Annotated in this window: 53 protein-coding genes and 1 pseudogene (1 of these 54 only partly in view); 20 read left to right on the plus strand and 34 right to left on the minus strand. The window is 73.1% G+C overall.

What is annotated here, in order from left to right; translation table 11 throughout:
- The first annotated feature begins 531 nt into the window (after positions 1 to 531).
- The gene (gene trpS / locus ACIG3E_RS03615; protein ID WP_399610797.1) at positions 532 to 1569 is read left to right on the plus strand and encodes a tryptophan--tRNA ligase; all 1038 of its coding nucleotides are present in this window, start codon (positions 532 to 534) and stop codon (positions 1567 to 1569) included.
- On the opposite strand, the gene ACIG3E_RS03620 is transcribed toward trpS, so the two are convergent.
- Positions 1497 to 2546 carry a GlxA family transcriptional regulator gene (locus ACIG3E_RS03620; protein WP_399610800.1) on the minus strand — a complete coding sequence of 350 codons (1050 nt, stop codon included), beginning with the start codon at positions 2544 to 2546 and terminating at the stop codon, positions 1497 to 1499. The two genes, trpS and ACIG3E_RS03620, sit on opposite strands and share 73 nt — an antisense overlap.
- Positions 2547 to 2671: 125 nt before the next feature.
- Between ACIG3E_RS03620 and ACIG3E_RS03625 the strand changes: the two genes are divergently transcribed.
- Positions 2672 to 3343, plus strand: a complete 672-nt coding sequence (locus ACIG3E_RS03625; RefSeq protein WP_399610803.1) for a cysteine hydrolase family protein — start codon at positions 2672 to 2674, stop codon at positions 3341 to 3343.
- Between the two features lie 75 nt (positions 3344 to 3418).
- Here ACIG3E_RS03625 and proC read toward each other — a convergent pair whose 3' ends face one another.
- The 4 genes from proC to ACIG3E_RS03645 form a co-directional block, all read right to left on the minus strand.
- Complete coding sequence (proC, locus tag ACIG3E_RS03630) at positions 3419 to 4246, minus strand: pyrroline-5-carboxylate reductase (RefSeq protein ID WP_399610805.1); 828 nt, start codon at positions 4244 to 4246, stop codon at positions 3419 to 3421.
- 101 nt (positions 4247 to 4347) lie between these two features.
- Positions 4348 to 5085, minus strand: coding sequence for an ABC transporter permease (locus ACIG3E_RS03635; protein WP_399610807.1), 738 nt, complete (start codon positions 5083 to 5085; stop codon positions 4348 to 4350).
- Positions 5086 to 5206: 121 nt separating this feature from the next.
- A complete protein-coding gene (locus tag ACIG3E_RS03640) occupies positions 5207 to 6031 on the minus strand; it encodes an ABC transporter ATP-binding protein (RefSeq protein ID WP_399610809.1) in 825 nt (274 codons plus the stop codon).
- 213 nt (positions 6032 to 6244) lie between these two features.
- Positions 6245 to 6751, minus strand: a complete 507-nt coding sequence (locus ACIG3E_RS03645; RefSeq protein WP_399610812.1) for an EamA/RhaT family transporter — start codon at positions 6749 to 6751, stop codon at positions 6245 to 6247.
- Between the two features lie 162 nt (positions 6752 to 6913).
- Between ACIG3E_RS03645 and ACIG3E_RS03650 the strand changes: the two genes are divergently transcribed.
- Positions 6914 to 9166: a PQQ-binding-like beta-propeller repeat protein gene (locus tag ACIG3E_RS03650; RefSeq protein ID WP_399610815.1), complete on the plus strand. Its 2253-nt coding sequence runs from the start codon at positions 6914 to 6916 to the stop codon at positions 9164 to 9166.
- A 91-nt stretch (positions 9167 to 9257) separates the two neighbouring features.
- Here ACIG3E_RS03650 and ACIG3E_RS03655 read toward each other — a convergent pair whose 3' ends face one another.
- From ACIG3E_RS03655 to ACIG3E_RS03675, 5 genes are all read right to left on the minus strand, one after another.
- Positions 9258 to 9575 carry an SH3 domain-containing protein gene (locus ACIG3E_RS03655; RefSeq protein WP_399610817.1) on the minus strand — a complete coding sequence of 106 codons (318 nt, stop codon included), beginning with the start codon at positions 9573 to 9575 and terminating at the stop codon, positions 9258 to 9260.
- Between the two features lie 151 nt (positions 9576 to 9726).
- On the minus strand, positions 9727 to 11580 hold the full coding sequence (gene ilvD / locus ACIG3E_RS03660) for a dihydroxy-acid dehydratase (RefSeq protein ID WP_399610820.1): 1854 nt from the start codon (positions 11578 to 11580) through the stop codon (positions 9727 to 9729).
- A gap of 210 nt (positions 11581 to 11790) precedes the next feature.
- Positions 11791 to 12423, minus strand: coding sequence for a TetR family transcriptional regulator (locus ACIG3E_RS03665; protein ID WP_399610823.1), 633 nt, complete (start codon positions 12421 to 12423; stop codon positions 11791 to 11793).
- Positions 12420 to 13244, minus strand: a complete 825-nt coding sequence (locus ACIG3E_RS03670; protein WP_138961140.1) for a sugar phosphate isomerase/epimerase — start codon at positions 13242 to 13244, stop codon at positions 12420 to 12422. Before ACIG3E_RS03670 ends, ACIG3E_RS03665 begins: the two co-directional genes overlap by 4 nt.
- A gap of 381 nt (positions 13245 to 13625) precedes the next feature.
- Positions 13626 to 14558, minus strand: coding sequence for a Ppx/GppA family phosphatase (locus ACIG3E_RS03675; RefSeq protein WP_399610825.1), 933 nt, complete (start codon positions 14556 to 14558; stop codon positions 13626 to 13628).
- Between the two features lie 71 nt (positions 14559 to 14629).
- On the opposite strand from ACIG3E_RS03675, the gene ACIG3E_RS03680 reads away from it, so the two are divergent.
- Entirely contained in the window at positions 14630 to 15649 is a 1020-nt protein-coding gene (locus tag ACIG3E_RS03680; RefSeq protein WP_399610827.1) for a hypothetical protein, read from the plus strand.
- A 9-nt stretch (positions 15650 to 15658) separates the two neighbouring features.
- On the opposite strand, the gene ACIG3E_RS03685 is transcribed toward ACIG3E_RS03680, so the two are convergent.
- Positions 15659 to 17371, minus strand: a complete 1713-nt coding sequence (locus ACIG3E_RS03685; RefSeq protein WP_399610829.1) for a hypothetical protein — start codon at positions 17369 to 17371, stop codon at positions 15659 to 15661.
- Between the two features lie 239 nt (positions 17372 to 17610).
- Between ACIG3E_RS03685 and radA the strand changes: the two genes are divergently transcribed.
- Together radA and disA are read left to right on the plus strand one after the other, a co-directional pair.
- Positions 17611 to 19020 (plus strand): DNA repair protein RadA, encoded by a 1410-nt coding sequence (gene radA / locus ACIG3E_RS03690; protein ID WP_399610832.1) that lies wholly within the window; start codon positions 17611 to 17613, stop codon positions 19018 to 19020.
- Between the two features lie 90 nt (positions 19021 to 19110).
- Entirely contained in the window at positions 19111 to 20235 is a 1125-nt protein-coding gene (disA, locus tag ACIG3E_RS03695; protein ID WP_138961136.1) for a DNA integrity scanning diadenylate cyclase DisA, read from the plus strand.
- A 72-nt stretch (positions 20236 to 20307) separates the two neighbouring features.
- On the opposite strand, the gene ACIG3E_RS03700 is transcribed toward disA, so the two are convergent.
- Positions 20308 to 21141: a hypothetical protein gene (locus ACIG3E_RS03700; RefSeq protein ID WP_399610835.1), complete on the minus strand. Its 834-nt coding sequence runs from the start codon at positions 21139 to 21141 to the stop codon at positions 20308 to 20310.
- A gap of 229 nt (positions 21142 to 21370) precedes the next feature.
- Between ACIG3E_RS03700 and ACIG3E_RS03705 the strand changes: the two are divergent.
- Positions 21371 to 21997 (plus strand): annotated as a pseudogene (locus ACIG3E_RS03705) (phosphatase PAP2 family protein); the annotation flags it as partial.
- A gap of 443 nt (positions 21998 to 22440) precedes the next feature.
- On the opposite strand, the gene ACIG3E_RS03710 reads toward ACIG3E_RS03705, so the two are convergent.
- Complete coding sequence (locus tag ACIG3E_RS03710; protein ID WP_399610838.1) at positions 22441 to 23127, minus strand: response regulator; 687 nt, start codon at positions 23125 to 23127, stop codon at positions 22441 to 22443.
- On the minus strand, positions 23124 to 24710 hold the full coding sequence (locus tag ACIG3E_RS03715; RefSeq protein WP_399610840.1) for a sensor histidine kinase: 1587 nt from the start codon (positions 24708 to 24710) through the stop codon (positions 23124 to 23126). Before ACIG3E_RS03715 ends, ACIG3E_RS03710 begins: the two co-directional genes overlap by 4 nt.
- A 358-nt stretch (positions 24711 to 25068) precedes the next feature.
- Between ACIG3E_RS03715 and ACIG3E_RS03720 the strand changes: the two genes are divergently transcribed.
- The 5 genes from ACIG3E_RS03720 to cseC all read left to right on the plus strand — a co-directional run bounded on the left by ACIG3E_RS03720 (position 25069) and on the right by cseC (position 29746).
- On the plus strand, positions 25069 to 26001 hold the full coding sequence (locus ACIG3E_RS03720) for an A/G-specific adenine glycosylase (protein WP_399610842.1): 933 nt from the start codon (positions 25069 to 25071) through the stop codon (positions 25999 to 26001).
- Between the two features lie 255 nt (positions 26002 to 26256).
- Complete coding sequence (locus tag ACIG3E_RS03725; protein ID WP_138961132.1) at positions 26257 to 26796, plus strand: SigE family RNA polymerase sigma factor; 540 nt, start codon at positions 26257 to 26259, stop codon at positions 26794 to 26796.
- A gap of 86 nt (positions 26797 to 26882) precedes the next feature.
- A complete protein-coding gene (locus tag ACIG3E_RS03730; RefSeq protein ID WP_399610844.1) occupies positions 26883 to 27470 on the plus strand; it encodes a hypothetical protein in 588 nt (195 codons plus the stop codon).
- 87 nt (positions 27471 to 27557) lie between these two features.
- The gene (gene cseB, locus ACIG3E_RS03735) at positions 27558 to 28271 is read left to right on the plus strand and encodes a two-component system response regulator CseB (RefSeq protein WP_399610846.1); all 714 of its coding nucleotides are present in this window, start codon (positions 27558 to 27560) and stop codon (positions 28269 to 28271) included.
- Between the two features lie 14 nt (positions 28272 to 28285).
- Positions 28286 to 29746: a two-component system sensor histidine kinase CseC gene (cseC, locus tag ACIG3E_RS03740; RefSeq protein WP_399612138.1), complete on the plus strand. Its 1461-nt coding sequence runs from the start codon at positions 28286 to 28288 to the stop codon at positions 29744 to 29746.
- A gap of 10 nt (positions 29747 to 29756) precedes the next feature.
- Here the strand turns inward: cseC and ACIG3E_RS03745 are convergent, their stop codons facing one another.
- The 3 genes from ACIG3E_RS03745 to ACIG3E_RS03755 all read right to left on the minus strand — a co-directional run bounded on the left by ACIG3E_RS03745 (position 29757) and on the right by ACIG3E_RS03755 (position 32446).
- Complete coding sequence (locus tag ACIG3E_RS03745; protein WP_399610848.1) at positions 29757 to 30200, minus strand: VOC family protein; 444 nt, start codon at positions 30198 to 30200, stop codon at positions 29757 to 29759.
- Between the two features lie 57 nt (positions 30201 to 30257).
- Positions 30258 to 30707 (minus strand): helix-turn-helix transcriptional regulator, encoded by a 450-nt coding sequence (locus ACIG3E_RS03750; RefSeq protein ID WP_399612140.1) that lies wholly within the window; start codon positions 30705 to 30707, stop codon positions 30258 to 30260.
- A gap of 179 nt (positions 30708 to 30886) precedes the next feature.
- On the minus strand, positions 30887 to 32446 hold the full coding sequence (locus ACIG3E_RS03755; protein WP_399610851.1) for an MDR family MFS transporter: 1560 nt from the start codon (positions 32444 to 32446) through the stop codon (positions 30887 to 30889).
- A 178-nt stretch (positions 32447 to 32624) separates the two neighbouring features.
- Between ACIG3E_RS03755 and ACIG3E_RS03760 the strand changes: the two genes are divergently transcribed.
- Positions 32625 to 33206, plus strand: a complete 582-nt coding sequence (locus ACIG3E_RS03760; RefSeq protein ID WP_399610853.1) for a TetR/AcrR family transcriptional regulator — start codon at positions 32625 to 32627, stop codon at positions 33204 to 33206.
- Positions 33207 to 33230: 24 nt separating this feature from the next.
- Here ACIG3E_RS03760 and ACIG3E_RS03765 read toward each other — a convergent pair whose 3' ends face one another.
- Positions 33231 to 33788, minus strand: coding sequence for a M23 family metallopeptidase (locus ACIG3E_RS03765; protein WP_399610856.1), 558 nt, complete (start codon positions 33786 to 33788; stop codon positions 33231 to 33233).
- 279 nt (positions 33789 to 34067) lie between these two features.
- Between ACIG3E_RS03765 and ACIG3E_RS03770 the strand changes: the two genes are divergently transcribed.
- Positions 34068 to 34283: a hypothetical protein gene (locus ACIG3E_RS03770; RefSeq protein WP_399610859.1), complete on the plus strand. Its 216-nt coding sequence runs from the start codon at positions 34068 to 34070 to the stop codon at positions 34281 to 34283.
- 112 nt (positions 34284 to 34395) lie between these two features.
- Positions 34396 to 35373 carry a PDDEXK nuclease domain-containing protein gene (locus tag ACIG3E_RS03775; RefSeq protein WP_399610861.1) on the plus strand — a complete coding sequence of 326 codons (978 nt, stop codon included), beginning with the start codon at positions 34396 to 34398 and terminating at the stop codon, positions 35371 to 35373.
- 97 nt (positions 35374 to 35470) lie between these two features.
- Here ACIG3E_RS03775 and ACIG3E_RS03780 read toward each other — a convergent pair whose 3' ends face one another.
- Positions 35471 to 37996, minus strand: a complete 2526-nt coding sequence (locus ACIG3E_RS03780) for an ATP-dependent Clp protease ATP-binding subunit (RefSeq protein WP_366794232.1) — start codon at positions 37994 to 37996, stop codon at positions 35471 to 35473.
- A 465-nt stretch (positions 37997 to 38461) separates the two neighbouring features.
- On the opposite strand from ACIG3E_RS03780, the gene ACIG3E_RS03785 reads away from it, so the two are divergent.
- Positions 38462 to 39118 carry an SCO3374 family protein gene (locus ACIG3E_RS03785; protein ID WP_399610863.1) on the plus strand — a complete coding sequence of 219 codons (657 nt, stop codon included), beginning with the start codon at positions 38462 to 38464 and terminating at the stop codon, positions 39116 to 39118.
- Here the strand turns inward: ACIG3E_RS03785 and ACIG3E_RS03790 are convergent.
- From ACIG3E_RS03790 to ACIG3E_RS03840, 11 genes are all read right to left on the minus strand, one after another.
- Positions 39097 to 39432, minus strand: a complete 336-nt coding sequence (locus tag ACIG3E_RS03790) for an Lsr2 family protein (RefSeq protein ID WP_030679881.1) — start codon at positions 39430 to 39432, stop codon at positions 39097 to 39099. The two genes, ACIG3E_RS03785 and ACIG3E_RS03790, sit on opposite strands and share 22 nt — an antisense overlap.
- Positions 39433 to 39656: 224 nt before the next feature.
- Positions 39657 to 40250, minus strand: coding sequence for an amino-acid N-acetyltransferase (locus ACIG3E_RS03795; protein ID WP_399610866.1), 594 nt, complete (start codon positions 40248 to 40250; stop codon positions 39657 to 39659).
- Between the two features lie 9 nt (positions 40251 to 40259).
- The gene (locus ACIG3E_RS03800) at positions 40260 to 40694 is read right to left on the minus strand and encodes a BlaI/MecI/CopY family transcriptional regulator (protein ID WP_399610869.1); all 435 of its coding nucleotides are present in this window, start codon (positions 40692 to 40694) and stop codon (positions 40260 to 40262) included.
- Positions 40695 to 40859: 165 nt separating this feature from the next.
- Positions 40860 to 41039, minus strand: coding sequence for a hypothetical protein (locus ACIG3E_RS03805; protein WP_399610871.1), 180 nt, complete (start codon positions 41037 to 41039; stop codon positions 40860 to 40862).
- A 13-nt stretch (positions 41040 to 41052) separates the two neighbouring features.
- Positions 41053 to 41718, minus strand: a complete 666-nt coding sequence (locus tag ACIG3E_RS03810; RefSeq protein ID WP_399610874.1) for a hypothetical protein — start codon at positions 41716 to 41718, stop codon at positions 41053 to 41055.
- A 175-nt stretch (positions 41719 to 41893) separates the two neighbouring features.
- Positions 41894 to 42157: a hypothetical protein gene (locus ACIG3E_RS03815; protein ID WP_399610876.1), complete on the minus strand. Its 264-nt coding sequence runs from the start codon at positions 42155 to 42157 to the stop codon at positions 41894 to 41896.
- 87 nt (positions 42158 to 42244) lie between these two features.
- Positions 42245 to 43051 (minus strand): type III pantothenate kinase, encoded by an 807-nt coding sequence (locus ACIG3E_RS03820; protein ID WP_138961121.1) that lies wholly within the window; start codon positions 43049 to 43051, stop codon positions 42245 to 42247.
- Between the two features lie 6 nt (positions 43052 to 43057).
- Complete coding sequence (nadC, locus tag ACIG3E_RS03825) at positions 43058 to 44080, minus strand: carboxylating nicotinate-nucleotide diphosphorylase (protein WP_399610879.1); 1023 nt, start codon at positions 44078 to 44080, stop codon at positions 43058 to 43060.
- Positions 44077 to 45780, minus strand: a complete 1704-nt coding sequence (locus ACIG3E_RS03830; RefSeq protein ID WP_399610882.1) for an L-aspartate oxidase — start codon at positions 45778 to 45780, stop codon at positions 44077 to 44079. Before ACIG3E_RS03830 ends, nadC begins: the two co-directional genes overlap by 4 nt.
- 55 nt (positions 45781 to 45835) lie before the next feature.
- Entirely contained in the window at positions 45836 to 46837 is a 1002-nt protein-coding gene (gene panC / locus ACIG3E_RS03835) for a pantoate--beta-alanine ligase (protein ID WP_399610884.1), read from the minus strand.
- Positions 46834 to 47832, minus strand: coding sequence for a Rossmann-like and DUF2520 domain-containing protein (locus ACIG3E_RS03840; RefSeq protein ID WP_399610885.1), 999 nt, complete (start codon positions 47830 to 47832; stop codon positions 46834 to 46836). Before ACIG3E_RS03840 ends, panC begins: the two co-directional genes overlap by 4 nt.
- A 136-nt stretch (positions 47833 to 47968) precedes the next feature.
- Between ACIG3E_RS03840 and ACIG3E_RS03845 the strand changes: the two genes are divergently transcribed.
- Positions 47969 to 49207 carry a threonine aldolase family protein gene (locus tag ACIG3E_RS03845; protein ID WP_399610887.1) on the plus strand — a complete coding sequence of 413 codons (1239 nt, stop codon included), beginning with the start codon at positions 47969 to 47971 and terminating at the stop codon, positions 49205 to 49207.
- Here ACIG3E_RS03845 and ACIG3E_RS03850 read toward each other — a convergent pair.
- Positions 49167 to 49403, minus strand: a complete 237-nt coding sequence (locus ACIG3E_RS03850; protein ID WP_242720588.1) for a hypothetical protein — start codon at positions 49401 to 49403, stop codon at positions 49167 to 49169. The two genes, ACIG3E_RS03845 and ACIG3E_RS03850, sit on opposite strands and share 41 nt — an antisense overlap.
- A 284-nt stretch (positions 49404 to 49687) precedes the next feature.
- Between ACIG3E_RS03850 and ACIG3E_RS03855 the strand changes: the two genes are divergently transcribed.
- Positions 49688 to 50797 carry a DUF5937 family protein gene (locus tag ACIG3E_RS03855; RefSeq protein WP_399610890.1) on the plus strand — a complete coding sequence of 370 codons (1110 nt, stop codon included), beginning with the start codon at positions 49688 to 49690 and terminating at the stop codon, positions 50795 to 50797.
- A 28-nt stretch (positions 50798 to 50825) separates the two neighbouring features.
- Here the strand turns inward: ACIG3E_RS03855 and ACIG3E_RS03860 are convergent, their stop codons facing one another.
- Entirely contained in the window at positions 50826 to 51500 is a 675-nt protein-coding gene (locus tag ACIG3E_RS03860; RefSeq protein ID WP_399610892.1) for a response regulator, read from the minus strand.
- Between the two features lie 158 nt (positions 51501 to 51658).
- Entirely contained in the window at positions 51659 to 52861 is a 1203-nt protein-coding gene (locus tag ACIG3E_RS03865; RefSeq protein ID WP_399610893.1) for a sensor histidine kinase, read from the minus strand.
- 105 nt (positions 52862 to 52966) lie between these two features.
- On the opposite strand from ACIG3E_RS03865, the gene ACIG3E_RS03870 reads away from it, so the two are divergent.
- On the plus strand, positions 52967 to 53995 hold the full coding sequence (locus tag ACIG3E_RS03870) for an SAM-dependent methyltransferase (RefSeq protein ID WP_399610896.1): 1029 nt from the start codon (positions 52967 to 52969) through the stop codon (positions 53993 to 53995).
- Here the strand turns inward: ACIG3E_RS03870 and ACIG3E_RS03875 are convergent.
- Complete coding sequence (locus tag ACIG3E_RS03875) at positions 53960 to 55102, minus strand: NADH-quinone oxidoreductase subunit D (protein WP_399612142.1); 1143 nt, start codon at positions 55100 to 55102, stop codon at positions 53960 to 53962. The genes ACIG3E_RS03870 and ACIG3E_RS03875 overlap by 36 nt on opposite strands.
- Positions 55103 to 55216: 114 nt before the next feature.
- Between ACIG3E_RS03875 and ACIG3E_RS03880 the strand changes: the two genes are divergently transcribed.
- On the plus strand, positions 55217 to 55527 hold the 5' portion of the coding sequence (locus ACIG3E_RS03880; RefSeq protein ID WP_399610899.1) for a PH domain-containing protein. It continues 202 nt past the right edge of the window; the window shows 311 of its 513 coding nt (coding positions 1–311); it begins with the start codon at positions 55217 to 55219; its stop codon lies off the right edge, out of view.

Here is a 55527-nt window from a genome sequence, read left to right on the forward strand (position 1 = left end):
TTCGGCCTTCCGGCGGTGTCGACTCTATCAGATCCTTTCGGGCCTGATTCCCAGTCAACTTGGGCTGCCTTCCCGGCTGTTGGGCCGTTCCGACGAGTGAGACTTTAGCGGAATCTCGGCTCCCGACCTAATCGGGGGCGTTCCTTCGAACGCCGATTCCTCATTTCGCAAAAACACATGGAAACGAGCCGACGACGGACACTTCGCGAACACGAAGAGGCTGCGCGTCGATCATTTGATGGTTCTTGCGGAATGGCCGCCCGGGGACCGACCTGGGGTCGGCGCTCACGTCGGGCAACTCGGAGAACACTACGTTCCGGGTCTGGGGGTGTCAACTCCGGGCCCCGGGGCGCTACGGTGGAGCCGTGACTACGCACGCGTGCATCCAACTGTGGTGGGCCGCCTGACGGCGGCCGTACTCACGCGTGTACTCAACGGCCGCCGCCTCGGCGGCCGTTCGTGTATCTCCCTCCGGAGGACCTGAGCCCGGCCGCCGCGGCGACGGCCCCGTTCTGGAGGTGGAGAGCAGTCATGACGCGGATCTTCAGTGGGGTCAAGCCCACCGGACACCTGACGCTGGGGAACTACCTGGGGGCCGTCCGGCGCTGGGCCGAAGTGGATCAGTACCGCGCGGAGGCGTTGTTCTGCGTGGTGGATCTGCACGCGCTGACCGTGGAGCACGATCCCGGCAGGGTGCGCAGGCTCAGTCGGCAGGCGGCGACGCTGCTGCTCGCCTCGGGGATCGACCCCGAGCGGTGCACCGTCTTCGTACAGAGTCATGTGGACGAGCACGCGCGGCTCTCGTATCTGCTCGAGTGCGTCGCGACCGACGGCGAGATGCGCCGGATGATCCAGTACAAGGAGAAGGCGGCCGTCGAGCGGGCCCGGGGCGGGAGCGTGCGCCTGTCGCTCCTTACGTATCCCGTGCTGATGGCGGCGGACATCCTGGCGTACGGGGCCCATGAGGTGCCGGTGGGGGACGACCAGACGCAGCACGTCGAGCTGACACGGGATCTCGCGGTGCGGTTCAACCAGCGGTACGGGCACGCCTTCGTCGTGCCGCGGGCGACGCCGCCGCAGGTGGCGGCGCGGGTCATGGACCTGCAGGACCCGACGTCGAAGATGGGCAAGTCCCACGAGTCCGGCGCAGGCATCGTCTATCTGCTGGACGAGCCGGACGTGGTGCGGAAGAAGATCATGCGAGCCGTCACGGACAGCGGCAGCGGGGTCGCGTACGACCGCGAGGCCCGGCCGGGGGTCGCGAACCTGCTGGAGATCCTGGCTTCCTGCACGGGTGGGAACCCGGAGGAGCTGAGCGGTGCGTACGAGTCGTACGGGGCGTTGAAGAAGGACACCGCGGACGCGGTGGTGGAGCTGCTGCGGCCCGTGCGGGAGCGGCACAAGGAACTGGTCGCGGACACGGCGTACGTAGAGGAGGTGTTGCGGGCCGGGGCGGAGCGGGCCAGGGGGATGGCACGGCCGACCGTCGATGCCGCCTATCGGGCGATCGGGCTGCTGCCCCCCGCGGCCGAGGTGCCCGCGGCGGTGACGGTGAACGAGGCGCGGTAGGCGCGTGGGCTGGTGGCGAGGCGCGACGCGAAGTGCTGCCGCATCGTGATCTCGCTGCCGAAGCCCGCGCGGCGGGCGACCTCGGGCATGGGCAGGTCGGTGCGTTCCAGGAGCTTCTGCGCGGCGGCGACGCGTTGGTCGAGGAGCCAGCGCAGGGGGGTGGTGCCGGTCGCCGCGGTGAAGTGGCGGGCGAAGGAGCGCGCCGACATGCCCGCCCGGGTGGCCAGGTCGGCGACGGTGAGCGGCTCGTGGAGGTGGCGCAGGGCGTACTCGCGGACAGCGGCCAGGGCGTCGGCGTCGCGGTCGGCGCGGGGGGTGGGGTGCTCGATGAACTGCGCCTGGCCGCCGGTGCGGAAGGGGGCGGTGACCATCGAGCGGGCGATCGTCGCGGCGGTCTCGGAGCCGTGTGCCCTGCGGACCAGGTGCAGGCACAGGTCGATCCCGGCGGCGGTGCCCGCGGCGGTCCAGATGTTGCCGTCCTCGATGAAGAGAGCGTCGGGCACGACATCGACAAGGGGGTGATGGGCGCGCAGGAGGTCGACGAGGCGCCAGTGGGTGATGGCCCGGCGGCCGTCGAGCAGGCCCGCCTGGGCGAGCGTGAAGGCGCCGCCGCAGAGTGCCGCGACGGGGATGCCGCGGGCGTGGGCGCGGCGCAGGGCTTCGAGGATCGGAGGTGGTGCGGGCGTCAGGTGGTCGTCGAGGCCGGGGACGACGACCAGGTCGCGGTCGGTGAGCCGGGTCAGCCAGGTGAGGGTGCGGTCGGGGGCGAGGCTGAGGCCGCCGCGCATGGGGACGGGCCCGGCTTCGGCGGCGACGCGGCGGAGGTCGAAGGGGGGTACGCCGCGGTCACTGCGGTCGGTGCCCCAGACCTCGGTGATCACTGAGACGTCGAAGGCGCGGATGCCGGGAAAGGCGAGCAGGGCGATGCGCTGCGGGGCGCCGTGCCGGGGGCGCGGGGGCGCCGGGGTCGTGGGCACGGGGGTAGTAGGCCCCGGGGTGGCGGGTGACGACTCGGCGGCGGTGGACACGCTGGCAGTAAACCATCGATCGCTGGCTTCTGTACCTCTGGGGCGGCGGGCCCCGGGGCGGCAGCATCGAGGGCATGGAGATCACAGAGAACGCAGCGCTGATCGTGGTGGACGTACAGCAGGGCTTCGAGGAGGCGGAGTACTGGGGAGAGCGGAACAACCCGGAGGCAGACGACAACATCGCCGCGCTGATCGACGCCTGGCAGGAGACGGGGCGGCCGGTCGTGTTCGTACGGCACGACTCGCCGAAGCCGGACTCGCCGCTGCGGCCGGGGTACGCGGGCAACGACTTCAAGGAGTACGTCGAGGAGCGGCGCGGGAAGGGGACCGGTGGGGAGCTCCTGGTGACGAAGAGCGTGAACTCGGCCTTCTACGGGACGCCGGATCTGGACGCCTGGCTCAAGGAGGCGGGGATCTCGCAGTTCGTGGTGACCGGAATCCAGACCAACATGTGCGCGGAGACGACGGCGCGGATGGGCGGGAACCTCGGCTACGACGTGCTGTTCGCCCTGGACGCGACCCACACCTTCGACCTGGAGGGGCCCTTCGGCTGGCGGCTCGGAGCAGACGAGATCGCGCGGGCGACGGCGGTGTCCCTGCACGGGGGCGGTTTCGCGAAGGTGGTGACGACGGAGAACCTGATTGCCGGAGTATCGGGCCCGTCCGGGATCTCCGGCCCGCCCGCGATATCCGCCCCGTCCGCGATACCCAGCGCGGCCGAGACATCCAGCCCGTCCGGCGTTTGAGGACGAGGCCGAAGGCCGATGGCGGGAGGGCCCGGGGGTGGCATCCCCCGGCCCCGGCGGGAGAGGGCCCAACTGTCAACCGCTGCCGGAGGCAAGCTCGCGGCTGCGGTCGCGGGCGGCCTCCAAGGCGGCGATGAGCGCGGCGCGCACCCCGTGGTTCTCGAGCTCGCGGATGGCGTTGATCGTGGTACCCGCGGGCGAGGTCACGGCCTCGCGGAGCTTCACCGGGTGCTCGCCGCTGTCGCGGAGCATCACGGCGGCGCCGATCGCGGCCTGGACGATCAGGTCGTGGGCCTTGTCGCGGGGCAGGCCGAGGAGGATGCCCGCGTCGGTCATGGCCTCGACCAGGAAGTAGAAGTACGCGGGGCCGGAGCCGGACAGGGCCGTGCAGGCGTCCTGCTGGGTCTCGGGGACGCGGAGGGTCTTGCCGACGGCGCCAAAGATGTTCTCGGCGTGGGTGAGGTGGTCGGCGGTGGCGTGGGTGCCGCCCGAGATGACGGACATGCCCTCGTCGACCAGGACGGGGGTGTTGGGCATGACGCGGATGACGGGCGTGCCGGTGGTCAGGCGCTCCTCGATGAAGGAGGTGGTGATGCCCGCGGCGGCGCTGATGACGAGGCGGTCGGCGGCGGCGTGCGGGGCGAGTTCGTCGAGCAGCCTGGCCATGTCCTGCGGCTTGCAGGCGAGGATCAGGGTGTCGGCGCGCTTGGCGGCCTCGGCGTTGGTGAGGGCCTCGACGCCGTAGCGGGTGCGGAGCTCCTCGGCGCGCTCCTGGCGGCGGGTGGTGACCAGGAGTTCCGCGGGCGCCCAGCCACTGCGGATCATGCCGCTGAGCAGGGCTTCGCCGATCTTTCCGGTGCCGAGGACCGCGACGGTCTGGCTCGGCTTGCGCGTCTGGCTCATGTGCGAGGGCCTCTCCCGGGGTGCGTCGTTCGGGCCATCCTCGCATCGGGCGGGGCGGGTCACGGCGGGGCGTCCGGTGGGCGGACGGTCGCGGTCCGTGGTCAGGCCGTGCGGCGGCGCAGGGTGGCGGCGCCCAGGGCGAGGACGAGGACGGCGCAGGCGGCGACGGTGACGGCGTCGCGGACGAAGGCGCCGGTGATGTCGGGGTGGCGCAGGACCTCGTTCATGCCGTCGACGGCGTACGACATGGGCAGGGCGTCGGAGAGGGCTTCGAGGACGGGCTGCATCTTGTCGCGCGGGGTGAACAGGCCGCAGAGGAGGAGCTGGGGGAAGATCACCGCTGGCATGAACTGGACGGCCTGGAACTCGGAGGCGGCGAAGGCCGAGACGAACAGGCCGAGGGCGGTGCCGAGCAGGGCGTCCAGGAGGGCGACCAGGAGCAGCAGCCAGGCGGAGCCGGTGACGTCGAGGCCGAGGCCCCACAGCGCGAGGCCGGTGGCGAGGGCGGACTGGACGATGGCCAGGGTGCCGAAGGCGAGGGCGTAGCCCGCGATCAGGTCGGCCTTGGCGAGGGGCATGGCGAGGAGGCGTTCCAGGGTGCCGGAGGTGCGTTCGCGCAGGGTGGCGATGGAGGTCACCAGGAACATCGTGATGAGCGGGAAGATCCCGAGCAGGGACGCGCCGATGGAGTCGAAGGTGCGGGGGCTGCCGTCGAAGACGTAGCGCAGGAGCAGCAGCATCACGCAGGGGACGAGGATGAGCAGCGCGATGGAGCGCGGGTCGTGGCGGAGCTGGCGCAGGACACGGGCGGCGGTGGCGAGGGTGCGATGGATGTTCATCGTGGGCTCCGGGGGTGCCTGGGTCGGTGACGTCTGGGGTGGGTGGGGCTGGGGGCTCCTGGGTCTTTTGGTGCTTCTGGGGCACCTGTAGCTCTTGGGGCTAGGCCTCCCGCAGTGAAGCTCAGGGGAGCTGGGCCTCTCGGTGCCCGTGGGGTCGGGCCGGTTCGTCGGAGGTCCGGGCGGCGTTCGCCTTGTCGACGAGGTGGAGGAAGGCCTCCTCGACGGTGCCGGTGCCGGTGCGTTCGCGCAGGGCGTCGGGGGTGTCGTCGGCGAGGATCTCGCCCTCGCGCATGAGGAGCAGGCGGTGGCAGCGTTCCGCCTCGTCCATGACGTGGGAGGAGACGAGGATCGTGGTGCCGCGCTCGTCGGAGAGGGTGTGGAAGAGGTTCCACAGGTCGCGGCGGAGGACGGGGTCGAGGCCGACGGTGGGCTCGTCGAGGACGAGGAGTTCGGGGGCGCCGAGGAGGGCGACGGCGAGGGAGACGCGGTTGCGCTGCCCGCCGGAGAGGTTGCCCGCCAGGGCGTCGGCGTGGCCGGTGAGGTCCACGTCGGCGATGGCTCGGGTGACGTCCTCGCGGCGGCGAGCTGCGGCGGGGCCGCGGCCGGGGGTGAGGACGGCGGCGAAGTACTCCAGGTTCTGCCGGACGGTGAGGTCCTCGTAGACGGAGGGGTCCTGGGTGACGTAGCCGATGCGGGAGCGCAGGGCGGGGGTGCCCGCGGGGTGGTCCAGGACGTCCAGGGTGCCGGTGACCTTCGCCTGGGTGCCGACGACGGCGCGCATCAGCGTGGACTTGCCGCAGCCGGAGGGGCCGAGCAGGCCGGTGATCTGGCCGCGCGGGACGGTGAAGGTCAGGTCGCGCAGGACGGGGCGGTGGCCGCGGGTTGCGCTGAGGGCGTGGGCGTGGATGGCCGCTGGGGCGCGGGGCGGGGTCGCAATATTCATCATGCGATGAATATTGCTCCTGGGGGCCCGTCTCGTCAAGGTGTCGGCCGGGGCCCTCGCGGGTGCGCCCCAGGCCCGCCCCTTCCCGAAACCAGGGGGCTCCGCCCCCCGGACCCCCGCTCTCGGCGCTCCGCGCCTCGTCCTCAAACGCCGGACGGGCTGGAAGCGCCGCTTGCGGCAGCCTCCAGCCCGTCCGGGTGGTGGTGGGGTCGGTCGTTACTTCTGGCGGCGCTTGCGCTTCGCGGGGTTGCCCGCACGGCGCTTCGTGCGGCGCTCGTACTGGTCGCGCGCCGTCTCGTACTCCTCGCGATGCAGCCCCTCGCCCGGGGCCTCCTTCAGGGAGCGGAAGAAGTACGCGAGGAGGGAGCCGATGAAGCCGATGGTCATCAGGCTGCGCATGGACGCCACCGACTGCGGGTCGTGGCGCTTGGAGAACCCGTCCCACGTGCGCCGGAACGCGATCGCGCTACAGATGGCGAACATGACCACGACCAGCAGGTTCACGAACGTGCCCACGTCCGCGATCTCCAGGCCCTGGTACGCGAAGCGCAGCACCAGGCAGCCCGCGGCCGCCGCCACGAGGGAGCCGACCGCGACGCCGACGCGGCGCGCGGCGTAGCCGTCGGTGTGCTCCAGCCACGTCGTACCGAAGAAGCGGAGGGGCTCGGGGCGGGGGCCCGCCGGAGTGCCCGCGGTCTGTCCGGTACGTCGTTCGTCGCTCACGTCCTCGATTATCGCCCGGCCGCCGTCCCCCGTGCCGCGGCGGCGCGGGCGGTCGGGAGCGGGGCGAAGGGCGGGCCGCCTTGCCCCGCCTCCGGGACCGGCCGCTAATTTGTGCGGGCAGGTAGTTATACGGAGGACGACCGGTACCGGGAGGTCGAAGAGGTGTCGCTCCGCTCAGGGGACCCTGAGGAGATCGGTGGCTATCCACTGGAGTCGCGGCTCGGCTCCGGTGGCATGGGCACGGTCTTCCTCGCACGTACGGCTTCGGGGCGGCCGGTCGCGATCAAGCTGATCCACCAGCAGTTCGCGGGCGACGACGAGTTCCGCATCCGGTTCCGGCAGGAGGTCGCCGCGGCGCGCCGGGTCAGCGGCGCGTTCACCGCGGCCGTGGTCGACGCCGATCCCGAGGCGCCGCAGCCGTGGATGGCCACCGCGTACATAGAGGGCCCCACGCTCGCGCAGCGCATCGCCCAGCGCGGTCCCATCGTCGGCATGGAGCTGCGTACGCTCGCCATCGGGCTCGCGGAGGCGCTGCGGGACATCCACCGCGCGGACGTGGTGCACCGCGATCTGAAGCCGTCGAACGTCGTGCTGTCCGCCGAAGGGCCGCGCGTCATCGACTTCGGCATCTCGCGCGCCGCCGACCAGCAGACGCTGACGATGACCGGGCGGGTCATCGGCACTCCGCCGTTCATGTCGCCGGAGCAGCTCCAGACGCCGCGCGGTGTCGGTCCTTCGTCGGACGTCTTCTCGCTCGGCACGCTCCTTGTGTACGCGGCGACGGGGCAGGGGCCCTTCGACGCGGACAGCCCGTACATGACCGCGTACCAAGTCGTGCACGAGGCTCCGGCCCTGGACGACGTCCCGGACGCGCTGCGTACGGCCGTCGAGCCCTGCCTCGCCAAGGATCCCGCCGTGCGGCCCACCATCGACGAGCTCCTCGTCCGGCTGCGCGACCTGCCGGTGGACCTCGGGTCGGCGGCGGCCGGGGACGGCGGAAGCCGTACGCGGGACACGGATACGCAGCACCATCTGTCGGACACCTCGGGCGCCACGGGCACCACTGGCGTCGCGAGCGCCTCCGACGGCTCGGGCGCCTCTGACGGCCCGGGCGCCGCGCCCGCCCGTGGGCTCGGCGGGCGGCTGCGCCGCCGCTGGCGGCCCGTGCTCGCCGCCGTCCTGGGCGTCGCCGTGATCGCCGGGTGTGTCGCGCTGCTCCGGCCGGGCGCGGACGGCCCCCGCGACGACGGGCCCGACGACAACGGCCGCGACATGGCGGTGGTCGGTTCGCCGCTCCCCCACGGCTTCAAGGCCTGGCGGCAGAACGTGCCGCCGGGCGGGGCGAAGCTCACGGACGAGCTGCGCTGCGTGCCGCGCGGCGACTCGGCGTACTGCGGGGGCGGCGGGGTCATCGCCACCCGGATCCGCGTCGCCGACGGCCACCGGATGTGGACGGCGCACCACCGGGGCGTCCCCATGCAGAACACGTATCTGGTCGGCGTGTCCGGGAACACGGTCCTCGGCTACCGGCTGCTCCCCGACGGCTCGGGCCCCGGCGAGGTCGTGGCCCTCGACGCGGCCCGGGGCAAGGAGCTGTGGTCGGCCCGGTTCGGCAGCAAGTCGATGGCCGTCACGGGCCGTTCCGCCGACGCCGAGGTGATCGGCTCCACCGTGGTCATGCTCAACGCGGCCCGTACCCACGTCGAGGGCCGCGCGGTCCGCTCCGGGAAGGTGCTGTGGCGGACCCCGGTCCCGGCGGGCGCCGTCTGCGCGCCGGTGACCGCCGGGGGCGCGGCCCAGGTGATGTGCGCTCCCGCCACCGAGGTGGAGGCCACCGCGATCCGGCACGCCACGGTGCGCGGCCTCGACCCCGCGTCGGGGGCCTTCGGCAGGGCCGTCGCCCTCCCGGGGCCGCTCCAGGTGCTCGGCGCGCACGACGGACGGCTCGTCCTGGCCAAGGAGCGGGTGGGCGAGATCGGCGTCGTCGAGTACGAGGCGGTCGTCCGCGTGGACGTGGCGCGGGGCAAGGCCACGACGGTCCGGCTGCCGAAGCGCTACGGCGGCTCCCCGAGCCTGGCCGCCGGGACGGTGTACTTCACCGAGCAGAACGGCGAGGTCAACGCGGTCGACGCGGTGACCGGCAGGCTCCGGTGGACCCGGCAGGCGGGCGTGGAGGGGGCGTCAGGTCCGGTCGCCGGGCCCGGGGCGCTGTACTTCAGCTCGGCCAGCGGCCGCGTCGCCGCGCTCGCGCCGCGCGACGGCAGGCGCCTCTGGACGGCGGACCCCAAGGCCAACGGCTCCGCGGAGGTGGGCACGAGCCCGCGCGTCGCCCTCGCGGGGCGTGCGGCGATCGTGACCGGGGCCGGGAACCTGGTGTACGCGTTCGACACGGCGAAGCCGCCGAAGTCCGGGTGATACCCGGGCCCGGCGGCCTCTCGTACCGAAAGCGGCACCGGTCAGCGGCACCGGACCCGGTCAGCAGCGCGGGTCGGCGTCGCGGCGCCCGTCAGCAGCGCGGCGCCACGTAGCCGTTGCTGCCCGTGCGCACATAGGTGTCGGAGACGTAGCGTCCGCTGCCGATGCGGTCCCAGATCTTCGACGTGCCGGTGGGGCCGGTCACCGTCTCGCCGGGCTTCTGGCAGCCGATGGTGACGAAGGTGCCCGCGGAGAGGCGGCCGACCTTGTCGTAGCCGGTGCCGGGGCCCGAGCGGACGTTGACGTCCTCGACGATCGCGTACCGCCGGGCCGTCGCCGCCTCTATCGTCAGTTCCGCCCCGTCCGCCCCATCGGCGGTCGCGGGCATCGTCAGTTCTTCGCTGCTCATGGTGATCCCCCGTGTGTCCCCGTGTTCCCCGTGAAACGGGCGGCGCGGGCCGCCCATGGCATGTACTCCACACCATAGACGCGCCCGCGCGCCACACCAGTTGCAGGACAAACAGGGACAGTCGGCCCGTGAGCGGCCGCTAGGCCCCGCCTCAGCCCAGCCGCGACACGTCGCGCACCGCGCCCTTGTCCGCGCTCGTCGCCATCGCCGCGTACGCCCGCAGGGCCGCGGAGACCTTGCGCTCGCGGGACTTGGGCGCGTACGTGCCGCCGAGGGCCTCGCGGCGGCGGGCCAGCTCGGCGTCGTCGACCAGGAGCTCGATCGAGCGGCCCGGGATGTCGATGCGGATGCGGTCGCCGTCCTCGACGAGGGCGATGGTGCCGCCGGACGCGGCCTCCGGCGACGCGTGGCCGATGGACAGGCCCGACGTACCGCCGGAGAAGCGGCCGTCGGTGACCAGGGCGCAGGCCTTGCCGAGGCCGCGGCCCTTGAGGAAGGAGGTGGGGTAGAGCATCTCCTGCATGCCGGGGCCGCCCTTGGGGCCCTCGTAGCGGATGACGACGACGTCGCCCTCCTTGACCTGCTTGTTCAGGATCTTCTCCACGGCCTCCTCCTGCGACTCGCAGACGACGGCCGGGCCCTCGAAGGTCCAGATGGACTCGTCGACGCCCGCGGTCTTCACGACGGCGCCGTCGACGGCCAGGTTCCCCTTGAGGACGGCGAGGCCGCCGTCCTTGGAGTAGGCGTGGGCGACGTCGCGGATGCAGCCGTTCGCGGCGTCCGTGTCGAGGGTCTCCCAGCGCTCGGACTGCGAGAAGGCCTCGGCGGAGCGCTTGCAGCCGGGGGCCGCGTGCCACAGCTCCAGGGCCTCGGGGGCCGCGGAGCCGCCGCGCACGTCCCAGGCGTCGAGCCACTGCTTGATGGAGGGCGAGTGGACCGTGTGCACGTCCTCGTTGAGGAGGCCGCCGCGGTACAGCTCGCCGAGGATCGCGGGGATGCCGCCCGCGCGGTGCACGTCCTCCATGTAGTACGTGCCCTGCGGCGCCACGTTCGGGGCGACCTTCGCCAGGCAGGGGACGCGGCGCGAGACGGCGTCGATGTCGGTCAGGTCGTAGCCGACCTCGGCCTCCTGGGCGGCGGCCAGGAGGTGCAGGATCGTGTTGGTGGAGCCGCCCATGGCGATGTCGAGGGCCATGGCGTTCTCGAAGGCGGCGTGGGTCGCGATGTTGCGCGGCAGGACGGAGGCGTCGTCCCCGTCGTAGTAGCGCTTGGTGATCTCGACGACCGTCGCACCCGCCCGCTCGTACAGGGCCCTGCGGGCGGTGTGGGTGGCGAGCACCGAGCCGTTGCCCGGCAGGGACAGGCCGATGGCCTCGGTCAGGCAGTTCATCGAGTTGGCCGTGAACATGCCGGAACAGGAGCCGCAGGTCGGGCAGGCGTTCTCCTCGATGCGGAGGATGTCCTCGTCGGAGACGTTCTCGTTCGACGCGTCGACCATCGCGTCGATCAGGTCGAGCTTGCGGACGGTGCCGTTGACCAGGGTGGCCTTGCCCGCTTCCATGGGGCCGCCGGAGACGAAGACCGTCGGGATGTTCAGGCGCAGGGCGGCCATCAGCATGCCGGGCGTGATCTTGTCGCAGTTCGAGACGCAGATCAGGGCGTCGGCGCAGTGGGCCTCCACCATGTACTCGACGGAGTCGGCGATCAGGTCGCGCGACGGCAGGCTGTAGAGCATGCCGCCGTGGCCCATCGCGATGCCGTCGTCCACGGCGATCGTGTTGAACTCGCGCGGGATGCCGCCCGCCTCCCGGACGGCCTCGCTGACGATGCGGCCGACCGGCGCCAGGTGGGTGTGGCCGGGCACGAACTCGGTGAAGGAGTTGGCGACGGCGATGATCGGCTTGCGGCCGATGTCCGCGCCCGGTACCCCGGAGGCCCGCATCAGGGCGCGGGCGCCCGCCATGTTGCGTCCGTGGGTGACTGTGCGGGACCTCAGCTCGGGCATCGTCGCTCGCTCCTTCAGGGGCAGATCTCGATACGGCTCTCGAAACGGCTGTCAATACAGCCGTCGGTACGGCTGCTCGATACAGCTGTCGGTACGGCTGCTCGATACAGCTCTCGACAGGGCCGAGCGTACGCCGATGATCCAAGATCCGGACAGGGTGTCCGGATGGCGGGACGACCGTCTCACGCTCCCTGGCGCGGAGCCGCGCGGTCAGGCGGGTCCCGGGAAGCCCGTCAGATGCCCCTGGACCACCGGGGCCACCCGTGCCACCAGCTCCTCCAGGTCCGCCGACGCCAGCGGCTCCACCTGGATGACGTAGCGGAGCATCGCGATGCCCACCAGCTGGGCCGCCGCCAGTTCGGCGCGCAGCTGCGCGTCGGGCAGGTCGAGGGTCCCGGCGATGCGGGACAGGAGCTGGGCGGAGACCAGGCGGCGGAAGACGGCGGCGGCCGTCTCGTTGTTGACCGCCGAGCGGACGATCGCGAGCAGGGGCGTGCGGGTGGCCGGGTCCTCCCAGACGCCGAGGATGAAGCGGGTCAGGCGCTCGCCGACGGTGTCGAGCGGGCCGTCCTGGATCGCGGCCGGGGCCTGGAGCGCGGGCGCGAAGGAGACCTCGACGGCCGCCGCGAAGAGCTGCTCCTTCGTACCGAAGTAGTGGTGCACGAGGGCGGAGTCGACACCTGCCGCCTTGGCGATGGCGCGTACGGAGGTCTTCTCGTAGCCGTGCGCGGAGAACTGGTCGCGGGCCGCGTCCAGGATCGTCTCGCGGGTGGCGGGCCCGCGCTCGGTCTGGGTGCGCGAGGGGCGGCCCCGGCGCCGGGGCGCGGCGGCGTCCGCCGTCACGGGCGCGGCACCTTCGCCGACGACGCCAGGTGCAGCCGGGTGAAGGCCAGGGCCTCGGCGAGGTCGGCCTCGCGCTCGGCGCTGGACATGGCGCGGCGGGTGTTGACCTCGATGACCACGTGGCCGTCGAAGCCGGAGGTCGCGAGGCGCTCCAGGAGCGCGGCGCAGGGCTGGGTGCCGCGGCCGGGCACGAGGTGCTCGTCCTTCGCGGAGCCCCTGCCGTCGGCGAGGTGGACGTGGCCGAGCCGGTCGCCCATGCGGTCGACCATCTGCAGGGCGTCCGTACGGGCGGTGGCGGTGTGGCTGAGGTCTATCGTGAAGTGGCGGTAGTCGTCCTTGGTGACGTCCCAGTCGGGGGCGTACGCGAGCATCTCGCGGTCGCGGTAGCGCCAGGGGTACATGTTCTCCACGGCGAAGCGCACGTCCGTCTCCTCGGCCATCCGCCAGATCCCCTGGACGAAGTCCCGGGCGTAGCCGCGCTGCCAGCGGAAGGGCGGGTGCACGACGACCGTCGACGCGTCCAGCTTCTCGGCGGCGGCCCGGGCGCGCTGGAGCTTCACCCAGGGGTCGGTGGACCAGACGCGCTGGGTGATCAGGAGGCAGGGCGCGTGCACCGCGAGGATGGGGATCTGGTGGTAGTCGCTGAGGCGGCGCAGGGCCTCGATGTCCTGGCTGACGGGATCGGTCCACACCATGACCTCGACGCCGTCGTAGCCGAGGCGCGCCGCGATCTCGAAGGCCGTCGCCGTCGACTCCGGATAGACCGAGGCGGTCGACAGGGCGACCTTCGCGTCCGGGATACGTACGACTGGTTCCACCACGGGGAACAGCGTACGGGGCCCTGCGAGGGAGCGGGGAGCCGACGTCCGGCCCGGGCCCCGGCCCTGGCCCCCCGGCCCCTTTTCGGCGCTCCGCGCCTCGTCCTCAAACGCCGGACGGGCTGGATGTTCCCTGCGGCGCCGCCGTCGTCTCCCATCGGCCTGCGGCCTCGTCCTCAAACGCCGGACGGGCTGGGTGGTTGCCCGTGCGGGCCGGATCTCGACTGCGGATCGCGTCTCGGCCGCAGACGGGATCCGGGCCGCGCCGGAGACTTTCAGCCCGTCCGGCGTTTGAGGACGAGGCGCGGAGCGCCGACAAACGGGGGCACGGGGGCGGAGCCCCCGGTTCGGGAAGGGGCGGGTCTGGGGCGCCACCGCGAGGGGCTAGCACGCGGGCAAGTGGTCCAGGCGCCGCAGGATCACGCCCTCCCGAAGGGCCCAGGGGCAGATCTCTACGGACTCGACCCCGAAGAGATCCATCGCGCCCTCCGCGACCAGCGCCCCCGCGAGCAACTGCCCGGCCCGCCCCTCGGACACCCCGGGAAGCTCGGCCCGCTCCCCCGCGGTCATCGCGGCCAGCCGCGGAACCCAGTCCTCCAGAGACTTCCGCTTCAGCTCGCGCTGCACGTAGAGCCCCTCCGTGGACCGCGCCGCACCACCGAGCCTGGCGAGCTGCTTGAAGGTCTTGGACGTGGCCACGACGTGGTCGGGGCTGCCGAGGCGGCTGAACTCCCCCACGGTCCGCGCGATCTGCGCCCGCACGTGCCGCCGCAGGGCACGGACGTCCTCCGGCTCCGGCGGGTCCTCCGGCAGCCACGCGGCGGTGAGCCGCCCGGCGCCGAGCGGCAGGCTGACCGCGGCGTCGGGCTCCTCGTCCATGCCGTACGCGATCTCCAGGGAGCCGCCGCCGATGTCGAGGACGAGCAGCTTGCCCGCGGACCAGCCGAACCAGCGGCGGACGGCCAGGAAGGTGAGCCGCGCCTCCTCCTCGCCGGTGAGGACCTGGAGGTCGACGCCGGTCTCGGCGCGTACCCGGGCGAGGACGTCGTCGGCGTTGGTGGCCTCGCGCACGGCGGAGGTCGCGAACGGCAGCAGGTCCTCGACGCCCTTGTCCTCGGCGGCCTGGAGGGCGTCACGCACCGTGGCGATGAGCTGGTCGACGCCTTCGGGGCCGATCGCGCCCGCCGGGTCGAGCAGTTGGGCAAGGCGCAGGTCGGCCTTGTGGGAGTGCGCGGGCAGCGGTCGCGCGCCGGGGTGGGCGTCCACCACCAGCAGATGCACCGTGTTCGAACCCACGTCGAGGACACCGAGTCTCATATACGGAACGCTACTGCGCTCACGGCTTTCGCTGGTCCCGGGGCGGGTGTGAGCACGCATACCCTGGAGGCGTGCCAAAGACGAAAAAGGCGAAGACCGACAAAACGAAGTCCGCGCGCTCATCGGAGCCCTCGGACGTGTCGGCGCCGCCCGCGCGCGGCGGCGCGGACGGCAAGGCGAGCAAGGCAGGCAAGGCCAGCAAGGCGGACAGGACGGCCGAGGAGGCACGGGGCGAGAAGGCCGCCAAGGCAGGCAAGAAGGACAAGTCCGGCAAGGCCGACCGCGCCGACAAGGCCGTGCGGAAGCTCCGCAGGACGGCGGACGGCGCGGTGCCCGCCGACGACGAGAAGGGCCTCGACTTCCCCCGGGCCTGGGTGGAGTTCCCCGATCCGGCGGACGACGAGCAGATCTTCCGCTGCGACCTGACCTGGCTGACCTCCCGCTGGACCTGTGTCTTCGGCAGCGGCTGCCAGGGCATCCAGGCGGGCCGCGCCGACGACGGCTGCTGCACGCTCGGCGCGCACTTCTCCGACGAGGACGACGAGAAGCGCGTCGCCACCTTCGTGGAGCGCCTGACGCCCGACATCTGGCAGCACCACGACGTGGGCCGGGAGACCGGCTGGGTGTCGCAGGACGAGGACGGCGAGCGCCAGACCCGGCCGTACAACGGCTCGTGCGTCTTCCAGAACCGCCCCGGCTTCGCGGGTGGCGCGGGCTGCTCGCTGCACATCCTGGCGCTCAAGGAGGGCCGGGAGCCGCTGGAGACCAAGCCGGACGTGTGCTGGCAGCTGCCGGTGCGGCGGACGTACGACTGGATCGAGCGCCCCGACGACACCAAGGTGCTCCAGGTGTCCATCGGTGAGTACGACCGCAGGGGCTGGGGGCCGGGCGGCCACGACCTGCACTGGTGGTGCACGTCGGCGACCTCGGCGCACGGGGCGGGCGATCCCGTGTACGTCTCGTACCGGCCGGAGCTGATCGAGCTGATGGGCAAGGCGGGCTACGACCGGCTCGTGGAGCTGTGCGAGGCGCGCCTCGCCTCGCAGCTGCCGCTGCTGGCCCCGCATCCGGCCGACCCGCCGCGCGCCTAGCGGGACTGCTCAGCCCTGGCCGGGGCCGCCGTCGCCACTCGGCGGGGGCGTCGAGCCGGGGTCCGAGGGGGTCGGCGTGGGGTCGGTGGGCGCCGGGTCCGTGGGGGTCGGGTCGGGGTCGGGCGGGGTCGGTGTCGGGTCGCCGTCCCCGCTGGGGGTGGGTGTCGGGTCCGGGTCGGAGGGGCCGGGGCGGGTCGGCGTCGGGCGGGGGCCGGGGCGGCTGGGCCGGGAACTGCCGTACCCCTCGATGGAGATGACGGCTCCCGAGGGTGCGATCGTGACGCGCGCGCTCCAGTGGCCGGGCGGCTCGCGGTCGTCGTCGACGTACACCCGGATGGTGAACGAATCGCCCGGCGCGAGCGTTCCCGACGCGTGGCTCAGGAGGAGCCAGGGGGCTCCGGTGCTCGCGGACCAGCGCACCGGCGAACTCCCGGACGCGGTCAGCGTGATGAGGGTGACGCCGCCGTTCGACCGGGCCTGGACGGCGATGCGGCCCGCGCCGGGCGCGGCGGGGGCACCGGGGCTGATGACCTCCACGGAGACGCCGGGGCCGCCGCGCCCCGCGGCGAAGCGGGGGTCGGGGGTGGTCCTGGCGTTGCCCGCGTTCTCGTAGCTGTCGCGGCGAGAGCCGTCGCGGCCGCCGTCGTCGGCCTCGGAGGCGCTGGACGCGCGGCCGTCGGTGCCCTCGCCGGTCAGGGGGGCGCCCCGGTAGGCGGCCCACAGGGCGAGGACGGGGGCGGCCACGACGGTGGCGACGACCGTGGTCGTGACGGCACGCGCGCGGAAGCGCTCCCGGCGGGCGGCGTGGTCCTTGGGGTCCATGGGGAAGCCGCGCCGGTCGAAGCGGGGCCCGCCGCGGTTCCTGCGGGGGGCGCGCGGGGCGTGGGCCATGGCGTGGTGCAGGGCCGCGCGCGGGGCTTCGATCAGGGGCAGCGCGGCCGGGGTGACGGCCGTGCCGGGCCAGGCTCCGGCGCCGGCGCGCTCGGCGGTGCGGCGGCAGCGCGGACAGTCGTCGACGTGCCGGACGAGCTCGCGGCGCAGGGCGGTGCCGAGGAGGACCTGGTTGTCACCGGTGAGGCGGGCGACGATGGGGCAGGTGCCGGTCTCGACGACGGCGAGCGCGGCGCGGGTGCGCTCCACCTCGCAGGCGGCGGACGCGAGCAGTTCGCGCGCCGCCGTGAGGTCCAGGCCGAGGACGGCGGCGACCTCCTTGGGCGCGAGCTGGTGGCGGACGGCGAGCTCCAGGGCCTCGCGCTGCTCGGGCGTCGTCCCGGCGGCCTCGGGCCAGGCCAGCTGGGCGAGTTCGCGGCGGCGGGCGCGCTCGGCCTCGTCCGCGGGCGGCGCCTCCGTGGCGTGCGGGGGCGCGGGCGGGGTCTTGCCCGACCCGGCCGCGTGCGCTCCTTGGCGGCCGCCCTTGCGGGCCTCGGCGAGGGCGCGCAGACACATCCAGCGGGCGAGCGCGTACAGCCACGCGCGCGTGTCGCCGTCAGGGCGGGCCCCGCGGCGCTCGGCGAGCGCGAGGACGTCGCCGAGGGCGGTGGTGGCGGTGTCGTGGTCGCAGAGGACGGACAGGCAGTACGTGAACAGGCCGTCCAGGAACGGTTCGTAGGGCGCGGCGGGCGCCTGCGCGACCGTGCGCGGCACCACGCGGCCGCGGGGGCCCGCATAGGCACGGTGCGCGCCGGTGGTGTGCGTGGGGACTTCCGGACTGCTGCTCATCACCCGTGCGAAGTTAGGCGCATGATGCCGGGGGCTTCCTCCCCCTTGAGCACATTTAATCCTTACGGGTGAACAGATCCCTCAAAAGGGGACAGGAAGGCACGATTCCGTTGTCTGTTCGAGCCATGCCGCGTCGGAGGGGCGCAATGGTGGGCCCTGGCGGGCCGGGGTGGCCCCCGGTGGCGCGGCCTGGCGGGCAGGGACCGGGGGCGTTGTCAGTGGCTGCCGCTACGGTTCGTCCCATGGCTGCCCGTACGAAAACCGCCAAGGACCGTCCGTCCTACCGCTGCACCGAATGCGGCTGGCAGACGGCCAAATGGCTCGGCCGCTGCCCCGAGTGCCAGGCCTGGGGCACGGTCGAGGAGTACGGCGCGCCCGCGGTGCGCACCACCACGCCCGGCCGCGTCACCACCTCCGCCCTGCCCATCGGCCAGGTCGACGGCCGCCAGGCCACCGCGCGCTCCACCGGCGTCCCCGAGCTCGACCGCGTCCTCGGCGGCGGCCTGGTGCCCGGCGCCGTGGTGCTGCTCGCGGGCGAGCCCGGCGTCGGCAAGTCCACGCTGCTGCTCGACGTCGCGGCGAAGGCGGCCACGGACGACCACCGCACGCTCTATGTGACCGGCGAGGAGTCGGCCAGCCAGGTCCGGCTGCGCGCCGACCGCATCGGCGCGCTCGCCGACGACCTGTATCTGGCGGCGGAGACCGACCTGGCCGCGGTCCTCGGCCACTTGGACGCGGTGAAGCCCTCGCTGCTGGTCCTGGACTCGGTGCAGACGGTCGCGTCCCCGGAGATCGACGGCGCGCCCGGCGGCATGGCGCAGGTCCGCGAGGTCGCCGGGGCCCTCATCCGCGCCTCCAAGGAGCGCGGCATGTCCACGCTCCTGGTCGGCCACGTCACCAAGGACGGCGCGATCGCGGGCCCCCGCCTCCTGGAGCACCTCGTGGACGTGGTGCTGCACTTCGAGGGCGACCGGCACGCGCGCCTGCGCCTGGTCCGCGGCGTCAAGAACAGATACGGGGCGACGGACGAGGTCGGCTGCTTCGAGCTGCACGACGAGGGCATCGTCGGGCTCGCCGACCCCAGCGGCCTGTTCCTCACCCGCCGCGCCGAGCCCGTGCCCGGCACCTGTCTGACGGTGACCCTGGAGGGCCGCCGCCCGCTGGTCGCCGAGGTCCAGGCGCTCACCGTGGACTCCCAGATCCCCTCGCCGCGCCGCACCACGTCGGGCCTGGAGACGTCCCGGGTGTCGATGATGCTGGCCGTTCTGGAGCAGCGCGGCCGCATCAGCGCCCTCGGCAAGCGCGACATCTACAGCGCGACGGTCGGCGGCGTGAAGCTGTCCGAGCCCGCCGCCGACCTCGCCGTGGCGCTCGCGCTCGCCTCCGCCGCCAGCGACACCCCGCTGCCGAAGAACCTGGTCGCGATCGGTGAGGTGGGCCTCGCGGGCGAGGTCAGACGGGTCACCGGGGTGCAGCGCAGACTGGCCGAGGCACACCGCCTGGGCTTCACGCACGCGCTCGTACCGGCCGACCCCGGGAAGGTCCCGGCCGGTATGAAGGTCACCGAAGTCGCCGACATGGGCGACGCGCTGCGCGTCCTTCCGAGATCGCGTCGCCGAGAGGCCCCACGGGAGGAGGAGGACCGCCGGTAGACTTTGCCCTGGTCTCGCCCGTCCGTACGAACGCACGCGTGCGGCAGAGGGTCGGCCGAGCCTCGGACAACCTGCGACCGGAGGAGTGCAGTGGCAGCCAACGACCGGGCAGCGGTTCCCGGGAAGCCCGGTGGCGGCTCCGGCGCCGACGGGCTGATGCGCGCCTCGTTGAGCGCGGTCGCGCCGGGCACGGCCCTGCGGGACGGCCTGGAGCGCATCCTGCGGGGCAACACGGGCGGGCTCATCGTCCTCGGCTCCGACAAGACCGTCGAGTCGATGTGCACGGGCGGATTCGTCCTGGACGTCGAGTTCACCGCGACGCGCCTGCGCGAGCTGTGCAAGCTCGACGGCGGCATCGTGCTCTCCTCGGACCTGTCGAAGATCCTGCGGGCGGGCGTCCAGCTGGTGCCGGACCCGACGATCCCCACGGAGGAGACGGGCACGCGGCACCGCACGGCGGACCGCGTGAGCAAGCAGGTCGGCTTCCCCGTCGTGTCCGTGTCCCAGTCGATGCGCCTGGTCGCGCTCTACGTGGACGGGCAGCGCCGGGTCCTGGAGGACTCGGCGGCGATCCTGTCACGTGCCAACCAGGCCCTCGCCACCCTGGAGCGCTACAAGCTCCGCCTCGACGAGGTCGCGGGCACGCTCTCCGCCCTGGAGATCGAGGACCTGGTGACCGTGCGGGACGTCACCGCCGTCGCGCAGCGCCTCGAAATGGTGCGCCGCATCGCCACCGAGATCGCCGAGTACGTGGTGGAGCTGGGCACCGACGGCCGCCTCCTCGCCCTCCAGCTCGACGAGTTGATCGCGGGCGTGGAGCCCGAGCGCGAGCTCGTCGTCCGGGACTACGTTCCCGAGCCCACGGCCAAGCGCTCGCGCACCGTCGACGAGGCACTGGCCGAGCTGGACTCCCTGACCCACGCCGAGCTCCTGGAACTGTCCACCGTGGCCCGCGCGTTGGGCTACACGGGCTCGCCCGAGACCCTCGACTCCGCCGTCTCGCCGCGCGGCTTCCGCCTCCTGGCGAAGGTGCCCCGGCTGCCCGGCGCCATCATCGAGCGCCTGGTGGAGCACTTCGGCGGCCTCCAGAAGCTGCTGGCCGCGAGCGTCGACGACCTCCAGACCGTGGACGGCGTCGGCGAGGCCCGGGCGCGCAGCGTGCGCGAGGGGCTTTCGCGGCTCGCGGAGTCCTCGATCCTGGAGCGGTACGTCTAGCCTCCCGCGGCACCCTCGGGCGAGCCCGTGCGGCCAGGGCCCAGCAGCGCCGGGCCGCCACGGGCGGGCAGGTCAGTCGGCCGTCAGGACGAAGGACGCGCGGTCCGAACCGAGGGCCTCGGACTTGGCCTCCACCAGATAGGTGTCGGGCTTCGCCGTGCCGGGCGGAGGCGTGGCGCACTGGGGCGCGCTGGCCTTCAGGTCCCACTCGACGACGTGCGAGACCCGGCCGCCACCGGGCACCCGGAAGAGCAGGCTCGTACCGCCCGCGGCGGGGCAGTCGTCGGACGACCAGATCTCGTCGCCCGAGCCGGACTGAGTGATCGTCAGGACCGTGCCCTTGGCGCCGAGATCGACCTTGCAGGCCTTGCCGCCGGTGTTCACCGCGGTCAGCTCCAGCTTCGGCTTCTGCCCGGTCTCGTACTCGTTCCGCAGGCTGCGCAGCTTCAACTTCACGGCGCCCGGCGCGCAGTTGGGGAGCGTCGAGCCCGCCGGGAGCCGGTTGCCGGAGCCGCCGCCGCCCTTCGCGCCGTCGTCGGATCCGGAACCGGCGCCGCCGGAGTCCTCGCCCGCGCCGCCGCCGGAGCCGGAGTCCCCGCCGCCGCCCGAACCGCCGGATCCGCCAGAGCCACCGGATCCACCGGCACCGCCGGAGCCCTCCGACTCGTCACGCCCGCCCGGGTGTTCGCTGATCGCGGGGCCCGAGCCGGAGGGGCCCGGCGTGATGGACGTCGCGGGGCCGTTGCCCGACGGCCCGTCAGCACCGGTCTTCCCGCCGCCCCCGCCCGAGGCGAGGGCCCAGATGACGAGGAGCAAGAGGAGTCCGAGCACGGACAGCAGAACGGCCCTCCGGCGCCAGTAGATGGAGGAGGGAAGCGGCCCGATCGGATTGCGCAGAGATCCCACGCCCAAACCTTACGAGAGAACGGCGGGTTCTCTGGCCCCACCCGCCGCCCGGGTCCACAACTTTTGCGGATCATCATCACGGTTCCGGCCACGCGCACCGCCCCGCACCCGCCCCGCACCCGGCCTGACGCCCCGCTCGCGCCCCGCCCCCTCCCTGTCTTTCGTCAGGTCGGATATCGGTCCATCGCTGGATGTGACGATTCGAGATCCCTACGTACGGTCCGTAATCATGGACACCATGGATTCCTCCGGCCTTTACCGCGACATCACCGAGTTCGCCCATGACACCCCCGGCTGGGTGCAGCACATCGCCGAGGTGTGGACGGAACTCGGCCTGCTGCTCTTCGGCGCGCTGTTCGTCGTCGCCTGGTGGCGGGCCCGGCGCGGGGACTCGCGCGCGTTCGCGGTGGCGGTCCTGGCCCCCCTGGGCACGGCGCTCGCGTATGTGATCAGCGAGGCGGTGAAGTCCGTGGTGGACGAGGAACGGCCGTGCCGGGCCGTGAAGGGCGCGCTCACGCCGCTCGTCGAGTGCCCGCCGCACGGCGACTGGTCCTTCCCCAGCAACCACTCCACGATCGCGGGCGCCGCCGCCGTCGGCCTCGCGCTCGCCTGGCCGCGCATCGCCGCCTTCACGCTGCCGATGGCGGTCCTCATGGCCTTCTCGCGGGTCTTCGTGGGCGTGCACTACCCGCACGACGTGGCCGTCGGCCTGGTGCTCGGCGCGGTCGTCGCGTTCCTCGTGGTGCGGCTCGCCACGCGCCCCGTGGCGCGGGTCGCGGAGACGATGCGGGGGTCGCGCGCGGCGCTCGTCACCTGGTTCGCGGGCCCCGGCCCGGCCGCGGCGCACGCCTCGGGGCGGTCGGCCGCGCCCGCCCCCGCGTACGCGGCGTCCACGTCGTACGACACGCCCTCGCCCTACGGCGCTTCGTCGGCGTACGACGCGTCGCCGACGTACGCGCCCTACTCGCCGTACGCCGACGGCGCACAGGCGGCGCCGCACGCGGCAGCGCACTCCGACACCACCCACGCCCCGTACGGTGACAGCACGCACGCCCCCTACGGCGACGCGACCCCGTACCCGTACGGCAACGGCACGCAGGCCCCGCACGACCCGCGGGCCCCCTACGGGGACGCGGCGTACCCGGCGCAGGGCGCGGGCCCCTACGTGCCGCGCCCCCAGCAGGGCGACTACCAGCACAGCGACTACCAGCAGGGCGGCTACTACCAGGGCGACCGCCAGCAGCCCCCGACGCACCGCCCCTGAGGCACCGCCCCTGAGGCACCGGCCCCGTGGCCGGGTCAGCCGGGGGCGCCCGGGGTGGTCCGCGCGCCGTCGTCCGCGACGAGCCCCGCCTCGTACGCGACGATCGCCGCCTGGACGCGGTTCTTGACCTCGAGCCGGTCGAGGACCGCGCTCACATACGCCTTGACCGTGCCCTCGACGAGGTGCAGGCGCGCGGCGATCTCCGGGTTGGACAGGCCCGCCCCCACCAGGCCAAGGACCTCGCGCTCGCGCGGGGTCAGCGCGGCCACGCGCGTGCGGGCGGCCGACTCGCGGCCGATGCGCCGCCCGCCGAGCCCGTCGATGACGTAGCGGGCCACCTTCGGCGACAGGAACGCGGCGCCGCCCGCCACCGCCCGTACGCCCGCGATGAGTTCGTGCGGGTCCCCCGACTTCAGCAGGAAGCCGGTGGCGCCGCCGCCGAGCGCGCGGGCGACGTACGCGTCCTCGGAGAACGTCGTCAGCATCGCGACCGCCGTCCCCGGCAGCGTCCGTACGATCTCCTCGCCCGCGGCGAGCCCGTCGAGGCGGGGCATGCGGATGTCGAGGAGCGCCACGTCGGGGCGGTGCGCCTGGGCCAGTTCGATCGCCTCCCGGCCGTCGGCGGCCTCGGCGACGACCTCGATGCCGTCGCCCGCGGTGAGGATGGCCCGCACCCCCGCGCGGATCATCGCCTCGTCGTCGGCCAGGAGTACGCGGATCACCGCCGCCCCCCGTCGCCGTCCTCGGCTGCCGTACCGGCCTTGGGGATCACTGTCTTGTCCACGAGCTTTCCGTTCTCGAAGCAGAGCCTGAAGTGCGCTGAGGAGGTGAAGAGTTGACCGCTGGCACGGTAGTAGCGGCAGTCGGCGCCCGGGGGCGGCGGGCTCGGCGCCCGGTCCACGGGCGGGTCGCTCACGCCGCGCTCCGGCAGCACGGCCGCGACGTCGGCCTGCGCGGCGCCCACGCGCAGCGCCGCGAAGTCGGCGGGCCGCAGCACGGAGTGCGTCTTCGTGTACGCGTACCAGCCGAAGGTCCCGGCGATCAGCACGGCGCCGGTCGCGGCGGCGGCCCCGAAGGCGAGCACGGTGCAGCGCCGGGCGTGCGCGAGCGTCCCGGAGGGCAGCGGCACGGAGTCCGCGGGGAGGGTGTCCGCGGGGGCGAGGTCCGCGGGGGCCGTCACCGCGGCGCCCGCGTCCGCCGGGATCACCGCGCGCACCCGGAAGCCCCCGGCGTGCGCCCCCGCGTCGAGGTCGCCGCCCAGGGCCGCCAGCCTGGTGTGCAGGTCCGCGAGGCCGGAGCCGCCGCCGGGCGGTGAACCGGGCTCCCGGGGCGCGCCGTTGGTGACCGTGATCGTCGTACGGGCGTCCGCGCGGGTCGCCGCGACGGTGACGGGGGCGCCGGGCGCGTACTTCGCCGCGTTGGTCAGGGCCTCCTGGACCACGCGGTAGGCGAGGCGCTCCGCCGGGCCCGGCTCCTCGGCGCCGTCCGCGACGTACCGCACCTCGAGGCCCGACTCGCCCGCGCGCGCCACCAGTTGCGCCACCGTCTCGCCGGGCGGCGCGAGCGGGGCGGGCTCGTCGCCCTCGTCCCGCAGTACGCCGATGATCTCGCGCAGCCGGTCCGTGGCGTCGGCCGCGGCGACGCGCAGGTCGCGGGCCGCCACGCGATGGTGTTCCGGCAGGTCGGCGGCCAGCTGGAGGGCGCCCGCGCGCACCGCGATCAGGCTCAGCTCGTGGCCCAGCGAGTCGTGCATGTCCTGCGCGATGCGGGCCCGCTCCCGCAGCCGGGCCCGGTCGGCGACGATCCGCTGCTCGCGCTCCAGCTGGTCGGCGCGGGCGAGCGCGGCGGCGGTCAGGGCGCGGCTCTGCCGCAGGTAGCGGCCCGCGAGCCAGGGGAAGACCGCGCCGAACAGGAGCGTGGCCATGAGCACCAGCCACTCGACGACCGGGTCGACGTCGCGCACCACCACCTTGGCGGTGCCCGCCGCCGCGACCGCCGCGAACGCCAGGAGCGCGGGCCTGGCCCGCGGGCCGTGCCTGCCGAGCAGGAACGCGAAGACGGCCAGGGCCATGCCGTACGAGACCGTGAACAGGGAGGGGGCGGTGGCCTCGCCGGGGGCCGCGGCGAGCAGGAACGCGAGGGTGGGGCGGCGGCGCCAGATCGCGGCGGCCGCGGCGAGGGCGGCGAGGCCGCCGAGCTGTTGCCAGGCCGTGCGGGGTTCGTTCAGGCCGATCGCGTCGGCCGTCGCGGCGGGGGTGGCCAGGGCCAGCCACAGCAGGGCGTCCACGGGGCGTCGGGTTCTCACGCCCTCGACGCTACGTGCCTGCGGCCGCGCCTGTACCTGCCGATCGACAGGGGCTCCTCTCCCCCCGCCCACCCGCCCTTCCACCACGCCCGTCCTCGCGTCGTCCTCGCCGCCCGTCACCGCACCGCGCTACCGCGCTCGTCCTCAAACGCCGGACGGGCTGGAGGGAGCCCGCCAGGGTGGGGCCGGGCTCCAGCCCGTAAAGGGCGGGCGGGTGGGGGAAAGAGCTGGCGCGCAGCCGTGCGCGGGGTGGGGCCCGCCCGGGGGAAGAGCCCGGCGGAGGCTGGGGTTCAGCGCGCTGCACAGCGTGCCGTGCCGTTGGCCCGGGCCCCGCCCCCTCCGTGGCAGGATCGTGGGCATGCCGACCGCACTCGCCGCCGACCGAGCCGACAGCCGAGCCGCAGAGGGGCCCTCGTCCCACGGCAGGCTCCACTCCCCCGTCATCGCCTGGTTCGAGGCACACGCGCGTGACCTGCCCTGGCGTCGTCCGGACGCCGGGCCCTGGGGGGTCATGGTCAGCGAGTTCATGCTCCAGCAGACGCCCGTCGCCCGGGTCCTGCCCGTGTACGAGCAGTGGGTCGCCCGCTGGCCACGCCCGGCCGACCTGGCCAAGGAGGCGCCCGGTGAGGCCGTGCGCGCCTGGGGGCGGCTCGGCTATCCGCGCCGCGCGCTGCGCCTGCACGGGGCGGCCGTCGCCATAACGGAGCGCCACGGCGGCGACGTACCGACGCAGCACGCGCAGCTGCTCGCGCTGCCCGGCATCGGCGAGTACACGGCGGCGGCCGTCGCGTCCTTCGCGTACGGGCAGCGGCACGCCGTGCTCGACACGAACGTGCGGCGTGTGTTCGCGCGGGCCGTGACCGGCGTGCAGTACCCGCCGAACGCCACCACCGCCGCCGAGCGCAAGCTCGCCCGCGCGCTGCTGCCCGAGGACGAGGCGACCGCCGCGCGCTGGGCCGCCGCGTCCATGGAGCTCGGCGCGCTGGTGTGCACCGCCAAGAACGAGGACTGCGGGCGCTGCCCGATCGCCGCGCACTGCGCGTGGCTCACGGCGGGCAAGCCCGCGCACAAGGGCCCCGCGCGCCGCGGCCAGACGTACGCCGGTACGGACCGCCAGGTGCGCGGCAAGCTGCTCGCGGTGCTCCGCGAGGCCGTGACGCCGGTGCCGCAGTCGGCGCTCGACCGGGTGTGGGACGAGCCGGTGCAGCGGGCCCGCGCCCTGGACGGGCTCGTCGCCGACGGTCTGGTGGAACCGCTGCCGGACGGCTGCTACCGGCTGCCGCTGACCTGAGACCGGCCGCCCCGGGGACCGCCGCACGGCGTCCGTCACACGTCCCCAGCGACAAATCGGGCAACCTCTCCCACATGGAGCTGCGGATTTACGTCTGGCCTACTTCTGTTACACAACCGACGTACAGCCGTGCGTCCGCCGCTGGCTGCTCCGCACAGCGCCGTGACAACGCCTCCGTAACTTCGTTCCCGTACCGCACAGACAAGGGATCGCGGTCAGCGAACCGGGGACGAACGGGAACGGAGGCGGTTGGGAATGGCGCACGGCGAGGTGCTCGAGTTCGAAGAGTACGTCCGCACTCGGCAGGACGCCCTGCTGCGCAGCGCCCGACGGCTCGTCCCGGACCCCGTGGACGCCCAGGACCTGCTGCAGACGGCGCTCGTGCGGACGTACGGCCGCTGGGACGGCATAGCCGACAAGCGGCTCGCGGACGCCTATCTGCGCCGCGTCATGATCAACACGCGGACCGAGTGGTGGCGTGCCCGCAAGCTCGAAGAGGTGCCGACCGAGCAGCTGCCGGACGCCTCCGTGGACGACTCCACCGAGCAGCACGCGGACCGCGCCCTGCTGATGGACATCATGAAGGTACTCGCCCCCAAGCAGCGCAGCGTCGTCGTGCTGCGACACTGGGAGCAGATGTCCACCGAGGAGACGGCCGCCGCGCTCGGCATGTCGGCCGGGACGGTCAAGAGCACGCTGCACCGGGCGCTCGCCCGGCTCCGCCAGGAGCTGGAGAGCCGCGACCTGGACGCCCGCGTGTTCGAACGTGAGGAGCGGGAGCGTTGCGCGGCCTGAGTGCCCGGGCCACCCGAACCGGCCGGACCGGTCGGGCGGGACAGGACAGACGAACGAGTGCGAGTCCGAAGGCGGGGAGTGCGGCGGTGGCCGTGCTCGCCGCCCTCGGGCTTTCGCTTGCCGTGACGAGTTGCTCCACGGGCGGCTCCGGCACCCGTGACGAGGGCCCGGCGCGCACCGGTGCCGTGGCCTCGGCCTCCCCCTCGGAGTCGCCGTCCCCCGCCCCCAAGAACGTCGACGCGGTCCAGCTCGTGAAGAACGACCCGAAGGTCAGCCTCGCCGTGAAGCGGGACCTGAAGCCGTGCGCCGAGGACGAGTACCCGGTGGACGTCTCGTACGGCAACCTGACCGGAGCAGCGTCGTCCGACGTCGTCGTGAACGTGCTGACCTGTGGCGACGCCGTGGGCATCGGAAGTTACGTGTATCGCCCCGACGGCAAGAAGTACGAGAATGTCTTCGTCGACGAGCAGCCTCCCGTCTACGCCGAGATCGACCGTGGCGACCTGGTCGTCAGCAAGCAGCTGTACGGCAAGGACGGCTCGGTGGCGGAGCCCACGGGCGAGGACGTCATCACGTACCGCTGGGCGACGGACCACTTCACCGAGCGGGGCCGCGTCCGCAACAACTACAGCAGCGCGGTGGGCGGCGAGCCCACCCCTTCGAGCGACAACTGAGCCACGCCCGCCGCACGACCCGAGACCCACCCGGACCGGACAGTGACCACCCCGACCGCCCTGACCACATCGAACTGAGAGCACCCGATGGCAGAACACACCCATGTCCTGTTCGTCGAGGACGACGACGTCATCCGCGAAGCCACGCAGCTCGCCCTGGAGCGCGACGGCTTCGAGGTCACCGCCATGCCCGACGGGCTGCTCGGCCTGGAGGCGTTCCGGGCCAAGCGGCCCGACATCGCGCTGCTCGACGTGATGGTGCCCGGCATGGACGGCGTCTCGCTGTGCCGCCGCATCCGCGAGGAGTCCACGGTCCCGGTCATCATGCTGTCGGCCCGGGCCGACTCCATCGACGTCGTCCTCGGCCTGGAGGCGGGCGCCGACGACTACGTGACCAAGCCGTTCGACGGCGCCGTCCTGGTCGCCCGCATCCGCGCGGTCCTGCGCCGCTTCGGGCACGCCAGCGGCTCCGCCGCGGGGGCGCCCGCGGCCCAGGACCAGGGTCCCGGGGACGGCGGGGTGCTGACCTTCGGCGACCTGGAGATCGACACCGAGGGCATGGAGGTGCGCCGCGGCGGCCAGCCGGTCGCCCTGACGCCGACGGAGATGCGGCTGCTCCTTGAGTTCTCCTCCGCCCCGGGCACCGTCCTGTCCCGCGACAAGCTCCTCGAACGCGTCTGGGACTATGGCTGGGGCGGCGACACGCGCGTCGTCGACGTCCATGTGCAGCGGCTGCGCACGAAGGTCGGCCAGGACCGCATCGAGACGGTCCGCGGCTTCGGCTACAAGCTCAAGGCGTGAGCTTGCGGGACGCGATACGAGGCGCTGCGCGCCGGGTCCGCCGCAGCGGTGCCCGCGCGGCGGTCCAGGGGGCGGACATGAGCGGAGCGGCACGGCGCGGGCGGGACGGCCACACCGGCTTCCGCGGCCTGCGGGACCGGCTCCTTGACCTGGTCGGGACGCGGCTGCGGACCGGCGTGCGGTGGAAGATCGCCACCGCCATCGGCTTCGTCGGCGCGCTGATCGCGGTCGCACTCAGCCTCGTCGTGCACAACGCCGCCCGGGTGTCCATGCTCGACAACGCGCGCGACCTCCAGGACGAGCGCGTCCAGATCGCCCAGCGCAACTACGAGACGCGCGGCACCACCAGCGCCATCTACGGCACCAAGATCGACGACCCGGAGCTGCCGAAGGAGCTGCGCCGCCAGGTCCTCAAGGGGCGCCGCGCCACCTACGTCCAGGAGCGCGGCGAGGGCGCGCCCGACATCTGGGCGGCCGTGCCGCTCAGCAACGGCCACGTCCTCTCGGTGCACACCCGCTTCACCGACCGCAGCGCCACCATCATGAAGGACCTCGACCAGGCCCTGGTCATCGGCTCCATCTCGGTCGTCTTCGGCGGCTGCGCGGTCGGCGTGCTCGTCGGCGGCCAGATGGCGCGCCGGTTGCGCAAGGCGGCGACGGCCGCGCGCGAGGTCGCGCAGGGCCAGACCGAGGTGTCCGTACGGGACGCCATCGGCGGCGTCGTACGCGACGAGACCGACGAGCTCGCGCGGGCCGTGGACGCCATGGCCGACGCGCTCAAGCAGCGCCTTGAGGCCGAGCGCCGGGTGACCGCCGACATCGCGCACGAGCTGCGCACGCCGGTGACCGGGCTGCTCACGGCGGCCGAGCTGCTGCCGCCGGGCCGTCCCACGGAGCTGGTCAAGGACCGCGCGCAGGCGATGCGCACGCTCGTCGAGGACGTCCTGGAGGTGGCCCGGCTCGACTCCGCCTCGGAGCGGGCCGAGCTGCAGGACATCCTGCTCGGCGAGTTCGTGAGCCGCCGGATGGCCACGCTGCCCGTCGAGGTGACGGTGACCGTGGTGCACGAGTCGGAGGTCACCACCGACCCGCGCCGTCTGGAGCGCATCCTGTACAACCTGGTCACCAACGCCGCCAAGCACGGCAAGCCGCCGATCGAGGTGAGCGTGGAGGGCCGCGTGGTGCGGGTGCGCGACCACGGCCCCGGCTTCCCCGAGGCGCTGCTCGCCGAGGGCCCGAGCCGCTTCCGCACCGGCTCCGCGGACCGCGCGGGCCGCGGCCACGGCCTGGGCCTGACCATCGCGGCGGGCCAGGCGCGGGTGCTCGGCGCCCGGCTGACCTTCCGCAACGTGCGCCCGCCCGGGGAGTCCACGGACGGGCCCGCGGAGGGGGCGGTGGCGGTCCTGTGGCTGCCCGAGCACGCGCCGACGAACACGGGCAGCTACCCGATGCTCCAGCTGCCGGACCTCGACTGAGGGCGGGGGCTCAGCAGCCCCAGTCCTTGTCGAGGTCGAGGTCGCCCTCGCGCGGCTGGGTGAACGAGAACCAGTTCCCGGAGTCGTCGCGGAAGATCGCCTCGATGCCGTACGGGCGCTCCTGGGGCTCCTGGAGGAACTCGACGCCGCGGGCCTTGAGCTTCTCGTAGTCCCCGTGGATGTCGTCGGTGCTCAGGGCCGCGCCGAGGGTGCCCTTGCCGACCAGCTTGCGCAGCGCGTCGGCGGACTCGGCGTCCATGCCCGCCCCGCCCGGCGCCATCAGGGCGATCATGACCTCGGGCTGGTCCTTGGCGCCCACGGTGAGGAAGCGCATGCCGCCCTCGCCGAGGGTCATGTCGGTGCGGACCTCCAGGCCGAGCTTCTGCGTGTAGAACTCCTTGGCCCGGTCCTGGTCGAGGACCCAGACGGTGGAGATGGCGAGTCCCTTGATCATGGTGTGCTCCTGGGTACGAGGGGTGTCCTTGCCCGGCCACCGTAGGCAGCGGCCCGCTCAGCCTGCTTCTTGAGAATTGCGGTCTTCCCCGGCCTCGGGCGCCAGGGCGTCCGGGCGGCCGGAGCGGCCCGGGAAGCCGCCCGCCCACAGCAGCGCGTAGCACCCCGGTATGAGCGCGGAGCCGCGGCCCAGGTGCTTGCGCCGGTACGCGCTGGGGGTGAGGCCCGTGTGGCGCTTGAACGTGGACGAGAACGTGCCGACGCTGGTGAAGCCGACCAGCACGCACACCTCCGTGACCGCCAGGTCGGCCGAGCGCAGCATGTCCTCGGCCCGCTCGATGCGGCGCCGCGACAGGTACTGGCCCGGGGTCTCGCCGTACGTCTCCTTGAAGGCGCGCAGGAAGTGGTAGCGGGAGTACCCGGCGTGCGCGGCCACCGCGGCCAGGTCGAGGTCGGGATCGGCCCAGTCACGGTCCATCGCGTCCTTCGCCAGGCGCAGCTGCCGCAGTCTCTCCACCCGTCCGATGCTGGCACGCGCCACTGACAACGGCCTCCGGGCACGGCCACGGCCCCCGGCGCGACCGCGCCGGGGGCCGTGGTGGGCCGGGGTGCGGGGCGGCCGCTCGGACGGCTCGGTGACCGTCGCTCCCGCCCCGCGCGCGGAGTCCCCTTCCGCGCTCCCGGCTGCTACTGGTCGGCGGGGGCCGCGGGGGCCGACCCCCGCAGCGGCGTCTCCCGCACGAACACCGCGGCGCACAGCGCGGCCAGGGCCATCACGGAGCCGAGGACGAAGGCGGCGTGCGTCCCGGACGACACCGCGTGCTGGTAGGCGCCGCGCACCACGTCCGGCAGCTTGGCGAGGCTCGCCGCGTCGAGCTGCGCGGACTGCTCGGTGACCTTGCCGCCCGCGGCCCCGGCCCGCTCGGCCATCTCGTCCTGCACCCGGTTGTTGAACAGCGCGCCCATGACGGCGACGCCGAAGGACGAGCCGAGCGTGCGGAACAGCGTGGCCGAGGAGGACGCGACGCCCATGTCCTTCATCTCGACGCTGTTCTGCGCGACGAGCATGGTGATCTGCATCAGGCAGCCCATGCCCGCGCCGAGGACCGCCATGTAGATCCCGGAGGTCAGCCGGGAGGTCTCGGTGTCCATCTGGGCCAGCAGGACGAGGCCCACGCCCATCAGGACGCTGCCGGCGATGGGGAAGAGCTTGTACTTGCCGGTGGAGGTGGTGACGCGGCCCGCGACCATCGAGACGGCCATCATGGCGAGCAGCATCGGCATGAGCAGCAGGCCGGAGTTGGTGGCCGAGGCGCCCTGCACGGCCTGCTGGTACAGCGGCAGGAAGAGCATCGCGCCGAACATCACGAAGCCGGACAGGAAGCCGATCACGGCCATCAGCGTGAAGTTGCGGCTGCGGAAGATCCGCAGCGGCATGATCGGCTCGGCCGCCTTCTGCTGGACGAAGTAGAAGCCGACGAGCGCGGCGACGCCGAGGCCGATGAGCTCCATGATCACGGCCGAGCCCCAGGCGTACTCGGTGCCGCCCCAGGTGGTCACCAGGACGAAGGACGTGATGCCGACGGTGAGCAGCGCCGCGCCCAGGTAGTCGATGCGCCCGCTGGCCTGCTTCTTCGGCAGGTGCAGCACGGCGCTCACCATGAACAGGGCGACGACGCCGAGCGGCAGGTTGATGTAGAAGGCCCAGCGCCAGCCGAGGTGGTCGGTGAGGGTGCCGCCGACGAGCGGGCCGCCGATCATCGCGACCGCCATGACGCCGGTCATCATGCCCATGTACTTGCCGCGCTCACGGGGCGGCACCAGCTCGCCGATGATCGCCATGACGCCGACCATCAGACCGCCCGCGCCGAGCCCCTGGATCGCGCGGAAGCCGATGAGCTGCCCCATGTCCTGGGCCAGGCCGCTGAGCGCGGAGCCGATCAGGAAGATCACGATGGAGGTGAGGAAGGCGCCCTTGCGCCCGTACATGTCGCCGAGCTTGCCCCAGATCGGGGTGGAGGCGGCGGTGGCGAGGGTGTATGCGGTGACGACCCACGACAGGTGCTCCAGGCCGCCGAGGTCACCGACGATCGTCGGCATCGCGGGGCTCACGATCATGTTGTCGAGCATCGCGAGGAGGATCGCGACCATCAGCGCGAAGACCACCACCCGCACGCTCCGCTGGGGTGGCTCCTGCGCCGCCCGTTGCTCCTTGCTGCCCGGCTCTACTGCTACGGCACTCGCCATGTCGCTCCCCGCTCGCCAGCTACTTACTTGCCGCCCGGCAAGTTGACTACACTGAGGGAAGGTAGACCCCCGACTAGCCGGGCGTCAAGTAAGTTAGCTAGCCGGGCGTCAAGCAAGTCCCAAGGGGCCGTAAAGAGCGGTGCTCCCTCGGGTGGAGAAGGAGTGCGAGGATCGCCCCATGGGCACAGGGAAGCAGCAGCGCCGCGGTGACACCCGCCAGCGCATCCAGGACGTAGCACTCGAACTGTTCGCCGAGCAGGGGTACGAGAAGACGTCGCTGCGGGAGATCGCCGAGCGTCTCGAGGTCACGAAGGCGGCGCTGTACTACCACTTCAAGACCAAGGAAGACATCCTCACCAGCATCTTCGAGGACGTGACCCGCCCGATCGACGAGCTGATCGACTGGGGCAGGCAGCAGCCCCGCACGCTCGACACCAAGCGCGCGATCCTCACGCGCTACAGCGAGATCCTCACGGACGCCGCCCCGCTCTTCCGCTTCATGCAGGAGAACCAGGCGACGATGCGCGACCTGAAGACCGGCGAGAGCTTCAAGGACCGCATGCTCGCGCTCCTGGACATCCTCAGGGACGACGATCCGGCGACGCCGATGACCGCGCAGGTGCGCTGCTTCAGCGCACTGTTCACCATGCACGGCGGGATGTTCGTGCTCAAGGACGCCGAAGGCGACCCCGAGGAGAAGCGGAAAGCCATCCTCGAGGTCGCCATCGACTTGGTGACCCAGGCGCACGACGGCGCCTGAGTCAGAGCGTGCGCGCGGAGGGGATCACACGCGCACGCCCTGCTTGCGCAGGAAGGAGACCGGGTCGACGGCCGAGCCGTAGTTCGGCGTCGTGCGGATCTCGAAGTGCAGGTGGGGGCCGCTGGAGTTGCCCGTGTTGCCGGAGAGGGCGATGCGCTGGCCACCGGCGACGGCCTGGCCGACGCGCACCTCGACGCGGGAGAGGTGCGCGTACTGCGAGTACGTGCCGTTGGCGTGCTTGATGACGATGGCGTTGCCGTACGCGGGCCCGTCACCGGCGCCGTTCGGGCCCGCCTTCACGACGGTCCCGGCGTGCACGGACTTGACCACGGTGCCGCTCGGGACGGCGAAGTCCTGGCCGGAGTGCTTGTGGGCCCACCTGCTGCCGCCCAGGCCGAAGGTCGCGGAGAGGCGGTAGCGGTCGACCGGGTCCTGCCAGGACGGGGCGGCCGGGGCCTTCGCGGCGGCGCCCGCCACGCCCGCTCCGAGCGCCGTCACCGCGCCGACGCCGACGGCGACGACGGCCGCGCGGACGCGGCGGGACGGACGGCCGGAAGGGTGGGACTTCGAGCGCTTCGACATGGGGACCTCCGGGGCGGGCGGCACACGGGGTGCCGGGCACGGGCCGCGGGGGCGCGGCTCGCACGCTGGGGACGTACAAGACAAGAACGGCAAAGCGAATCCGGCACGCTTGGGGGTGCGTGCCGGATGGCCATCCCTTGGTAACCCCCAGCCCGCCCGGCGCCCAAAACGCGCTTCTACTAGGAGCGGCCGTAGCCCGGGGGGCGGGTTGCGGGCCGAAAGTCCCTGCCACGACGCCGAAGGGCACCACTACCCGTCCTCGTATGTGACGTATGCCCTGTGCCCCATGTCACCGCCGCCAAGATCCACCACCGGCGGGATGTGACCGGCGCTACCCCCGGCGCCGCCCTGATGGACAAACCCGCCGGAGCTGCGCACCAGGTGGGACTGGGCCTCGCGGCGCTCGCCGCCCCGCGTCCGACACTGACCCGCGTCGTGACGCACGCCAAGCGGGCACACGGCCTGGAGGCCCTGCCCGCCCGCCATGGCCCATGAGCCGCCTCGCCCTGCCCCGTCGGAAGCCGAACTCCCAAACCACCCCCACACGTTCGGATGACCCCACAGGGTTCCCGCCCCTGTAAAGCACCCGCTGCGTCAGCCTCGCCCCATGCACAAGTACGAAGATCTGCTGACCGAAGCGAAGGCCACGGCGGAGGGGGCCCGCCTCCGCACCCGGAGGGCCGTGAACGCCGAACTGGTCGAGATGTACTGGCGGATCGGCAAGCTGATCCTGGCCCGCCAGACAGAGGACGGCTGGGGCACCGGCATCGTGGCCCGGCTCGCCACGGACCTCCGGGGCGCCTTCCCCCGGCAGCGGATCTTCTCGTACCGGAACCTCGTGCAGACCCCGAAGATGGCGCACACCTGGCCCGCGCTCATCACCCAGCGCCCCGTCGCGCAGCTCCCCTGGAGCCACATCACGGTGCTGCTCGACAAGTTGCACACCCGCGCGGAGCGGGACTTCTACGCGACCGAGGCCGTGCGCAACGGCTGGTCGCGGGCGCAGCTGAACCTGGCCATCCGCCAGCGCCTGCACCTCCCGCAGCGCGGCACCCCGCCGCTCCCCGACGACGTGACCCTGCCCGCGGGCTCCCCCGCCCTCGCCGAACTCGCCCGCGACCCCTACCGCCTGGACTTCCTGCGCCTGGACGACCAGCGCCCGGCCGACCCCACGTACGAGGAGTCGATCGCCAACCGGATGGTCCGCGTCCTCACCGGCCTCGGCAGCGGCTTCGCCTTCGTCGGCTGCCGCTACCCCGTCCTCGCCGGTGACCAGTACCACCGCGTGGACCTGCTCTTCTACCACCTCACCCTGCGCCGCTACGTGGCCTGCGCACTCGGTACGACCACCACGCGCCCCACCCACCTCACCCGCCTGGACGCCCAGGTGCGGGCGGTGGACGAGCTGGTCCGCGACCCCGACCGGGACGCCCCCACCATCGGCGTCCTCATCGAGACGAGCAGCGGCCAGGCCACCTACACCTCGCTCCCGCCGCGCGGCCGCCAGCTCCTGCCCACGGAGGAGGACCTGGCCCGCGTCCTGCGCGAGGCCATCGCCCCGGCCGACGCCACCCCACATCTCTGAGCCGACGCCGGGGGCTCGACGGCCCCAGCCGGAAAAGGGGCTGCCCCGGACCGTACGAAACGGTCCGGGGCAGCCCCGTCAGCGCGCTCCCGAAGAGCTACGCCTCCTTGCTCAGGTTCGGCCCCGAGCCACCGGCGGCCGACTCGATCGGCGGCACGTCCGGCAGTGCGGCCTTCTCCTCGCCACGGAAGGTGAACGTGGCGCTCTCGCCCTCGCCCTCCGTGTCGACGACCACGATGTGGCCCGGACGCAGCTCACCGAAGAGGATCTTCTCGGAGAGCGTGTCCTCGACCTCGCGCTGGATGGTGCGGCGCAGCGGCCGGGCACCCAGGACGGGGTCGTAGCCCTTCTTGGCGAGGAGCTCCTTGGCGGACTGGGAGAGCTCGATGCCCATGTCCCGGTCCTTCAGGCGCTCGTCCACCTTGCTGATCATGAGGTCGACGATCTGGAGGATGTCGTCCTGGGTCAGCTGCGGGAAGACGACGACGTCGTCCACGCGGTTGAGGAACTCGGGGCGGAAGTGCTGCTTGAGCTCGTCCGAGACCTTGTTCTTCATGCGCTCGTAGTTGGTCTTCTTGTCGCCCGAGGCCGCGAAGCCCAGGTTGAAGCCCTTGGAGATGTCCCGGGTGCCGAGGTTGGTCGTCATGATGATGACCGTGTTCTTGAAGTCCACGACCCGGCCCTGGGAGTCGGTCAGGCGACCGTCCTCCAGGATCTGGAGCAGCGAGTTGAAGATGTCCGGGTGGGCCTTCTCGACCTCGTCGAAGAGGACGACGGAGAACGGCTTGCGGCGGACCTTCTCGGTCAGCTGGCCGCCCTCCTCGTAGCCCACGTAGCCGGGGGGCGAGCCGAAGAGCCGCGACACCGTGTGCTTCTCGCTGAACTCCGACATGTCGAGGGAGATCAGCGCGTCCTCGTCACCGAAGAGGAACTCGGCGAGGGCCTTGGACAGCTCGGTCTTACCAACGCCGGACGGGCCCGCGAAGATGAACGAGCCGCCGGGGCGCTTCGGGTCCTTCAGACCGGCGCGCGTACGCCGGATCGCCTTCGAGAGCGCCTTGACGGCGTCCTTCTGGCCGATGACGCGCTTGTGGAGCTCGTCCTCCATGCGGAGCAGACGGGAGGACTCCTCCTCCGTCAGCTTGAAGACCGGGATGCCGGTGGCCGTGGCGAGGACCTCGGCGATCAGCTCGCCGTCGACCTCGGCGACGACGTCCATGTCGCCGGCCTTCCACTCCTTCTCGCGCTTGGCCTTCGCGGCGAGGAGCTGCTTCTCCTTGTCGCGCAGGGACGCGGCCTTCTCGAAGTCCTGGGAGTCGATCGCCGACTCCTTGTCCCGGCGCACGCCCGCGATCTTCTCGTCGAACTCGCGGAGGTCCGGCGGCGCGGTCATCCGGCGGATGCGCATCCGGGAACCGGCCTCGTCGATCAGGTCGATCGCCTTGTCCGGCAGGAAGCGGTCCGAGATGTACCGGTCGGCGAGGGTGGCCGCCTGCACGAGGGCCTCGTCCGTGATGGAGACGCGGTGGTGGGCCTCGTAGCGGTCGCGCAGACCCTTGAGGATCTCGATGGTGTGCGGAAGGGACGGCTCCGCGACCTGGATCGGCTGGAAGCGGCGCTCCAGGGCCGCGTCCTTCTCCAGGTGCTTGCGGTACTCGTCCAGGGTGGTCGCACCGATGGTCTGGAGCTCGCCACGGGCCAGCATCGGCTTGAGGATGCTCGCCGCGTCGATGGCGCCCTCGGCGGCACCCGCACCCACGAGCGTGTGCAGCTCGTCGATGAACAGGATGATGTCGCCGCGGGTGCGGATCTCCTTGAGGACCTTCTTCAGGCGCTCCTCGAAGTCACCGCGGTAGCGGGATCCGGCGACCAGGGCGCCGAGGTCAAGGGTGTAGAGGTGCTTGTCCTTGAGCGTCTCGGGCACCTCGCCCTTGACGATGGCCTGCGCGAGCCCCTCGACGACGGCGGTCTTGCCGACGCCGGGCTCACCGATCAGGACCGGGTTGTTCTTCGTGCGGCGGGACAGCACCTGCATGACCCGCTCGATCTCCTTCTCGCGCCCGATGACCGGGTCGAGCTTGGACTCACGAGCGGCCTGGGTGAGGTTCCGGCCGAACTGGTCGAGGACCAGGGACGTGGAGGGCGTGCCCTCGGCAGGACCGCCGGCGGTGGCGGTCTCCTTGCCCTGGTAGCCGGAGAGCAGCTGGATGACCTGCTGCCGCACCCGGTTGAGATCGGCACCCAGCTTGACCAGGACCTGGGCGGCGACGCCCTCGCCCTCGCGGATCAGGCCGAGCAGGATGTGCTCCGTGCCGATGTAGTTGTGGCCCAGCTGAAGGGCCTCGCGGAGCGACAGCTCCAGGACCTTCTTGGCACGGGGGGTGAAGGGGATGTGGCCGGACGGGGCCTGCTGGCCCTGGCCGATGATCTCCTCCACCTGCTGGCGGACCGCCTCGAGCGAAATCCCGAGGCTCTCCAGGGCCTTAGCGGCGACACCCTCACCCTCGTGGATCAGGCCCAGGAGGATGTGCTCGGTGCCGATGTAGTTGTGGTTGAGCATCCGGGCTTCTTCCTGAGCCAGGACGACAACCCGCCGCGCGCGGTCGGTGAACCTCTCGAACATCGTTAATCGCTCCTCAGAGCGGTCAGGCAGTAAGGGGTCGGTCCCCTCCCTGTCCTTCCGCAGCTTAGTCCCGCAAGCGGGGACCGCTCATTCCAACTGCCGACACCGGTCGGATCACCCTCACTACGGTAGGGAACGCTTCCTGACTCATACGCCGACACATGCTCCAACCTGATGGTGCGAGACGATGTTCCCGCAGGCCAGGCAGTTACCCTCGCCATCAGTACGCCGATGGCGAACGTGAGACGCCTGAACACCGCGTGTCGCCCCTCCCCACTAGGGATGTCTTACCCGTATGCACGGACACTCCATGCGGCGCACACCGGTTCCCTCCGCTACGGGCGAACACCCTTGCGCCGGGGAGCGCCCTGACACGCCCCCACTTTCGCCACCGTACGCAACCGGGGCACCACCGTGCGTGACATTCGCCGTAACTCCCGTACGCCTCGGGCGGTTGCTCCTGGCATGGCCCTTCCCAGCGTTCCGCACCCCAGGCCGCCCGCCGAACCGCGTACCCGGCGCGCGGGGGCGCTGCGGGACGACCCGGTGCGGCGGTGGTACGAGCGGGAGCTCGGCTGGCCGGTGCGCTCCGGGACGGGGCCAGGGGCCGCCCTCCGCCTGGTGACGGGGGTGCGCTTCGACGTCCTTCAGCTGCCGGCCGAGGCGGGCTTCGCCGCGCTGCGCCACCTGGGCCCGAAGGCGCCCGTGGCCCTGCACGGCGGGACGATGCGGCTCCTGGTGGCCGCGGGCAGCGCCGACGAGTTGCCGGGGCTGCTCGACTGGCTGGAGTGGGGAGGCGTCCCCCTGGACCTCACGGCGATCGGCACGGGCGGCCTGATCGACGCTCCGACGCCGCCGGGCCTGCCCGGCTCACGAGGGGCCGCCGTGTGGCTGCGCCCCCCGGAGCCCGGACACGACGTGGAAGCCGCGCTGCCGTCGCTCACGACTCTGGCGGCCCTGGCGCCACGGGCGGCGGCGCGGGCCCTGGACGGCAGCGGAACCGACCCCCATTCCGGCTCCGCCGCGGGCTCCGATCTCGTACGGCTCGTGGACACGGCGGCGACACAGTGCCACCGGGTCCGCTTGCGGCGTGCGAGCAATCAGCCGTTGGCCTTCTCGTAGGCCTCGCGGATGGACGCGGGGACGCGGCCGCGGTCGTTGACCTCGAAGCCGTTCTCCTTCGCCCAGGCGCGGATCTGCGCGGTGTCCTGGCTCTGGCTCGCCGCCGGGGCGCGCCCCTTGCCACGACCGCTCGCGCGGCCTCCGGTACGCCGACCGCCCTTGAGGTACGGCTCGAGGAGTCCGCGGAGCTTGTCTGCGTTGGCGGTGGTGAGATCGATCTCGTAGCTCTTGCCGTCGAGGGCGAACGTCACGGTCTCGTCCGCCTCGCCGCCGTCGAGGTCATCGACAAGAAGGACCTGAACCTTCTGTGCCACCGGATTTCCTTTCATCGATAACTTCAGGGCCGGGCCCCGCGGCCTGAGCCGCCGATTCGCCGCCCCCTGTTATATGCAGCACTGCAGTACGTCGGAAAGCAAACCGCTTTTCCTGGAAAAACACAAACCCCTGGGAGAGACCGGCTCCACGAGATCCCGGGAAACATGCGCGTTTCGGACATAGGGCACCGGGCTTGTGACAGCCCGGAATAGTCCCGTCACGATCACAGATGCAGAAGCATCCGGCTGTTGCCCAAGGTGTTCGGTTTCACTCGTTCGAGGCCCAGGAACTCCGCTACGCCCTCGTCATAGGAACGAAGGAGCTCCGTGTAGACATCCGTGTCGACGGTATCGGCGGGCGTCTCGCCGATCTCCACGAAGCCGTGCTTGGCGAAGAAGTCGACTTCGAAGGTGAGGCAGAAAACGCGCCGGACACCGAGCCAGCGCGCGGTCTCCAGCAACTTACCGAGCAGCAGATGCCCCACGCCCGCGCCCTTGACCTGAGGATTCACCGCGAGGGTACGGACTTCGGCCAGGTCTTCCCACATCACGTGCAGGGCCCCGCAGCCGACCACCGCGCCCGCTTTGCCGTTGCCGCCGCCGCGTTCCGCGACCCAGAACTCCTGGATGTCCTCGTAAAGCGTGACGGTCGCTTTGTCGAGCAGGACACCCCGGCGGGCGTACGAGTCGAGCAGCGACCGCACGGCGGGCACATCCGTGGTGCGCGCCCTGCGTACGGAGACGGCATTTGGCGTGGAGTCGCTGAGCGGCGGGACTTCGGCACGCTCCGCGGGGAGTTCGTCGGGCTCGGCTGGCATGGGCGGACGCTATCGCCCGGTCGCGCGGTCCGGCCCGTCGGGGTTCTCGGGGTTCGCCTGGTTCGCCGGGCTCGCGGGGCTCTCATGGGATTCGACCATGCGGACCGCGTCACTGAGGGCTTCCCGCTGCTGCGGCGACATCATGCCGAAGAACGCGACGAGAGCGGCCGCCGGGTTGTCGCTCTGCGACCAGGCTTCGTTCATGAGTGCGGCCGAGTAGGCGGCACGCGTGGAGACCGCCTCATATCGATAGGCGCGGCCTTCCGCTTCGCGGCGTACCCAGCCCTTCTGATGGAGATTGTCCAGAACGGTCATCACCGTGGTGTACGCGATCGACCGTTCCTGTTGCAGGTCTTCCAGGACTTCTCGAACGGTCACGGGGCGGTTCCACTTCCACACCCGCGTCATCACTGCGTCTTCGAGTTCTCCCAAGGGGCGAGGCACAGCAGAACAATAGTGGGCGAAGTGACCCAAGTCACTGAAGCCGCGAAGCACGGGGCAGGCAGGATGTGCGGCCCATAACGCCGATTTTCATGACAAAAAGGGCGTACGGTCCGATGAGAAGGGGTGGACCGTACGCCGCTGGAGGGTCGGGCAGGAGCGCCTCGGTCAGGCGCCGCCCGCCTCCGGGGACTGCCGGACGGACTCGGCGCGGGCGAGCGCCGCGTCGACGGCGGCGTCCTCCTTCGCCTTGTTGGCGCCGCCCTGCGTCTTGACGATCGTCACGATGAGGCGGATGAAGAACACGGCCATCACTACGGGGGGCACGAGCGCGAAGACGTATTCCATGCCCCTAGCGTAGCTAGCCCGCCGCGAGCCGCTGCGACGGGGCGGGGGGCCGCGCCGGGCGCTTGGGCGGGAACACCTCGGCCGGGGTGGGCACCGGGCGCGGCCGCTCGGGCGGGGCGGGGCGCTCGGCGGGCGGCTCGGGCCGGGGCGCGGGCTTGTCCCCGTCGGCGGCACGGCCGCCGGGCAGGGCCAGGAGCCGGGTGCGGGACTGCGGCACGAGGGGCCGGGGCGGGGGCGCGGTGCGACCGTCCGCCGCCCGGGCCTCGCTCGCCGCCGCGAGGCGGGCGCGCAGGGCCCGTTCGGCGAGGCCCTCGCAGCGGGCGAGCAGGGCGGCCGCGCGCGGGGTGCCGCGCAGGGCGCGCAGCGCGGCGAGGTCGTCGGGGGCGGGCCGGTAGCCGGTGGCGAGCACGTCCTCCAGGAGCTCCAGGTAGCCGGCGGCGGTGCCGGGGAGCGCCGCCCGGTAGCGCGCGAGGTCGGCCACCAGGAAGGCGCGCAGCCGTGCGCCTTCGCGCACCGTCTCGTCGATGTCGTCGGCGAGGCGCACGCAGTCCTGCACGGCCTGGTCGTCGAGGGCGTGAGCGGTACTGGGGTGCAGGGCGAGGGCCAGGGCGCGGCGGAGCACGCGCAGCTCCTGGGCGCCGAAGGCCATGCCGCCCCGGGATCCGTATGGCGTGGGCATGGGGTGACGATACGCGCGCAAAGGACAAAATCGTCTTAACTCACCCGTTTGCGCGACACGAGCCTGCGGCCGCGCTTGTTCGGGTGCTGGGCTCTGTCTTCCCAGGGTGGGCACAGCGCCGAGGCGCCGCGCAAGCGGCGAGGCAGGGCCCCGCCGAAGCCGGAGCGGCCTATTCCTAGCGGCGCCGCGTCGTGGCGAAGGCGACCGCGCCCACGCCGAGGGCCGCCGCCCCGGCGGCCGCGGCCCAGGGCAGCACCCCCGCGCCGGTCTCGGCCATTCGGCCGTCCGTGCGGGGCCCGGAGGGCGCGGAGGGCTCGACCGTGGACAGGGCGGGCCTAGGCGGCGGCTCCTGTGCCGAGGCGGGCGCGGCGGCCGTCAGCGTCGCCACCGCCAGGGCCGCTGTCGCACCCCACCGCCTCTTGCGTTTCCCACGTCCCATGCCCATCAGGCACCCAGCCCCCACACCCGCTCAGAAACCCTCCCTGGGGAGACTCCACGCGGCGGTTGCGGGTTGCCTGAGGGGACGTCAAGTACGCGACACGTTCCGCTCGTAGACCAGACGGAGGCCGATCAGCGTGAGCCACGGCTCGTGCTCGTCGATGACCGACGCCTCGCCGAGCACCATGGGCGCGAGCCCGCCGGTGGCGATGACCGTGACGTCGCCGGGCTCCCCGTGCGGGCCCGCGAGCTCGCGGGCCATCCGCCGTACGACGCCGTCGACCTGGCCCGCGAAGCCGTACAGGATGCCCGCCTGCATGGCCTCCACGGTGTTCTTGCCGATGACGCTGCGCGGCCGGGCCAGCTCGATCTTGCGCAGCTGCGCGCCGCGTACGCCGAGGGCCTCCACGGAGATCTCGATGCCGGGGGCGATGACGCCGCCCGCGTACTCCCCGCGCGCGGAGACCGCGTCGAACGTCGTCGCCGTACCGAAGTCCACGACGATCGCGGGGCCTCCGTAGAGCTCGACCGCCGCGACCGCGTTGATGATGCGGTCGGCGCCGACCTCCTTGGGGTTGTCCATGAGGATGGGGACGCCGGTCTTGATGCCGGGCTCCACGAGGACGGCCGGGACGTCGCCGTAGTAGCGGCGGGTGACCTCGCGGAGCTCGTGCAGGACGGACGGGACCGTGGAGCAGATCGCGATGCCGTCGATGCCGTCGCCCAGCTCCTCGCCGAGCAGGGGGTGCATGCCCATCAGGCCGTTGAGGAGCACCGCCAGTTCGTCGGCGGTGCGCCGGGCGTCGGTGGAGATGCGCCAGTGCTCGACGATGTCCTCGCCGTCGAAGAGCCCGAGGACGGTGTGGGTGTTGCCGACGTCGATCGTGAGCAGCATGGCGGGTTACTCCGCCCCGCGCGCGGGGGCCTCGGTGGCGTCCCTCAGGTCGAGGCCGATGTCCAGGATCGGCGAGGAGTGCGTGAGGGCGCCCACCGCGAGGAAGTCGACGCCCGTGTCCGCGTACGCCCTGGCGTTCTCCAGGGTGAGGCGGCCGGAGGACTCCAGGAGCGCGCGGCCGCCGACGATCGCGACGGCCTCCGCGGTCTCCCCGGGCGTGAAGTTGTCCAGGAGGATCAGGTCGGCGCCCGCCTCCACGACCTCGCGCAGCTGGTGCAGGGTGTCCACCTCGACCTCGACCGCCACGTCCGGGAAGGCGTCCCGGACGGCTTTGAAGGCCTGGGCCACGCCGCCCGCCGCGACCACGTGGTTGTCCTTGACGAGGGCCGCGTCGGCGAGCGACATGCGGTGGTTGACGCCGCCGCCCGCGCGGACGGCGTACTTCTCCAGGGAGCGCAGGCCCGGCGTCGTCTTGCGGGTGTCGCGGACCTTCGTGCCGGTGCCCTCCAGGGCGTCCGCCCACGCGCGCGTGGCGGTCGCGATGCCGGACAGGCGGCACAGCACGTTCAGCGCGCTGCGCTCGGCGGTGAGCAGGTCGCGGGTGCGGGTGGTGATGCTCATCAGGACGTCACCGGCCTCGACGCGCTCGCCGTCCTCGACGTGCCGCTCGACCTCGAACTCGTCCGCGCAGACCACGGAGACGATGGCCTCGGCGACCCTGAGGCCCGCGACGGTGCCCGCCTGGCGCGCGGTGAAGTCGGCGGTGGCGACGGCCTCTTCGGGGATGGTGGCGACCGTCGTGACGTCCACGGCGTCCGGCGAGAACTCCATGTCCTCGGCGATCGCGAGGTGGGCGATGTCCTCGACCTGGACGGGGTCGAGCCCGGCGTCGGCGAGGAGCTGGGCGAGCGACGGGTCGAGTCCGCAGGCCATGGCGTCGGGCGCCTCGTCGCCGCAGCCGCAGGCGTCGCCGCAACCGCTGTCGGCGAGGGGGAGTTCGGGGGTGCCGGTGGTGCTCACGTCGGTCACTGCTCCTGGGTGCTTGGGAAGCTGGCGTTGTCGGTGGTGCGGGTGGCGAGCGTGCGGTCGGGGTTGATGCGGACGACGATGTGGCGTCCCCACGCCTCGTCGTCGCGGGTCCCGTGGTCCTCGCGCCAGTGGCAGCCACGAGTCTCCTCGCGCCGCTGGGCCGCCGCCACCAGGACGCGGGCCACGCACAGGAGGTTGGTGGTCTCCCAGGCGTCGACGCCCGGCTCGGCGGTCTTGCCGTCCTCGGCGAGCGCGCCCGCCGCGGCCGCGTGGATCCCGGCGAGCCGCTCGGCGGCCTCGGCGAGCGAGGCGGCGGAACGCAGCACTCCGGCGCCCTCGGTCATGGCCCGCTGGATGGCGAAGCGGGCCTCCGGGGGCAGCAGCGGGTGGGCGGGCTGCTCCGGGGCCGCCAGCGGGGCGGGCACGCGCGCGTGGAGGGTGTCCGCGGCCTGCCGGGCGGCGATGTCCGCCGCGATGCGCTCGGCGTAGACCAGGCCCTCCAGGAGGGAGTTGGACGCCAGCCGGTTCGCGCCGTGCACGCCCGTGCAGGCGACCTCGCCGCACGCGTACAGGCCCGGCACGGTGGTGCGGCCGTGCAGGTCGGTGCGGACTCCGCCGGAGGCGTAGTGCGCGGCGGGAGCGACCGGGATCGGCTCGGTCACCGGGTCGATGCCGTGGGCCCGGCAAGCGGCGAGGATCGTCGGGAAGCGCCTGGCCCACATGTCGGCGCCGAAGTGGCGGCCGTCCAAGTACATGTGCTCGGCGCCCTGTTCCAGCATGCGGCGCGTGATGCCCTTGGCGACGATGTCGCGCGGGGCCAGCTCGGCGAGCTCGTGGGCGCCCACCATGAAGCGCACGCCGTCCGCGTCCACGAGGTGGGCGCCCTCGCCGCGCACGGCCTCGGAGACCAGCGGCTGCTGGCCCTCCGCGTCGGCGCCCAGGAAGAGCACCGTCGGGTGGAACTGCACGAACTCCAGGTCGGAGACCTCCGCGCCCGCGCGCAGGGCGAGGGCCACGCCGTCGCCCGTGGACACGGACGGGTTCGTCGTCGCCGAGAAGACCTGGCCCATGCCGCCGGTGGCGAGCACCACGGCGGGCGCGCGCACGGCGCCCACGCCGTCGTGCTGGCCCTCCCCCATGACGTGCAGGGTCACGCCCGCCGCGTGCCCGTCGGCGTCCGTCAGGAGGTCCAGGACCAGGGCGTTCTCGACGGTGGGTATGCCGCGCTCGCGGACCGCTTCGACGAGGGCGCGGGAGATCTCCGCGCCGGTCGCGTCGCCGCCCGCGTGCGCGATGCGGCTGCGGTGGTGGCCGCCCTCGCGGGTCAGGGCAAGACCGCCTCCGGCGGCCGCGTCGAACCGGGCGCCCGTCTCGATGAGGCGGCGCACGGCGTCGGGGCCCTCGGTGACCAGGAGGCGCACCGCCGCCTCGTCGCACAGGCCCGCGCCCGCCACGAGGGTGTCGTCCAGGTGCTGCTCGGGGGTGTCGCCCTCGCCGAGCGCGGCGGCTATGCCGCCCTGCGCCCAGCGCGTGGAGCCGTCGTCCAGGCGGGCCTTGGTGACGACGACGGTCTCCAGGCCCGCCGCCGCGCAGCGCAGCGCGGCCGTCAGACCGGCCACTCCGGAGCCGACGACCACGACGTCGGCGGCCAGCGACCAGCCGGGGGCGGGAGCGTGCAGCCGTATGCCAGTACCGCTCATGCGAGGGCTCCGATCACGGTCGTACGGGGGCGCGTGGCGGCCCCGGTGGGCGCGGTCACGCTGGACCTCCGAAGGTCAGCGGGATGTTGTCGATGAGGCGGGTCGTGCCGACCTTGGCGGCGACGGCGAGCACCGCCTCGCCCCGGTGGCCGCGCACGACCGGCCGGAAGTCCGACGGGTCGACGAGCGCCGCGTAGTCCAGGACGAGCGGGGGCCGAAGGCGCGCCGCCTCGTCGAGGACCTGCCGCGCGGCCGCGAGGACGGCCTCGGGGCCCGCGGGCGCGGCCTGGGCGACCGCGTGGGCGTCGGCGGCCGCGCGGGACTCACCGAGCGCGTTCAGCGCGTCCGCGCGCGCCGGGGTGGCCGGGGCGAGCGCCGCACGCGCGCGCAGGGCCTCCTGCGCGGCGTGCCGGTCGCGGCCCGCGAACAGGGCGCGGGAGAGCGCGAGCGCGGTGTGCCGCTCGGCCGGGGACAGGTAGCGGTTGCGGCTGGAGCGGGCGAGGCCGTCCTCCTCGCGGACCGTGGGCACGCCGACGATCTCCACGGGGAAGTTCAGATCCCGCACCATGCGGCGGATCAGGGCGAGCTGCTGGGCGTCCTTCTGGCCGAACAGCGCCACGTCGGGGGCCGTCAGGTGCAGCAGCTTGGCGACGACGGTGAGCACGCCGTCGAAGTGGCCGGGGCGCGTGGCGCCTTCGAGGACCGTGCCCATGGGGCCCGCGCCGACGCGCACCTGGGGCTCGCCGCCGGGGTAGACCTCCTCCACGGAGGGCGCGAACACGGCGTCGGCGCCCGCCTGCTCGGAGGTCTTCACATCGGCTTCCAGGGTGCGCGGATAGCGGTCCAGGTCCTCGCCCGCGCCGAACTGGAGCGGGTTCACGAAGACCGTGACGACGACCTCGCCGTCGGCGCCCGCCGCGCGCCGCGCCTCGCGGATCAGCGTGGCGTGGCCCTCGTGCAGGGCCCCCATGGTCATGACGACGGCCCGGCGGCCCGTACGCGCGCGTGCGTGCAGGTCGTCGGCGGTGTGCAGCAGCCGGATCGGTGCGCCGCTCATCGGTCTCCTCCGTCCGCTCCGCCGTCGCGGAATCCCTCGGTGCCGCCCGCGGCTCCTCCGGGGCCCGCGAGCACGCCGAGGAGGTCCTCGGCGAGCTCCGGCTTCAGGAGGCCGTGCGCGAGGGCGCGGTCGGCGGTGGCGCGGGCCATCGCCAGATACCCGGCCACGGTCTGCGGCGCGTGCTTGCGCAGCTCGGCGACGTGTGCGGCGACGGTGCCCGCGTCCCCGCGCGCGACCGGGCCGGTCAGCGCGGCGTCACCGGAGCGCAGGGCGTTGTCCAGGGCGGCGCCGAGCAGCGGGCCGAGCATGCGGTCGGGGGCCGCGACGCCCGCGCCGCGCAGCAGCTCCATGGACTCGGCGACCAGGGTCACCAGGTGGTTGGCGCCGAGCGCGAGCGCCGCGTGGTACAGCGGCCTGGCGTCCTCGGCGATCCACTCGGGCTCGCCGCCCATCTCGATGACCAGGGCCTCGGCGGCGAGCCGCAGCTCCTCGGGCGCGGTCACGCCGAAGGAGCACCCGGCCAGGCGCTGGACGTCCACGGGGGTGCCGGTGAAGGTCATCGCGGGGTGCAGCGCGAGCGGCAGCGCCCCGGCGCGCAGCGCGGGGTCGAGGATCTTCGCGCCGTACCGCCCGGAGGTGTGCGCCAGGAGCTGTCCGGGGCGCACCGCGCCGGTCTCGGCGAGGCCTTCGACGAGGCCGGGAAGGGCGTCGTCGGGCACGGTCAGGAGCACCAGGTCGGCGCGCTCAAGGACCTGCGCGGGCGGGACCACGGGCACGTCCGGGAGCATGGCCGCGGCCCGCCTGACGGAGCTGTCGGAGACGCCCGAGACGGCCACCGGACGGTGCCCGGCGAGCTGCAGCGCGGCGGCGAGGGCGGGGCCGACGCGGCCCGCGCCGACGACGCCCACGGTGAGCCGCGCGGGCCGGTCCTTGGGGTCGGGGCCGTGGCCCGCTCGGGGGTCGGAGTGGGGCTCCGGCCGGTGAGGTGCGTTCACGCGATGACGCCTTCCCGTTCCAGTCCGCTCGGGGTACCGGACGATTTCTCGTCATGCTAACGCTATCCGTCCGCGCGGCGCCGTCGGCTGTCCACAGGCTGTGGGCATTCGTACGACCGCGCGGGATGATCTGTGGATGACCGCACACGACGCGCGGGACGACGCGCTCACTCCGCAGGAGAGCCCCGGCGCGGCCGGGCCGGAAACCCGTCAGGAGGACCCCGGGGCGGCCGGGCCCGCAGGCCGGGGCGAACCCGACGAGCGGGAGCGGCGCATCGCGGCGGCCCGGGGCGCTCGGCGGCTCCTCGCCCGCCACCCGGTGACGGTTCCGCTCGGCGAGCACCTCACCGCCCTCGCCGCGGGCGCGGCGGACGTCGCGGACCTGGAAGGACCCGCCGACCTGTACGGCGACGGCGTGGTCGAGGACCTGGAGGACGAGGTCGCGCGGCTGCTCGGCAAGGAGGCCGCCGCGTTCTTCCCGACGGGCACGATGGCGCAGCAGGTGGCGCTGCGCTGCTGGGCGGGCCGCACCGGCAACGCGACGGTGGCGCTGCACCCGCGCTCCCACCCGGAGGTCCACGAACGGGACGCCCTGGTCACGGTGAGCGGTCTGCGCACGGCGCACCCCACGGACGCCCCGCGCCCGCCCACGGCCGATGAGGTGCGGGACTTCGAGGAGCCCTTCGGCACGCTGATGCTCGAACTGCCCCTCAGGGAGCCCGGTTTCCTGCTGCCCACGTGGGACGAGCTCCAGGAGGTGGTGGCCGCGGCACGCGAGCGGGACGCCGTGGTCCACTTCGACGGTGCCCGGCTGTGGGAGTGCACACCGCACTTCGACCGCCCCCTGGACGAGATCGCCGGGCTCGCGGACAGCGTGTACGTGTCGTTCTACAAGTCCCTGGGGGGCATCGCGGGCGCCGCGCTCGCCGGTCCGGAGACGCTCGTCGAGGAGGCGCGGGCCTGGCGGCACCGCTACGGAGGGCTCGGTTTCCAGCAGTTCCCGACCGCCCTGTCGGCGCTGCTCGGCCTGCGGAACGTCCTGCCGCGCCTGCCGGATTACGTGGCCCACGCGCGCGTGGTCGCCGACGCGCTGGGCGAGGCCTTCGAGGCCTCCAGGGTGCCGTGGTCGCGCGTGCACCCGCGGCCGCCGCACACCCACCAGTTCCAGGTGTGGCTGCCGTACCCGCCCGACGTGCTGAACGAGGCGGCCCTCGCGCAGGCCGAGGAGACGAAGACCCTGCTGTTCTGGCGCTGGTTCCCGGACGGCCCGCCCGGCCTGTCCGTCACGGAGGTCACCGTGGCCGGGCCGGGGCTCGCGTGGACGGCCGACGACGTCAGGGAAGCGGTCGCGGAGTTCGTACGGCGCCTCCCCTGAGGCCGTGCAGGGCCCGGCGGAGGGCGGCCCGCAGCCGTCCGTGCGCGGGACGTTCGTGGACCACGGCCTGGAACCGGCCGTAGTCGCGCACCTCGCGCACGACCTGCCAGTCGTGGGCACCGGGCGCGGGCGGCGCGGCCTCGCCGTGCTGGGCGGCGCGGTAGCTGTCGAGCAGGAACTGCTGGGTGACGCTCATGACGTACGACCTTTCATGGCAAATGGTACTTAACGGGCAGCGCAGGGGCGGCGGGACCCGTCGGACGCTGGGGCAGGGCCCCGAGGACCGGTGAGCGGGAGGCAGAGAGGGGACCGGAGGGAGGGACGGGGCCAGGCGGAGCGGCCCCGTCGGGGCGGGGCGGCGGCATCGGCGCCCCGTCGATGGCTCAAGCCTGCGCCAGGCCCGGCGGCCAGGTCCCGCCGATTGACGTCAGTCGTCAATCGACGGCGGCGATGTCAGTGGCCCGGTGCACCATGGGGACCATGAGCGTGAGCATCGACATCACCGGCCTGGCGCCGGAGCGGGTCCATGTCGTGCCCTCGCCCCTCGCCGAGCTCGGCATGGCGCTGCACGCCCTGTCCGAGCCCGGTCACCACCCGGGGCTGCAGGGCTGGGCGACGGCGGTCACCGCGCGTCTGGACCAGAGCCTCGCGGACCGCCTGTGCGAGGCGGACTTCCTGTGGCGGACGACGTTCTCGGACGTCTTCGCGCCGTTCGCGGGCATCCCCGGCAAGCGGGCGCTGCCCGGTGCCACGCTCGCCGAGGAGCTCGACCAGCTGGACAAGCTGACGGACGAGCAGTTCGTGGACGCCGCCCTGGAGTTCACCTGCCAGCTCGCCTACGACCAGAACCGCGTGACGGACCCGCTGAACGACCCGGACATGCGCCGCCACGCCCTGGAGCTGGCCGCCGCCCGGGGCGAGCACCAAGTGGCGTTCACCGAGCGCCTCCTGGACGACCCGCCCGCCGTGCGCGCCTGGTTCCGCCAGCTGATGCAGGACTGCGACGAGGCGTTCTTCTCGGACACCTGGGCCCGGGTGAGCCACCAGCTCGCCGCGGACGCCCGGCACAAGACCGAGCTGCTGCGCCGCAAGGGCCTCGGCGAGGCCCTCAGGGCGATGTCCGGGGCGGTGACCCTGGACGAGGAGGCCCGGCGGATCACGGTCGACAAGATGGCGTCGGGTCACACCAGGACGGCCGAGGGCGGCCTCGTCCTGGTGCCGACCAGCCTCGGCTGGCCCCACGTGATGGTCCTGCACCGGTACGGCTGGCAGTCCTCGATCACCTACCCCATCAGGTCCCCCGGCCTGACCGAGCCCGCCTCCGTGGAGCAGCTCACCCGCCGCATGGCCGCGCTCTCGCACCCGGTGCGGATGCGCCTGTGCCGCCACCTGGCCCGCGGCGCGTACACCACGGGTGAGCTGGCGGACGCCCACGGCATGACGGCCCCGGAGATATCCCGGCACCTGAGCGTCCTGAAGAAGGCCGAGCTGATCACCACCCGCCGCCGCGGCCGGTACGTGCAGCACCAGCTGGACCTGGGCGTGGTCTCGCGGCTCGGCAGCGAGTTCATCGAGGGCGTGCTCCGGTAGGCCGCGCCGGGCCCGCCGAAGGGGGGTGTCAGCCCCCGCCGCCGCCCGCGCGCACCAGGCCGGTCTCGTAGGCGAGCACCACCACCTGCACTCGGTCGCGCAGCCCCAGCTTGGTCAGGATGCGGCCCACGTGGGTCTTCACGGTCGCCTCGGACAGCACGAGACGGGCCGCGATCTCGCCGTTCGACAGGCCCTGGGCGACGAGCACCATGACCTCGCGCTCGCGCTCGGTGAGCCGCTCGAGGCCCTTGTGCTGCGGCTGCCCCGCCGTGCCCGGCAGCATCGGCGCGAACCGGTCGAGCAGCCGCCGCGTCGTGGACGGCGCGACCACCGCGTCACCGCTGTGCACGGCCCGGATCGCGGCGAGCAGCTCGCCGGGCGGCACGTCCTTGAGCATGAACCCGGACGCGCCCGCCTTCAGGCCCGAGAAGGCGTACTCGTCGAGGTCGAAGGTCGTCAGGATCAGCACCTTCGGGGGGTTGGCGGCGGAGCAGATGCGGCGCGTCGTCTCCACGCCGTCCAGCTTCGGCATGCGCACGTCCATCAGGACCACGTCGACCGCCGTGGACCGCAGCACCTGCAGGGCCTCCACGCCGTCGCCCGCCTCGGCGACGACCTCCATGTCCGGCTGGGCGGCGAGGACCATCCGGAATCCGGTGCGCAGCAGCACCTGGTCGTCGACGAGCATCACGCGGATGGACATCACACGGTCCCTTCAGGGTGGATCGGCGGCAAGGACATCGGCACGACGGGCGGGAGCGGGCCGAAGCAGCACTCCACGGGCGGAGTCAACCACGGCGGCACGGCCCCGGCGCAGTCGCCGACGTCGCCGCCCCTGTCCCGGCGCACCGGTGACAGGTGTCAGTGTGCGGGTTTGAGCGGCAGCAGCGCGCTGATGCGGAATCCGCCGCCCGGCCGCGGGCCCGCGTCCAGGGTGCCGCCGACCATGCCGACGCGCTCGCGCATGCCGATCAGGCCGTGGCCGCTGCCGTCCGCGCCGCCGTCCTCGTACAGCTCGTGCGGGGCGCCCTTGCCGTCGTCCTCCACGAGCAGCCCGAGGCCGTCGTCGAAGTAGACGAGCCGGACGCTGGCCCCGGCGTTCTCACCGCCGTGCTTGCGGGTGTTGGTGAGGGCCTCCTGCACGATGCGGTACGCCGTCAGCTCCACGCCGCTGGGCAGCGGACGCGGGGTGCCCTCGACCTTGAAGTCGACCGGCAGACCGGCGTTGCGCACCTGCTCGATGAGCTCGTCGAGCTGCTCGACGTCCGGCTGCGGGACGTACTCCCCGCTCTCCTCGGGCTCGCCGGTGCGCAGCACGCCGAGCAGCCTGCGCATCTCCGCGAGCGCCTGGCGGCCGGTGCCGGAGATCGTCGCGAGGGCCTGCTTGGCCTGGTCGGGCGCCGCGTCCAGGACGTACGCGGCGCCGTCGGCCTGGACGACCATCACCGACACGTTGTGCGCGACGACGTCGTGCAGTTCGCGGGCGATGCGGGCGCGCTCGGCCGCGACCGCGACCTTGGCCTGTGCCTCGCGCTCCTTCTCCAGGCGGGCGGCCCGCTCCTCCAGCTGCGCGAGGTAGGCGCGGCGGGTGCGGATCGAGTCGCCGAGCACCCAGGCGAGGGCGAAGGGCACGACCATGAAGACGGTGTAGAGCACCTTGCCCCACACACCGGTCGCCGTGTCCGGCCAGCGCAGCTGCGACAGCGGCGCGGCCGCGAGGCCGCCGGTGAGGGCGAACCGCGAGGCCCACTTGGGGCCGTCGGCGGCCGCCGTGTAGATGATGACGAGCATCGCGAAGTTCGCCGTGTTCGGCCGCACGTCGCCGGCCATCTGCACGAGGCCGAGCACCGCGGCGAGCACGAGCATCTGTTCCGTGAACCGGCGGCGCAGCGCCACCACCACGCACAGGCCGATGACGACCGGGATCGCGGCCAACGTGGGGTCGTGGCCCTCCGAGTCGGCGACGGCCACCACGCTCAGCCCGGAGAGACCGAGGAGGACGAACGCCCAGAAGGCGTCGACCCCCGTCGGGTGTCTGCGGAGAAAGTCATAGAGGCGCTGCACGTAACCCAGCGTAGGCAACCGGTCCGGGCCCCCGGGTCAACCCGAGGAGCGATCCGTACGGCCGTCTCGTACTCCCCAAGGTGGAGGCCGCATAGCCTTCTCGCTGTGACGCACGAGGCACAGCGAGCGGCAGGGCGCCCCGCACGGGGCTGGCGGGAGGCCACCGAGGAGGCCCTGTACGGGCCGTACGGCTTCTACCGCAGGCCCGAGGGACCGGCGGGGCACTTCCGCACCTCCGTGCACGCCTCGCCCCTGTACGCGGCCGCCGTGGCCCGGCTCCTGCGCCGCGTGGACGCCGCGCTCGGGCACCCCCAGGAGCTGGCGTTCGTGGACGTGGGCGCGGGCCGCGGCGAGCTGACGACGGGCGTCCTCGCGGAGCTGCCCGCCGACGTGGCGGCCCGCACGCGCGCGTACGCGGTGGAACGCGCCACACGCCCCGAAGGCCTCGATCCGCGCGTGCGGTGGTGTGCCGCCCCGCCCGCGGGGGCGAGCGGCCTGCTCTTCGCCAACGAGTGGCTCGACAACGTCCCCCTGGACGTCGCCGAGACCGCCCCCGACGGCTCGGTGCGCCAGGTCCTCGTCCAGGACGACGGCACCGAGGAGCTCGGCGGCCCCCTGCCGGGCCCCGACGCCGACTGGCTGGCCCGGTGGTGGCCCCTGGGCACCGAGCCCGGCCTGCGGGCGGAGATCGGCCGCCCCCGGGACGCGGCCTGGGCGGCGGCCGTCGCGACGCTGGACCGCGGCCTCGCCGTCGCCGTCGACTACGCGCACACCCGGGACGCGCGGCCGCCCTTCGGGACGCTGACGGGCTTTCGCGACGGCCGGGAGACCGTGCCCGTGCCGGACGGCGGCTGCGACATCACCGCCCATGTGGCCCTCGACGCCTGCGCCCTGCCCGGCGGACGGCTGCTCACCCAGCGGGCCGCGCTCGCCGCCCTGGGGGTGCGCGGCGGCCGCCCGCCGCTGGCCCTGGCCTCCACCGACCCGGCCGCGTACGTCCGCGCCCTCACGCGCGCGGGCGAGGCGGCGGAGCTGACCGCGCGGGGCGGGCTCGGCGACTTCCGCTGGCTGACGCAGCCGGTGGGGATCCCGGACCCGCTACTTGTCGATGTCGCCGACCACGAAGAACAGTGACCCCAGGATCGCCACCATGTCGGCGACCAGCTGCCCCGGCAGGAGCTCGGTGAGCGCCTGGATGTTGTTGTACGACGCCGAGCGGAGCTTGAGGCGGTACGGGGTCTTCTCGCCCTTGGACACCAGGTAGTAGCCGTTGATGCCGAGCGGGTTCTCCGTCCACGCGTACGTGTGGCCCTCGGGGGCCTTGAGCACCTTCGGCAGGCGCTGGTTGATGGGTCCCTGGGGCAGCTCCGCGATCCGGTCGAGGCAGGCGTCCGCGAGGTCGAGGGCGTTGTGCGTCTGCTCCAGGAGGCACTCGAAGCGCGCCAGGCAGTCGCCCTCCTCGCGGGTCACCACCTTCAGGACGTCACCCAGCTCCCCGTACGCCAGATACGGCTCGTCGCGGCGCAGGTCGAAGTCCACTCCGGAGGCACGGGCGATGGGACCGCTCACCCCGTAGGCATGCACCGCCTCTTCGGAGAGCACGCCCACGCCGCGCGTGCGTCCCCGGAAGATCTCGTTGCCGAGCACCAGGCGGTCGTACACGTCCATGCGGGAACGCACCGAGGCGACGGCCGCACGCGCGCGGGTGGTCCAGCCCGCGGGCAGGTCCTCCTTGAGACCGCCGACCCGGTTGAACATGTAGTGCATCCGGCCGCCGGAGATCTCCTCCATGACGTTCTGGAGTTCCTCGCGCTCCCGGAAGGCGTAGAAGACCGGCGTGATGCCGCCCAGTTCCAGCGGGTACGAGCCGAGGAACATCAGGTGGTTCAGCACGCGGTTCAGCTCGGCGAGCAGCGTGCGCGTCCACACCGCGCGCGGGGGCACCTCCATGCCGAGCATCCGCTCCACGGCGAGCACCACGCCCAGCTCGTTCGAGAACGCCGACAGCCAGTCGTGGCGGTTGGCCAGCATCACGATCTGCCGGTAGTCGCGCGCCTCGAAGAGCTTCTCCGCGCCCCGGTGCATATAGCCGATGACCGGCTCCGCGTGCTGGACGCGCTCGCCGTCCAGGACGAGGCGCAGGCGCAGCACGCCGTGGGTGGACGGGTGCTGCGGCCCGATGTTCAGCACCATGTCCGTGCTCTCGGCGGCACCGCCGACACCGACCGTCGTCTCGGTCAGCTCCGTACCCGCCACTGTCCGCGTCTTCCCGTGCTCCGTCGTGGGGCTCATGCGCACAGTCTGACGCACGGGCGCGGCCACGCCACTGTCAGATGCCGTACGTAGTCTTGAGGCATGGAGACGGGGACGGGGGCGTCGGGGACGGCGCCCGGCGCGGACGCGGGCGAGCCGGTGTGGACCGGGCTGCCGCGCGGGCTGCTGAGGATGCGCCGGATGCTGCTCGTGGTCTGGCTGGTGCCGACCGCGGTGGCGCTCGGGGTGCTGCTCGGCCTGTTCGCCGGACCCGTCTGGGCCGTCCTCGCGGCCCTTCCGCTCGCCCTCGCGGCCTGGGGCTGGGTCCTCCTGGAGCGCAACTGGCGCTCCTGGCGGTACGCGGAGCGAGTCGACGACCTGCTCATCAGCCGCGGCGTGCTGTGGCGCGAGGA

It is taken from the genome of Streptomyces sp. NPDC053474, assembly GCF_044544845.1.
Taxonomy (GTDB): domain Bacteria; phylum Actinomycetota; class Actinomycetes; order Streptomycetales; family Streptomycetaceae; genus Streptomyces.

Bases quoted from the DNA above. Each gene is read 5' to 3' on its own strand.
- trpS (WP_399610797.1), top strand. From the start codon at position 532: ATGACGCGGATCTTCAGTGGGGTCAAGCCCACCGGACACCTGACGCTG.
- ACIG3E_RS03625 (WP_399610803.1), top strand. From the start codon at position 2,672: ATGGAGATCACAGAGAACGCAGCGCTGATCGTGGTGGACGTACAGCAG.
- proC (WP_399610805.1), bottom strand. From the start codon at position 4,246: ATGAGCCAGACGCGCAAGCCGAGCCAGACCGTCGCGGTCCTCGGCACC.
- ACIG3E_RS03635 (WP_399610807.1), bottom strand. From the start codon at position 5,085: ATGAACATCCATCGCACCCTCGCCACCGCCGCCCGTGTCCTGCGCCAG.
- ACIG3E_RS03640 (WP_399610809.1), bottom strand. From the start codon at position 6,031: ATGATGAATATTGCGACCCCGCCCCGCGCCCCAGCGGCCATCCACGCC.
- ACIG3E_RS03655 (WP_399610817.1), bottom strand. From the start codon at position 9,575: ATGAGCAGCGAAGAACTGACGATGCCCGCGACCGCCGATGGGGCGGAC.
- ilvD (WP_399610820.1), bottom strand. From the start codon at position 11,580: ATGCCCGAGCTGAGGTCCCGCACAGTCACCCACGGACGCAACATGGCG.
- ACIG3E_RS03675 (WP_399610825.1), bottom strand. From the start codon at position 14,558: ATGAGACTCGGTGTCCTCGACGTGGGTTCGAACACGGTGCATCTGCTG.
- radA (WP_399610832.1), top strand. From the start codon at position 17,611: ATGGCTGCCCGTACGAAAACCGCCAAGGACCGTCCGTCCTACCGCTGC.
- ACIG3E_RS03720 (WP_399610842.1), top strand. From the start codon at position 25,069: ATGCCGACCGCACTCGCCGCCGACCGAGCCGACAGCCGAGCCGCAGAG.
- ACIG3E_RS03725 (WP_138961132.1), top strand. From the start codon at position 26,257: ATGGCGCACGGCGAGGTGCTCGAGTTCGAAGAGTACGTCCGCACTCGG.
- cseB (WP_399610846.1), top strand. From the start codon at position 27,558: ATGGCAGAACACACCCATGTCCTGTTCGTCGAGGACGACGACGTCATC.
- ACIG3E_RS03745 (WP_399610848.1), bottom strand. From the start codon at position 30,200: ATGATCAAGGGACTCGCCATCTCCACCGTCTGGGTCCTCGACCAGGAC.
- ACIG3E_RS03755 (WP_399610851.1), bottom strand. From the start codon at position 32,446: ATGGCGAGTGCCGTAGCAGTAGAGCCGGGCAGCAAGGAGCAACGGGCG.
- ACIG3E_RS03760 (WP_399610853.1), top strand. From the start codon at position 32,625: ATGGGCACAGGGAAGCAGCAGCGCCGCGGTGACACCCGCCAGCGCATC.
- ACIG3E_RS03765 (WP_399610856.1), bottom strand. From the start codon at position 33,788: ATGTCGAAGCGCTCGAAGTCCCACCCTTCCGGCCGTCCGTCCCGCCGC.
- ACIG3E_RS03775 (WP_399610861.1), top strand. From the start codon at position 34,396: ATGCACAAGTACGAAGATCTGCTGACCGAAGCGAAGGCCACGGCGGAG.
- ACIG3E_RS03780 (WP_366794232.1), bottom strand. From the start codon at position 37,996: ATGTTCGAGAGGTTCACCGACCGCGCGCGGCGGGTTGTCGTCCTGGCT.
- ACIG3E_RS03785 (WP_399610863.1), top strand. From the start codon at position 38,462: ATGGCCCTTCCCAGCGTTCCGCACCCCAGGCCGCCCGCCGAACCGCGT.
- ACIG3E_RS03795 (WP_399610866.1), bottom strand. From the start codon at position 40,250: ATGCCAGCCGAGCCCGACGAACTCCCCGCGGAGCGTGCCGAAGTCCCG.
- ACIG3E_RS03805 (WP_399610871.1), bottom strand. From the start codon at position 41,039: ATGGAATACGTCTTCGCGCTCGTGCCCCCCGTAGTGATGGCCGTGTTC.
- ACIG3E_RS03810 (WP_399610874.1), bottom strand. From the start codon at position 41,718: ATGCCCACGCCATACGGATCCCGGGGCGGCATGGCCTTCGGCGCCCAG.
- ACIG3E_RS03815 (WP_399610876.1), bottom strand. From the start codon at position 42,157: ATGGGACGTGGGAAACGCAAGAGGCGGTGGGGTGCGACAGCGGCCCTG.
- ACIG3E_RS03820 (WP_138961121.1), bottom strand. From the start codon at position 43,051: ATGCTGCTCACGATCGACGTCGGCAACACCCACACCGTCCTCGGGCTC.
- ACIG3E_RS03830 (WP_399610882.1), bottom strand. From the start codon at position 45,780: ATGAGCGGTACTGGCATACGGCTGCACGCTCCCGCCCCCGGCTGGTCG.
- panC (WP_399610884.1), bottom strand. From the start codon at position 46,837: ATGAGCGGCGCACCGATCCGGCTGCTGCACACCGCCGACGACCTGCAC.
- ACIG3E_RS03845 (WP_399610887.1), top strand. From the start codon at position 47,969: ATGACCGCACACGACGCGCGGGACGACGCGCTCACTCCGCAGGAGAGC.
- ACIG3E_RS03850 (WP_242720588.1), bottom strand. From the start codon at position 49,403: ATGAGCGTCACCCAGCAGTTCCTGCTCGACAGCTACCGCGCCGCCCAG.
- ACIG3E_RS03855 (WP_399610890.1), top strand. From the start codon at position 49,688: ATGAGCGTGAGCATCGACATCACCGGCCTGGCGCCGGAGCGGGTCCAT.
- ACIG3E_RS03860 (WP_399610892.1), bottom strand. From the start codon at position 51,500: ATGTCCATCCGCGTGATGCTCGTCGACGACCAGGTGCTGCTGCGCACC.